Source organism: Pedobacter sp. PLR (assembly GCF_026239675.1).
Lineage (GTDB): Bacteria > Bacteroidota > Bacteroidia > Sphingobacteriales > Sphingobacteriaceae > Pedobacter.
Genome location: NZ_JAPIVQ010000002.1, coordinates 749,727 through 807,397, shown reverse-complemented (window position 1 = coordinate 807,397; position 57,671 = coordinate 749,727). Strand labels below are relative to the sequence as shown.

34 protein-coding genes and 1 pseudogene (1 of these 35 only partly in view) are annotated in these 57,671 nt (G+C 42.7%); 16 read left to right on the top strand and 19 right to left on the bottom strand.

The window, feature by feature from the left end; genetic code table 11:
- From OQX61_RS07055 to OQX61_RS07040, 4 genes are all read left to right on the top strand, one after another.
- On the top strand, positions 1–1,436 hold the 3' portion of the coding sequence (locus tag OQX61_RS07055) for a M56 family metallopeptidase (protein ID WP_265840940.1). Its footprint begins 400 nt before the window's first position; 1,436 of the gene's 1,836 nt are visible here — the last part of the coding sequence; its start codon lies off the left edge, out of view; its stop codon occupies positions 1,434–1,436.
- A gap of 111 nt (positions 1,437–1,547) precedes the next feature.
- On the top strand, positions 1,548–3,203 hold the full coding sequence (recN, locus tag OQX61_RS07050) for a DNA repair protein RecN (RefSeq protein WP_265840939.1): 1,656 nt from the start codon (positions 1,548–1,550) through the stop codon (positions 3,201–3,203).
- Positions 3,204–3,254: 51 nt separating this feature from the next.
- Positions 3,255–4,508 carry a carboxypeptidase-like regulatory domain-containing protein gene (locus OQX61_RS07045; protein ID WP_265840938.1) on the top strand — a complete coding sequence of 418 codons (1,254 nt, stop codon included), beginning with the start codon at positions 3,255–3,257 and terminating at the stop codon, positions 4,506–4,508.
- A 38-nt stretch (positions 4,509–4,546) separates the two neighbouring features.
- Positions 4,547–5,620: a PA0069 family radical SAM protein gene (locus OQX61_RS07040; protein ID WP_265840936.1), complete on the top strand. Its 1,074-nt coding sequence runs from the start codon at positions 4,547–4,549 to the stop codon at positions 5,618–5,620.
- A 39-nt stretch (positions 5,621–5,659) separates the two neighbouring features.
- On the opposite strand, the gene OQX61_RS07035 is transcribed toward OQX61_RS07040, so the two are convergent.
- From OQX61_RS07035 to OQX61_RS07020, 4 genes are read right to left on the bottom strand one after another with little or no spacing between them, the layout of a single operon-like run.
- Positions 5,660–6,601 carry a TIM barrel protein gene (locus tag OQX61_RS07035; RefSeq protein WP_265840935.1) on the bottom strand — a complete coding sequence of 314 codons (942 nt, stop codon included), beginning with the start codon at positions 6,599–6,601 and terminating at the stop codon, positions 5,660–5,662.
- 32 nt (positions 6,602–6,633) lie between these two features.
- Positions 6,634–7,644 carry an FAD:protein FMN transferase gene (locus OQX61_RS07030; protein ID WP_265840934.1) on the bottom strand — a complete coding sequence of 337 codons (1,011 nt, stop codon included), beginning with the start codon at positions 7,642–7,644 and terminating at the stop codon, positions 6,634–6,636.
- Between the two features lie 13 nt (positions 7,645–7,657).
- Complete coding sequence (locus tag OQX61_RS07025; RefSeq protein ID WP_265840933.1) at positions 7,658–8,977, bottom strand: Gfo/Idh/MocA family oxidoreductase; 1,320 nt, start codon at positions 8,975–8,977, stop codon at positions 7,658–7,660.
- A gap of 48 nt (positions 8,978–9,025) precedes the next feature.
- Positions 9,026–9,991 (bottom strand): SUMF1/EgtB/PvdO family nonheme iron enzyme, encoded by a 966-nt coding sequence (locus tag OQX61_RS07020; protein ID WP_265840931.1) that lies wholly within the window; start codon positions 9,989–9,991, stop codon positions 9,026–9,028.
- 234 nt (positions 9,992–10,225) lie between these two features.
- Here OQX61_RS07020 and OQX61_RS07015 point away from each other — a divergent pair, with 234 nt between their 5' ends.
- Entirely contained in the window at positions 10,226–11,143 is a 918-nt protein-coding gene (locus OQX61_RS07015) for a sugar phosphate isomerase/epimerase family protein (RefSeq protein ID WP_265840930.1), read from the top strand.
- Between the two features lie 96 nt (positions 11,144–11,239).
- Here OQX61_RS07015 and ettA read toward each other — a convergent pair whose 3' ends face one another.
- The gene (gene ettA / locus OQX61_RS07010; protein WP_265840929.1) at positions 11,240–12,919 is read right to left on the bottom strand and encodes an energy-dependent translational throttle protein EttA; all 1,680 of its coding nucleotides are present in this window, start codon (positions 12,917–12,919) and stop codon (positions 11,240–11,242) included.
- Between the two features lie 534 nt (positions 12,920–13,453).
- On the opposite strand from ettA, the gene OQX61_RS07005 reads away from it, so the two are divergent.
- Entirely contained in the window at positions 13,454–15,994 is a 2,541-nt protein-coding gene (locus OQX61_RS07005) for an ATP-dependent Clp protease ATP-binding subunit (protein WP_265840928.1), read from the top strand.
- A gap of 68 nt (positions 15,995–16,062) precedes the next feature.
- Here OQX61_RS07005 and OQX61_RS07000 read toward each other — a convergent pair whose 3' ends face one another.
- The 7 genes from OQX61_RS07000 to OQX61_RS06970 form a co-directional block, all read right to left on the bottom strand.
- Entirely contained in the window at positions 16,063–16,929 is an 867-nt protein-coding gene (locus OQX61_RS07000; protein WP_265840927.1) for an ROK family protein, read from the bottom strand.
- A 296-nt stretch (positions 16,930–17,225) separates the two neighbouring features.
- Positions 17,226–19,220, bottom strand: coding sequence for an OmpA family protein (locus OQX61_RS06995; RefSeq protein ID WP_265840926.1), 1,995 nt, complete (start codon positions 19,218–19,220; stop codon positions 17,226–17,228).
- A gap of 15 nt (positions 19,221–19,235) precedes the next feature.
- Entirely contained in the window at positions 19,236–20,231 is a 996-nt protein-coding gene (locus OQX61_RS06990) for a type IX secretion system membrane protein PorP/SprF (protein ID WP_265840925.1), read from the bottom strand.
- Between the two features lie 21 nt (positions 20,232–20,252).
- Complete coding sequence (locus OQX61_RS06985) at positions 20,253–37,565, bottom strand: gliding motility-associated C-terminal domain-containing protein (RefSeq protein ID WP_265840924.1); 17,313 nt, start codon at positions 37,563–37,565, stop codon at positions 20,253–20,255.
- 351 nt (positions 37,566–37,916) lie between these two features.
- The gene (locus tag OQX61_RS06980) at positions 37,917–38,165 is read right to left on the bottom strand and encodes a DUF1456 family protein (protein ID WP_265840923.1); all 249 of its coding nucleotides are present in this window, start codon (positions 38,163–38,165) and stop codon (positions 37,917–37,919) included.
- Between the two features lie 49 nt (positions 38,166–38,214).
- Positions 38,215–39,519: a DEAD/DEAH box helicase gene (locus OQX61_RS06975; protein ID WP_265840922.1), complete on the bottom strand. Its 1,305-nt coding sequence runs from the start codon at positions 39,517–39,519 to the stop codon at positions 38,215–38,217.
- A 69-nt stretch (positions 39,520–39,588) separates the two neighbouring features.
- Positions 39,589–39,807, bottom strand: coding sequence for a hypothetical protein (locus tag OQX61_RS06970; protein WP_265840921.1), 219 nt, complete (start codon positions 39,805–39,807; stop codon positions 39,589–39,591).
- A 391-nt stretch (positions 39,808–40,198) separates the two neighbouring features.
- Between OQX61_RS06970 and OQX61_RS06965 the strand changes: the two genes are divergently transcribed.
- Positions 40,199–40,672 (top strand): ribonuclease H-like YkuK family protein, encoded by a 474-nt coding sequence (locus OQX61_RS06965; RefSeq protein WP_265840920.1) that lies wholly within the window; start codon positions 40,199–40,201, stop codon positions 40,670–40,672.
- Here OQX61_RS06965 and OQX61_RS06960 read toward each other — a convergent pair whose 3' ends face one another.
- The 3 genes from OQX61_RS06960 to OQX61_RS06950 form a co-directional block, all read right to left on the bottom strand.
- Positions 40,673–41,335: a DUF4468 domain-containing protein gene (locus OQX61_RS06960; RefSeq protein ID WP_265840919.1), complete on the bottom strand. Its 663-nt coding sequence runs from the start codon at positions 41,333–41,335 to the stop codon at positions 40,673–40,675. It lies immediately after the preceding gene.
- Between the two features lie 95 nt (positions 41,336–41,430).
- The gene (locus OQX61_RS06955; protein ID WP_265840918.1) at positions 41,431–42,450 is read right to left on the bottom strand and encodes an outer membrane beta-barrel protein; all 1,020 of its coding nucleotides are present in this window, start codon (positions 42,448–42,450) and stop codon (positions 41,431–41,433) included.
- Between the two features lie 134 nt (positions 42,451–42,584).
- Positions 42,585–43,961 carry an ammonium transporter gene (locus OQX61_RS06950; protein ID WP_265840917.1) on the bottom strand — a complete coding sequence of 459 codons (1,377 nt, stop codon included), beginning with the start codon at positions 43,959–43,961 and terminating at the stop codon, positions 42,585–42,587.
- A 329-nt stretch (positions 43,962–44,290) separates the two neighbouring features.
- On the opposite strand from OQX61_RS06950, the gene OQX61_RS06945 reads away from it, so the two are divergent.
- Positions 44,291–44,773 carry an SRPBCC family protein gene (locus tag OQX61_RS06945; RefSeq protein ID WP_265840916.1) on the top strand — a complete coding sequence of 161 codons (483 nt, stop codon included), beginning with the start codon at positions 44,291–44,293 and terminating at the stop codon, positions 44,771–44,773.
- Here the strand turns inward: OQX61_RS06945 and OQX61_RS06940 are convergent.
- Both OQX61_RS06940 and OQX61_RS06935 read right to left on the bottom strand, forming a co-directional pair.
- The gene (locus OQX61_RS06940) at positions 44,752–45,708 is read right to left on the bottom strand and encodes a TIGR01212 family radical SAM protein (RefSeq protein WP_265840915.1); all 957 of its coding nucleotides are present in this window, start codon (positions 45,706–45,708) and stop codon (positions 44,752–44,754) included. The two genes, OQX61_RS06945 and OQX61_RS06940, sit on opposite strands and share 22 nt — an antisense overlap.
- Positions 45,709–45,775: 67 nt before the next feature.
- The gene (locus tag OQX61_RS06935; protein ID WP_265840914.1) at positions 45,776–46,345 is read right to left on the bottom strand and encodes a hypothetical protein; all 570 of its coding nucleotides are present in this window, start codon (positions 46,343–46,345) and stop codon (positions 45,776–45,778) included.
- A gap of 180 nt (positions 46,346–46,525) precedes the next feature.
- Here OQX61_RS06935 and OQX61_RS06930 point away from each other — a divergent pair, with 180 nt between their 5' ends.
- The 3 genes and pseudogenes from OQX61_RS06930 to OQX61_RS06920 all read left to right on the top strand — a co-directional run bounded on the left by OQX61_RS06930 (position 46,526) and on the right by OQX61_RS06920 (position 49,025).
- Positions 46,526–46,867 carry a metalloregulator ArsR/SmtB family transcription factor gene (locus OQX61_RS06930; protein ID WP_265840913.1) on the top strand — a complete coding sequence of 114 codons (342 nt, stop codon included), beginning with the start codon at positions 46,526–46,528 and terminating at the stop codon, positions 46,865–46,867.
- Positions 46,854–47,297: pseudogene (locus OQX61_RS06925) on the top strand (SRPBCC domain-containing protein). The gene OQX61_RS06930 and the pseudogene OQX61_RS06925 overlap by 14 nt, the downstream one beginning before the upstream one ends.
- Before the next feature lie 171 nt (positions 47,298–47,468).
- Positions 47,469–49,025, top strand: a complete 1,557-nt coding sequence (locus OQX61_RS06920) for a protein adenylyltransferase SelO (protein WP_265840912.1) — start codon at positions 47,469–47,471, stop codon at positions 49,023–49,025.
- Positions 49,026–49,098: 73 nt separating this feature from the next.
- On the opposite strand, the gene OQX61_RS06915 is transcribed toward OQX61_RS06920, so the two are convergent.
- Positions 49,099–50,442, bottom strand: coding sequence for a deoxyguanosinetriphosphate triphosphohydrolase (locus OQX61_RS06915; protein ID WP_265840911.1), 1,344 nt, complete (start codon positions 50,440–50,442; stop codon positions 49,099–49,101).
- 101 nt (positions 50,443–50,543) lie between these two features.
- On the opposite strand from OQX61_RS06915, the gene OQX61_RS06910 reads away from it, so the two are divergent.
- From OQX61_RS06910 to OQX61_RS06890, 5 genes are all read left to right on the top strand, one after another.
- A complete protein-coding gene (locus tag OQX61_RS06910; RefSeq protein WP_265840910.1) occupies positions 50,544–51,062 on the top strand; it encodes an OmpA family protein in 519 nt (172 codons plus the stop codon).
- A gap of 193 nt (positions 51,063–51,255) precedes the next feature.
- Positions 51,256–51,858: a TetR/AcrR family transcriptional regulator gene (locus OQX61_RS06905; RefSeq protein WP_265840909.1), complete on the top strand. Its 603-nt coding sequence runs from the start codon at positions 51,256–51,258 to the stop codon at positions 51,856–51,858.
- Positions 51,859–51,968: 110 nt separating this feature from the next.
- A complete protein-coding gene (locus tag OQX61_RS06900; RefSeq protein WP_265840908.1) occupies positions 51,969–54,722 on the top strand; it encodes a carboxypeptidase-like regulatory domain-containing protein in 2,754 nt (917 codons plus the stop codon).
- 23 nt (positions 54,723–54,745) lie between these two features.
- On the top strand, positions 54,746–56,029 hold the full coding sequence (locus OQX61_RS06895; protein ID WP_265840907.1) for a parallel beta-helix domain-containing protein: 1,284 nt from the start codon (positions 54,746–54,748) through the stop codon (positions 56,027–56,029).
- 2 nt (positions 56,030–56,031) lie between these two features.
- Positions 56,032–57,111, top strand: coding sequence for an SO2930 family diheme c-type cytochrome (locus tag OQX61_RS06890; RefSeq protein WP_265840905.1), 1,080 nt, complete (start codon positions 56,032–56,034; stop codon positions 57,109–57,111).
- A gap of 172 nt (positions 57,112–57,283) precedes the next feature.
- Here OQX61_RS06890 and OQX61_RS06885 read toward each other — a convergent pair whose 3' ends face one another.
- A complete protein-coding gene (locus tag OQX61_RS06885; protein WP_265840904.1) occupies positions 57,284–57,622 on the bottom strand; it encodes a hypothetical protein in 339 nt (112 codons plus the stop codon).
- Positions 57,623–57,671 lie beyond the last annotated feature (49 nt).

Below are 57,671 nucleotides of genomic sequence, written 5' to 3'. Positions count from 1 at the left end.
AGCTTAAAAATTCAGTCCATGAGGCAGTTCCTGCGGCATGGACCTCGATCTTCGAAGAAATGCGCAACAAGTTAAAGCTACAGCAACAGATTGGATTTTACCTTTCTGACAAGGTCAATGTACCCCTGGTGTTGGGTTATTTTAAACCAATAGTTTTGTTTCCAATTGCCCTGGCTGCGCAGCTGGACCTGAAACAGGTGGAAGCCATTTTAATTCATGAGCTCTCTCACATCCGCAGAAATGACTACCTCTTAAATCTTATTAAAACCGGTATAGAAACCATTTTATTTTTTAATCCTTTCATCTGGCTCAGCGGCAGGTTCATCAATATTGAACGTGAACATGCCTGTGATGACCTGGTTGTACAACTTACCGGGACGCCGGTAACGTATGCTCATGCCTTGCTAAAGCTGGAAATTCTGAAAGACAAATCTGCTCCTGCCCTCTCTATGGCGGCAACAGGAAAAAATCAACATTTGTATCAACGTATAAAAAGAATTACAGACATGAAAACGAATTATATGAATGCAAAGCAGCAGTTCTTTGCCATCACGTTAACCATTATCACCGTGATTTCTCTGGCCTGGGTAAAGCCCTCAAAAGCAGAAAAAATGATGGTTACCACAGCAGCAGCGGCCCCTGATATGGAGATCGCAGGTGTAGGCCTTAAATTCCAAAAGCCAGAGGCCGTATCTTTGAAAATTGCCAGGCAGGCGACAACCTTGCGTGTGGACACCACAAAAAACAAAAAGAAACACCGCGTGGTAATTACCACAAATAACAATGGTCAGCGAAGTTATTACTATCCTGACAGTCTTGGAGACGGTGTGTTTATGGCAGATAGTGCGACCAGTGCCAGTCTGGCCTTCCTATCCTCTCCGGAATGGAAAAAACAACAGGAAGCCATCCGTAAAAATGCAGAGGAGATCAGAAAGAAATTTGATTCGCCGGAATGGAAAAAACAGCAGCTTGACATTCAAAAAAATGCAGAAATGATCAGGAAGCAGTTTGATTCTCCGGAATGGAAAAAACAACAGCAAGCCATTGTTGCCAATGCAGCGGCCATGAGAAAGCATTTTGATTCGCCGGAATGGAAGAAACAACAGGAAGCTATCCGTGCAAATGCTGAGGAAATCAGAAAGAAATTTGATTCTCCGGAATGGAAGAAACAACAGGAAGATATCCGTGCAAATGCCGAGGAAATCAGAAAGAAATTTGATTCTCCGGAGTGGAAGAAACAACAGGAAGATATCCGTAAAAATGCTGAAACGACCAGGAATTATGTTAATTCACCGGAATTCAAGAAAAAAATAGCTGAAGCGAAAGCACTTCAAAGCTCTACAGAGTACAAAGAATTACGCAGCAAATTTGACGCTGAGGTGGAAGCTTTAAAAAAGAAAAAAGAAGCTGAAGCGCTAGGAAAACCTAACAATTAGCTGAACATATATCAGGTAAACGGAATTAAAGGCAGGGGATTTTTCTTCTGCCTTTTTTATGCGAAAGAACCCACCGTCATTGCTTAAGATTTCCTATTTTAGCAGCGTAATATGCTACAGAAACTTTCCATTCGTAACTACGCTTTAATAGACAGTGTTGAGCTAAAACTCGACAAAGGTTTGAACATCATCACCGGGGAGACTGGTGCTGGTAAATCTATTATGCTGGGTGCCCTGTCCCTTATTTTAGGACAACGTGCAGAAACCAAGTATTTCTTTAATCAGGAGAAGAAATGTATCATAGAAGGTCAGTTTCTACTTACTGATGATACTTTACATTCTTTATTTGAGGAGAACGACATTGATTTTTATGAGGAAACTATTTTAAGGAGAGAGATTTCTACCGATGGTAAATCAAGGGCATTCATCAATGATACGCCGGTTACGCTTGGCGTTATGAAGCAAGTTGGAGAGAAATTGATTGACATTCACTCGCAACATGCGACTTTAGAGATTAATGATCCTGGATTTCAGTTGTCTGTTGTGGATACGCTGGCAGATCATCAATCGCTGCTGGCCCAATACCGCAAAGGGTACAAACAATATAAAAAGCATTTACAACTCCTTTCTGCCTTACAAACTGCGGCCGATGAAGCGAAAAGCAGACAGGATTATGAGCAGTTTCTTTTCAATGAACTTGAAAATGCAAATCTGAAAACGGATGAGCAAAGTTTAATGGAAATAGAGTTACAAACGCTCAATAATGCAGAAAGCATTAAGAGAAGTCTGGTAAATGCATATAGCTTGCTTTCTGATCAGGAGGCCTCGGCACTACCTGTTCTAAAAGAGGTGATTGTTCAGATTCAGGCGATAGAACGTTTTAACCCTGATTATGCGCAGCTTAATGAGCGTCTTCGTTCTGCACTCATTGAATTAAAAGACATCGCCGCAGAAACCTTAAACCTGGAAGAAAGTACGGTTTTTAATCCTTCGAGAATTGAAGAGATCAACAGCCGTCTGGATGTCATCTATACCTTAGAGCAAAAACATAAAGTCAATAGTATTGAGGAGCTGATGGGCATCCATCAAAAGCTTTCTGATAATCTAAATAATTTGTTGAGCAGCGATGAAGAAATTGATCGTTTAAATCAGGAAATCGCTCAATTGAAAGCGCAGTTGGAACAGATGGCCGCCACTTTATCTTCGGACCGTGGTACATCTATCATTGCGACAGAAAACCAGGTTGCTGCTGTATTGCAACTGGTGGGCATGCCAAATGCAAAAATCAAGATCGTGAAAACTCCGTTAGAGGAGTTGAATAAAGATGGAAAAGACAATGTAGTTTTATTGTTTTCTGCGAATAGCGGTCAGCCGCCGGCTCCGGTTGGCAAAGTGGCTTCCGGTGGGGAGCTTTCCCGATTGATGCTGGCATTGAAGTCGATTATGGCCAAACATACGGCTTTACCTACATTGATTTTTGATGAAATTGACACTGGTATCTCAGGTGAAACAGCCCTACGCGTAGGTGATGTGATCGGTGATCTGGAGAAAAACATGCAGGTGATGTGTATCACCCACCTTCCTCAAATTGCGGCTAAAGGTGAAGCGCATTATTTTGTGTACAAGAATGAAAAAGGCGTGCGTCCTACCACAGGAATCCGCAGGTTGGCTCCTGAAGAGCGTATTCATGTCATTGCCGAAATGCTGAGTGGCAAGGATCCCGGACTTCCGGCAATTGCGAATGCGAAAGAACTTCTGGGCTATTAAAAGCCTGGGAAACTACTTTTATATTTATAAAGCTTTAGCTACATTAGTCCTATGATGAAATGGGTGGCCTTTTGTAGTTTATTTTTATTAACCGCATTCAGCAGCTATGGCCAGAGTAGCTTTAACATTACTGGAACCATTAAAGACAAAGCGGGAATAACCATTCCCGGTGCTGGTGTATACTTAAGCAGTTACAAAACCGCCACGGTCTCCAATAATGACGGGCAATTTATTCTGACAAATCTTAAACCCGGGAACTATGATGTGCTGATTGAAATGATGGGCTACCTTCCTTTCAGTAAAAACGTTATCATATCCGACAAGTCCGTTAAAATTGATGTTCAATTAAAAGAGAATGCGGTTCAACTCAGGGAGGTCGTTATTAAAGCAGATCCGGATCGGGACAAGTATATTAAGCAGTTCATTGATCAGTTCATTGGGATGACTCCTAATGCGGAGAAATGTAAGCTGTTAAATCCACAGGTCCTACAAGCAGATTTCGATAGGGCTGCAAAGCGGCTGACGGTTACGTCAAATGAGTTTCTAATCATTGAGAACAAATCATTGGGCTACCGCATCAAGTACCTTCTCGAGTATTTTGAAAGGGATTTGAAAAGCAATGTTGTTTACTATGCCGGCCATCCTTACTTTGAAGAACTACCCGGATCAAAGTCTAAAAAAAAGGAATGGATCAGGAATAGAGAAATTGCTTATCAGGGTTCTTCCCAACATTTTTTCCGCTCTTTATATCAGAACAGCAGTGTTGCTGAGGGCTTTGTTATTTATAAGCTGGCTGAAATCCCCAATAAAAACAGGCTTCCCGACAGTCTGATCAATGCACATCTAAAGGCATTTCGCCAACCAGGGAATCATATCATTAGGATAGGCACCGGTTCGGGCGGCAGCTCTCCACTGAGTGATTCTGTTAATTACTGGCTCAAGCAAAGGGCTGTTCCGAAAAAGATAAGCGTGTTGAACAGATCCGAAATCTTAACGGATACCCTGGTGAAATCTATGTATACTGATTTGAGAACCCTAAATTTCAGTGACGATCTTTATGTGATCAATACCAATGAAAGAGAAACTCCGGATTATACTGACCATTCTGGTCATGCGATAAACCGTCCCTTAGATATTCCGAATTACCAGATTTCTGTGATTCATTTGCTGGAGGCACCTCTTCATCTCTACGTGAACGGAGGCGTTCTTAATGCAAAAGCAGCATTGTTTAGTGGATTTTGGGCTTATGAAAAGATGGCCGATACCGTTCCAATGGATTACATTCCCATTACCCCGAAAAAGTAGGTATTGCTAATTACTAATATTATTAGTAATTTTAGCTGATGATATTAGATGAGGATACCGGTGAAAACTATCTTAAAGGAAGGGGTGCACAATTCAATCCACACAACAGGTTTGTAAAGAACGATTATGTGAAGGAGCATCAGGAAGGAATAGACGACTGGGAAGAAACAGATCAGAAGACCAGTTTTATTTTTAGCCAGAGCAAATCAATTGTCAATAAAGTGAGCAGTCCGGATGTTGGTATGGCTTATTCTTTGAATCCCTACCTGGGATGCGAACATGGCTGTACTTATTGTTATGCCCGCAATACGCATGAGTATTGGGGATTTAGCGCAGGTCTTGATTTCGAACGTAAAATTGTGGTTAAGAAAGATGCGCCAATCTTGTTTAAAAAGTTTCTGGAGCGCAAAGGCTGGGATGCTTCCGTCATTTCACTTTCGGGTAATACGGATTGTTATCAACCGGCAGAGCGGCAATTTAAAATCACCAGACAGCTTTTGGAAATCGCCCTGGAATACCGGCAGCCTATTGGCTTGATCACCAAAAACTCCCTCATTCTTCGCGATATAGATATTTTATCGGAAATGGCTAAGTTAAACCTATGCATGGTTTATGTCTCTATCAACAGCCTGAATGAGCAATTAAGGCAAAAGATGGAACCCCGGACCACTACTGCTAAACAAAGGTTAAAAATTCTGGAAGAGCTGAGTAAGGCGGGTATCCCTATGGGTGTGATGGTTGCCCCTCTTGTTCCTGGCTTAAGTGATCATGAGATTCCGGCAATATTAAAAGTGGTGGCCAATGCTGGTGCGCGTTCTGCTGGTTATACGGTGGTGAGACTCAACGGCGTCGTAGGTAGTATTTTTGAAGACTGGCTACGTAAAAATTATCCGGATCGCTTTGAAAAGGTATGGCATCAGATACAATCTTGTCACGGGGGAAACGTGAACGACAGCAGGTTTGGAGAAAGAATGAAAGGGGATGGAAATATTGCGAAGCTTATTAATGACAATTTCAAACTCCATTGCCGTTTAAATCACTTGAATGAAAAACGTGTTCAACTGGACTCCGGTTTATTTAAAGTCCCCGGAACCCAGTTTAGTTTGTTTTAAATTTCGTTAAGGCCTGGCTTTAGTGTTTTCCTTTACAGGTTAAGCTAAAAAGTTGTCGGATTCACGGTAGGCCTGAATCACACGAAGTTCTCCTTCTTTACCAGGTCTGGAATTGCCATGTTCCATACCCATCACGCCTTTATAGCCTTTTCCATGAATATGTTTAAATAAGTTCTTGTAATTGATCTCTCCTGTGGTTGGTTCTTTCCTACCTGGATTGTCACCAATCTGAATGTAAGCGATCTCATCCCAGCAACGATCCATATTAACGATCAGGTTACCTTCGGTTTTCTGCATGTGGTAAATATCATACAGGATTTTACAGGCCGGACTGTTTACCGCTTTACACACGTTATAGGTTTCATGTGTTTGCTGAAGGAATAATTCCGGTGTATCGCTCAAGGTTTCTAATACCATAATCAGACCATGCGGTTCAAAGATCTCCGCCCCTGCCCTCATCGCATCTACTACATTGGCCATTTGATTTCCGTAAGGGAGTTTCCTTTCATAAAAACCGGGAACGACGGTTAGCCATTTTGCATTACAGCGTTTTGCTGCCTCTACAGAACGTTTACAAGTGTCCACGAATTTATCTTTAAATTCCTTTTTTCCGGTGGTCAGAGACGTTTTCCAGTTATCACCACCATCTACTACAAACACACCCATGGTCATACCCAGTTTTGCCAATAGCTCGCCAATTTTGGTTTGCTCTTCCAGGGGACGTCCCAGGTAGCCATTGTCTTCGATAGACCTGAATCCCTGGTCGTGCATATAGCGAATCTGATCCAGAAAATCTTTACCTGCATTATTGGCAAACATCCCCTGGTGTGGTGCATAATCCAGGTTAAATGTTTTCCCTGCGGCTGCCGCTGCTTTAGGAACAACTCCTTCAGGGGTATCAGCAACTGCTTTTACAGCAGACCCGGCCAATACAGCACCAGTCGCTATAAAACTATTTCTTAAAAATTCTATCCTCTTCATGATTAGTATTTTAATAGGTATTGAATAGTTATTTATTTTAAAATCATCTTTTTGAAGCCATTGGTCAGGGTATCTGCTACACTGCCATCCTTACGGTGGTAAATCAGGTAAGCTTCCATTCCTTTCCTGCTATCGACAAAAGCCAGGGCTTCTTCCATGCTCATGGCCATTACGGCATTGTCATATCCATCGGCAGTAATCGCATCTTTAGCAAAGATCGTAGCACTGATCAATTGATTATCCAATGGATAACCTGTTTTAGGATTGATCAAATGAGCGATCTTCCCTTTTCCGCGTTTCAGGTATTTCCGGTAATTACCGGAAGTGGTGACAGCGCCGGAGCTAAAACTCAGGATATGTCTGATTTCCGGTTCATCGGTACTGGATGCTGCCGGCCCTTCAATACCAATCTTCATCACAGATCCATCTGGTTTTGGTCCTTCCACCCTTAACTCCCCACCGATCTCGACAATAAAAGACTTGATGCCTTTTTTCAAAAGATAATCAGCTACCACATCTACACTATATCCCTGCGCGATGCCGTTCAGGTCTATGGTAATTTCGGGCTTATCCTTTTTCAGGTAGTTTCCTTTTAGCGACAGGTGGTTCATTCCTACATTTTGCAAAAGCTGCTTTATTTTAGCAGAATCCGGAAAGCTGGTTACTGGTTTTGGGCCAAATCCCCAGGCCTGCACCAATGGCGCTACGGTCACATCAAATTTCCCATTTGTTTCCCGGTACACTTCAAATGACTTTCTCATTACCGCAGCAAAATGATCATCTATGCGCATCCCTTTCTTCGTCAGATTGAACTGAGAAATTTGGGAATAGGGTTTATAGAGCGACATAGAAGAATCAATCTTTAGCAAGATGCTATCGATTGAACCTTTGGTTACTACACTGTCAGCAGCAAAATATTTAATGGAATAATCTGTCCCCTGGGCGTAGCCATGAATGCTATACTGCTGCTGATCATTTTGCTTTGTAAAAAGCGTGATCAGCAGCGGTAAGAACAGCAAAGCCGATTTATGGATTACTGCCACAAGCAGGTCCGGCTTAAATTATTTTAGATTTTCCCGGAGTTGGGATTGGATACAAACCGTTTGCATCCGGCATTAGTTTTGGATTTGCGGTCCAGCTCAATTGATCTGGCATCAGACTGTTGTCTGCCTTTAAAGCATCATCCCATTTAATCGTTTGTCCGGAATAAGTTGCATATCTACCGATGATGGCTGTGAAACAGCTTTTAGCACCACGTTCTGCATCAGCAAACTTATAGTCTCCTTTTGCGATCGCAGCAAATAACAGATCATGTTCTGTCTGGTAAGGATTTGCATTTCCTTTTGTTGGGTGACTAAACATCTCTTTACCTTTCAGGTCCCAGATTACGCCATTGTTTCCTGCCGATAGATAGGTACGGCCTTTTGTTCCCTGGAATGTTTCATCTACACGATTGGCTATTCCTTCAAAATGGCGACATTGACTATAGATTACTGCACCATCTGCATAAGTTAATTCTACGGCATGGTTGTCATAGATCTCTCCATAATCTTTTCCTGTTCTCCATGCGCGACTTCCTGTTCCCTGAACAGAAACCGGATACGCATTTTTCACCCAGTTGGCGATATCTATATTGTGTACGTGTTGTTCTACGATATGATCTCCACATAACCAGTTGAAGTAATACCAGTTTCTCATTTGATATTCCATTTCGGTTTGTGCTGGCTGGCGTTTTTTTACCCATACCCCACCGCTGTTCCAGTATACCTGGCCGCTCATCACTTCACCTATAGCACCATCCTGGATACGTTTTAAGGTTTCAGTATAGTTAGTCTGGTATCTACGTTGCAATCCTACAACTACGTTTAATTTTTTCTTTTTAGCCACTTCTGCCGCAGCAAGGACTTTACGGATACCTGGCGCATCTACTGCTACTGGTTTCTCCATAAACACATGTTTTCCTTGTTTCACTGCTTCCTCAAAATGAGTAGGCCTGAATCCCGGAGGTGTTACCAATAATACAACGTCTGCCAGTGCAATCGCTTTTTGATAGCCATCAAAACCAACAAATCTACGTTCTACCGGTACGTCTACTTTATCTTTAAATTTATCAGAAAGCACTTTATAACTGTTGTCCATACGATCCTGGAAAGCATCAGCCATGGCCACTAATTTAATATTTTGTTTAGTGCTTAATGCCTGGAAGGCAGCACCAGTTCCGCGATCTCCACAGCCAATCAATGCGATTTTAATGGTATCATCAGTAGAGGAATGTCCTCCTGCGAAAGCGAATTGATTGATCATAACACCTCCTGCAACCAGGGCAGATGTTTTTAAAAAGTCACGGCGCTTATCGCGTAAATCTTCGTTGTTCATAGTTTGGTTTGGTTTTTTATTTGGTTGTTAATGTGTGAGTTCTTTTCTTTAGTAATCTGCAATCACGGGCTTATTGTAATAAGCTTCGATTTCTGCTTTCGAGGGAGCTGTAGCCGGTCTAACCAGACGTATCCCTATAAAAGGAGCTTCAGGGAACCACCAGTTACTTTTTGGAATTTGTGGATCCAGTTGTTTCCATACCGGATCTGATGCCAGTCTGGCAGCAGAACGTAATTCTTTTGCCCCATCATCATAGGATCCTCCGCGGATCACATGTGAATATAGCTTATCAGGTATCGCTACCGGATTTTTACCTTTTTCTCCATTTACGCTGGCATAAAAATCAGGCTGATACTGGTCGTAAGTCCATTCTCCAACATTACCGTACATATCGTACAATCCCCATTGATTAGGTTTCTTCTTTCCTACTTCATGGGTTTTTCCTCCGCTATTGTCCTTAAACCAGGCATATTCTCCCAATTTTGAAGGCTCATTGCCAAAAGCATAGTCGGTCGTGTTTCCAGCTCTGCTGGCATATTCCCATTCCGCTTCTGTTGGCAGGCGATAAAACACTCCTGTTCTGGCATAAAGCCATTTACAATATTGGATGGCATTGTAATTTGTCATTGCTAAAGCAGGATGGTTTTCTTTTCCCATCCCAAAAGTCATGTCCAGATAAGGTTTAGTTGGGCGGGTTACTGCATCTACATTTGCCGGAACGGCAGTAGTGCTATGGGTAGTTTCGTAATCTTTATATAGAAAGGGCTCATAAATATCCCAGGTCACTTCAAAGGTACTCATCCAGAAAGGATCGATTGTAACCTTATGGAGTGGCAATTCATCTGCTTTTCCTTTTTTGCTCCCCATCTGGAACTCTCCACCCGGGATGGCCTGCATTTCGAAGTTTAATTTTGTCCCATCAATCTGTTGTTTATAAGGTTGATGTTTCTCCTGAGCGGAAGCAGAAAAAGCAGCTAGTAAAAGGGGAACTGCAAATAATTTGTTGAGTTTCATTGATACGTTTTTGATACAATTGATATTTTAACCTAACCTATTTCAACTCTAAAATAGAAGCATTTAGCTAGAATCCAAAATTTGAACGTGCTTTAATTATGAAAATGTGTTAAAAACACACTAAGTTGTTACGATTTCCGCCACAGGCAAGTGTTTATACGTCTTTTTTAGAAAGTGTTTTTTTTACAATAAGAAATTAATACCTTGTAGAATCAACCCCTAAACCAAACACAAATGAAAATAAACGACCGTAGAAAATTTCTTAAAGATCTGGGCTTGTTCTCTGCCGCCGCGGGACTGTCTTCTGTGATACCTTTAGATAGCTTTGCTTTTGAAAAGAAAGAGTTTTTCCAGATTTCTCTGGCCGAGTGGTCTTTTCATAAGGCACTTTTTGCCGGAAAGCTGACCAACATGGACTTCCCTTTAAAAGCCAAAAAAGAATTCGGCATTCATATCGTAGAATATGTAAGTCCTTTCTTCAATAAGAAGGAAACTGACAAAGCCTATTTAAAAGAACTTAAAGACCGCACAGACAGTGAGGGCATTCAAAATCACCTGATCATGATTGATGGAGAAGGTAATCTTGGAGATTCTGATGATAAAGCAAGGTTAACGGCAGTAGAAAATCACTATAAATGGATCGATGCCGCGAAATATCTGGGTTGTAAAACCATTCGTGTCAATGCTGCCGGTAAAGGCACAGCCGATGAAGTAAAAAATGCGGCCATTGATGGATTAGGAAAATTAAGTGAATATGGAAAGAAACAGAAAATCAATGTGATTGTAGAAAATCATGGTGGTTATTCTTCAGACGGGAAATGGCTTTCTGCGGTAATTAAGGGAGTGAACAATCCTTATTGCGGCACCTTACCTGATCTTGGCAATTTCCGGATCAGTGCTGATAAAGAATATGATAAATACCTGGGTGTACAGGAACTGATGCCTTATGCGAAAGGTGTAAGTGCAAAAACGCATAATTTCCTTCCTGATGGAGAAGAGAAAGACATTGACTATATGAAGATGTTTGAAATCATCAAAGCTGCAAAGTGGTCTGGAATTGTAGGTATAGAATATGAAGGAAGCATCTTATCAGAAGATGAAGGCGTTAGAAAAACCAAAGAATTATTGGAAAAAGTAAGAGGCAAGTTCTAGCAAAGCGCAGTGCTGTTTTATAAATATACGGGCATTAAAAAGCGGCTGTTTCCTTTTGGAGCAGCCGCTTTTTGTAGCTATTGAAAATCTGGTGATTTACACTAGTTTTTTGTATTTAAGACGATGTGGAGTTACATCACCTAATCTTTTCTTACGGTTTTCTTCGTAATCGCTGTAGTTACCTTCGAAGAAGTAAACCTGAGAATCACCTTCAAAAGCAAGAATATGTGTACAGATACGGTCTAAGAACCAACGATCGTGACTAATCACTACCGCACATCCACCAAAATTCTCTAATGCTTCTTCCAATGCTCTTAACGTGTTTACGTCAATATCATTGGTAGGCTCATCAAGTAACAGTACGTTAGCACCTTTTTTCAAAGTAATGGCCAGGTGAACCCTGTTGCGCTCTCCACCGGAAAGTACACCTACTTTTTTCTGCTGATCGCCACCATTAAAGTTGAATTTAGAAACATAAGCTCTTCCGCTTACTGCTTTATTGCCAAGCTGAATGTTATCTAAACCATCAGTAATATTTTCATATACAGTTTTATCCGGATCAAGGTCGTTGTGCATTTGATCTACATAACCTAAGGCTACGGTTTCTCCAACGCGGAAGGTTCCGGTATCCGGAGTTTCCTGTTGTGTGATCAAACGGAACAATGTGGTTTTACCCGCACCATTGGGGCCGATAATTCCAACGATACCTGCTGGAGGTAAAGAGAAACTCAGGTTTTCGAACAACAATTTATCGCCATAAGCTTTAGTAATGTTATTCGCTTCAATCACTACATTACCTAATCTTGGTCCTGCAGGGATGAAAAGTTCCAGTTTATCTTCTCTTTCTTTAGAGTCCTCAGAGGCCAGTTTATCATAATTTGATAAACGCGCTTTAGATTTAGCATGTCTGGCTTTTGGCGCCATACGTACCCACTCCAACTCACGTTCTAATGTTTTCTGACGTTTGCTTTCTGTTTTTTCCTCCTGAGCAAGGCGTTTTGCTTTTTGCTCTAACCATGAAGAATAATTTCCTTTCCATGGAATACCTTCACCTCTGTCTAATTCCAGAATCCAACCGGCAACATTGTCAAGGAAGTATCTATCGTGGGTTACTGCGATTACAGTTCCTTTGTAGTCTTTTAAGAATTGCTCTAACCAATCGATACTTTCCGCATCAAGGTGATTCGTAGGCTCATCCAATAGCAATACATCAGGCTCCTGAAGTAATAAACGGCACATCGCTACACGACGGCGCTCACCACCTGACAATACACCGATTTTAGCATCCGGATCCGGGCAACGCAATGCATCCATTGCACGTTCCAGTTTATTGTCCAGTTCCCAGGCATTACAAGCATCAATTTTATCTTGTAACTCCCCTTGTTTGGCCATCAGTTTATCCATTGCATCTGCATCTTCATAAACTTCAGGTAATCCAAACTGTTCGTTGATCGACTCGTATTCTTTCAGGATTGCTGTAATTTCAGCTACACCTTCTTCTACGACCTCTCTAACGGTTTTATTTTCGTCCAGTATTGGTTCCTGAGCCAGGTAACCTACGGTATATCCAGCAGAGAAAACTACCTCTCCCTGAAAGGATTTGTCCAAACCGGCGATAATTTTCAAAAGAGAGGACTTACCTGATCCATTCAAACCGATTACACCAATTTTGGCACCGTAAAAGAAGGATAGGTAAATGTTCTTTAGAACTTGCTTTTGGGGTGGATAAATCTTATTTACCCCCGCCATTGAAAATATTATTTTTTCGTCTGACATAGTTACTGATTATATTTCATGCCTATAAAAGGCGGTTACTTTAATTATTGAATGTTTTTTTGGAAATATTGGCCTCCAATGCCCGCAAAGATAAGCATGAAAAGCCCATTATAAAATTTGTTTAGCAGATATACAGCTGATTCCTGATACCCGGACAGAGATACTAATACACATAGATATCTATACATCCGAATAAAGCAGCAGATTCAAGACCCTTGCCGTTCTAAAATAAAGAAAAACAATTCCTGATTTCTGTAAACCCTCCTGTACAATTATTATACAACCGTTTGAACCAGAAAAAGAAAGCCTGATCCTCAGTATATAAATTCGTATATTTATACTGACATATTTGCTTAGGGGTTAGGGAAAGTAGCCAATTAAGTCAGCAATTGGTAAGATTCATGAAATATCGGCAGTTCCAGCATCCATTTCCTTCCCTATGGCGTAATTGTTGATAAAATAAAAAAATCGGGTACTGCCTTTTTATAAAACATATTTTATAGTTTAGAGCATTCCCGATTTAGAAAGGTATATATGGAAGCTAAATTTTCTCCACAAGTAAAAGACGTGATATCTTTTAGCAGGGAAGAAGCCCTGAGATTAGGTCACGATTACATAGGCGCAGAACATCTTTTGTTGGGCCTTATTCGCGAAGGCGATGGTATGGCCATAAAGATATTAAAATCGCTGGGTGTAGATACTTCAAAACTACGTCGCTCAATTGAGGACTCCGTTCGAGGTACGTCCAGTGTAACGGTCAACCTGGGGAATATCCCATTGACCAAGCAAGCCGAAAAAGTTTTAAAGATCACGTATCTGGAGGCTAAAATCTTCAAGAGCGATTTGATTGGTACAGAACATCTGTTACTGTCCATCTTGCGTGACGATGATAATATTGCTTCTCAAATCTTATTGCAATACAGCATCAATTACGAGATTTTCAAACAGGAAGTTGAAGTGAATAAAAACGGTTTCAGAGATGAGACTCAAAATAGCGCATCAACTGGTGGTGATGAGGATTACCGTGAGGAAGAAAGCTTCAGCAGCCCTAAAAAGGTTTCCGATATTAAATCTAAGACTCCGGTATTGGATAATTTCGGAAGAGATCTAACGAAAGCAGCCGAAGAAAACCGTCTGGACCCTATTGTTGGGCGTGAAAAAGAGATTGAGCGTGTTTCTCAGATCTTATCACGTCGTAAAAAGAACAATCCGATCTTGATCGGTGAGCCGGGAGTAGGTAAATCTGCGATTGCAGAAGGTCTTGCTTTACGTATTGTTCAACGAAAAGTATCCAGAGTATTGTTCAACAAACGCGTGGTTACCTTAGACCTTGCCTCTTTAGTGGCAGGTACTAAATACCGTGGTCAGTTTGAAGAACGTATGAAAGCGGTGATGAATGAGCTGGAAAAATCTACCGATGTGATCTTGTTTATTGATGAGATTCATACCATTGTAGGTGCCGGTGGTGCTTCGGGCTCATTAGATGCGTCGAATATGTTCAAACCTGCTTTGGCAAGGGGTGAGATTCAATGTATTGGTGCAACGACTTTAGATGAATACCGTCAGTATATTGAGAAAGATGGTGCATTAGACCGTCGTTTCCAAAAGGTAATGATCGAGCCTGCTACACCAGATGAGACCATTGAGATCCTGAATCGTATTAAAGAAAAGTATGAAGATCACCATGGTGTAACTTATACAGATGAAGCGATTAATGCTTGTGTGGCCTTGACTTCAAGGTACATCACCGATAGGTTCTTGCCGGATAAAGCGATTGATGCTTTGGATGAGGCTGGTTCAAGGGTGCATTTAACGAATATCCACGTTCCTGAGAACATCATTGAGATTGAAAACAAGATTGAAGAAATCAAGCTTGAAAAGAATAAGGTAGTAAAAAGTCAGAAATACGAAGAGGCTGCCAAACTGAGAGATACTGAAAAGAATCTTTTAGAGGAGCTGGATCGTGCGAAGGCAGAATGGGAAGCTGATACTAAAACCAAACGCTATACCGTAACGGAAGATAACGTGGCAGAGGTAGTTTCTATGATGACTGGTATTCCATTGCAACGTGTTGGACAAACAGACAGTGTAAAACTGTTGAATATGTACGAAACAGTAGCAACGAAAATTATCGGTCAGGATGAAGCGATTAAAAAGTTAACCAAAGCTATTCAACGTACCAGAGCGGGATTGAAAGATCCAAAAAAACCGATTGGTTCCTTTATTTTCTTAGGCCCTACCGGTGTTGGTAAAACCGAATTGGCAAAAGAACTTGCGCGTTTCATGTTCGACAGCGATGATTCTCTGATTCAAATCGACATGAGTGAGTATATGGAGAAATTTGCGGTATCCCGTTTAGTGGGTGCTCCTCCGGGATACGTAGGTTATGAAGAAGGTGGACAGCTGACTGAAAAAGTACGTCGTAAACCTTATGCGGTAATTCTATTAGATGAGATTGAAAAAGCGCATCCGGATGTATTCAATATCTTATTACAGGTATTGGATGAAGGTCAGCTGACGGACAGTCTTGGTCGCAAAGTAGATTTTAGAAATACGATCATTATCATGACTTCTAATATTGGCGCACGTCAGTTGAAAGATTTCGGACAAGGTGTTGGTTTCTCTACTACGGCTAAAACAAACCAGGTTGATGCACATTCAAGAGGCGTGATTGAGAACGCGTTAAAACGTGCTTTCGCTCCGGAATTCTTAAACCGTGTTGATGATGTCGTAGTTTTCAATACTTTAGGTAAAGATGAAATCTTCAAAATCATTGACATTGAGTTGAAATCATTGTTCGGTCGTGTACATAACTTAGGTTATGAAGTGAAATTAACTGACAGAGCAAAAGACTTCATCGCAGATAAAGGATTCGACATTAACTTTGGTGCAAGGCCGTTAAAACGTGCTATTCAGAAATATCTGGAAGATCCTATTGCAGAAGAAATCTTAAAAGGTGAAATCAACGATGGTGATACGCTGGAAATTGACTACAACAAAGAAGACGATCAAATTGTCGTAGAAAACAGAAGCCCGGGTAAGAAAAAGAAAAAAGAAGAAGGAAGTATTGAATAATACTTTCCCTACCTGATAAAATGATAGCCCCTTGCAGTTCAACTGTAAGGGGCTTATTTATTTAACCATTAAGCCAATGCATTAGCTGCACCTACAAGAGCTGCATCTTCCCACATTTCACTTTGCCTGATCGCTACTGTCTTATCCTTAATTTTAGCGGTTAACAGCCCGATAAAGTGATCCCAGGTCTTGGCGATATTACCACCAATCACCACCACTTGCGGTTGTTCCTGTGCGATAAAATCATTCAGAAAGATGCTTAGGTTATCTGAGAACTCTTCGAAGATTTCATTTTTAACGGCTTCCTCAGCTACTTCCAGCAAAACTTCTACATTTTTAACTTCCTCACCTGTAATCTCCTTATATTTTTTCAGGAACCAGCGGGTAGAAATGTATTCTTCGGCGATGCTATCTTTAAATGGACGGAAGGCCCAGTTCATATCTATAGTCACACCGCTTCCGTTGCTCGTAGAGCCTAATCCGGTGCCCAGGGTGATCCCAATTGCTCTTTCCTTGTCAGATGCCGCTCCTGATGCCAGTTCGCCTCTTAAAAAGGCTTCTGCATCATTGATGAATACAATATCAGTTTCAGGGATTTCCAGGCGTTGCGCCAGAATCTCTTTTACGTTTACCCCATATAAGGCGTCATATTTTTCCTGATTCTGCATCATAGAGATTCCCTTTTCATAATCAAAAGGACCCGGCATCGCAATACCGATTTTAGTATTTTCACCGTTTGCACGTATAATCAACGAAGAAAGAACATTCAACCAGGACTGCAAAATAACTTCTGCGGTATCCATAGCCGCCACTCTTTCTCTTTTCAGCGTATGTTCAATTACCTTAAATGTGGTTGCATCAACGTGAGCGGCAGTAATATGAGAGCCTCCTATATCCACACCTATATAAGGGAGTTTTGTTGAATTTGAGTTCATTGTATTCTTCGTCTAATTTTTAAAATCTCAGCAAATTAAATAATTCCTTTTAGATTATCTAATTGTTATTAAATAGTTTTAGCAATAATAATAAGCAAGATAATTGACATTTTTAGCTGACAAAAGCAAGCGCAGTTTTTAATCCCCCTTCTTCAGGCTGGCAAGAAAAAGCCATGAACACCAACAAAAAAGCCCTGGAGCCAGATAAGGCCGGTCTTCAATAAAAAAACAGGTAAACAAAAACAGCCTGTCTCCTCAAAAAAGAAAACAGGCTGTTGCTATTTATTTCAAAAGATTTAGTTTTTGATAATCTTAAACTCAGTTCTTCTGTTCAATTGGTGTTCCGCATGGCTACATTTTACCCCGTTGCCACATTTATTAAGCAACATGGTTTCACCATAACCTTTTGCTGTGATGCGGGAATGGTCGATACCACGATCAATCAGATACTGTGCCGCAGCATTTGCCCTTCTTTGGGACAACCATTGATTGTATTGATCTGCTCCCCTGCTATCGGTATGTGCGCCAAGTTCAATAGCAATCGCCCGATTTTCTTTTAGAATGCCCAATAGCTTATCCAGTTCTTTCGCTGCATCTGGTCTGATATCTGCCTTGTCGAAATCATAATAAATATTCTTCAGGACATAAATCCTACCCGGCTCAAACTTATCCTTATTCAGGAAGGCCTGCATCGTTAATGTATCAGATTTATTCAACCCTTTGGTGCTTAAAGTTTTCAGCTCTTCTGTATAGCCTAATTTACTAAAGGCAACTTTGTAGTCCTGATCTTTGGTTAAACCGACAAAGAAATTACCATCCTGTCCGGTCAGTAAAGTTTTCAATTGTTTTCCGTTACCATCGGTTAAAGTAACCGATACCCCGCTCAAACGATCATTACTTTGCTGGTCGAATACGGTACCTGACAAGGCCAGTATCATCGCCGGAGGAGTTTCATCAGAGAAACTGTAAATGTCATCATCCCCGGCTCCACCTCGTCTGTTAGAAGACAAATAACCGGACTTACCATCCTTTGTGAACAAATAGAAATCATCACTGGTTGAGTTCAGCGGATATTTTAAGTTTTCCGTTTTATGCCATTGGCTTTTCTCGCCGACAACACGGTAAATATCATATCCACCCATTCCTATTTTACCTTTTGAAGCAAAAAACAACGCTCCATCAGGACCTACAGTTGGAAAAGCGTCTTCTTCTGAAGTATTGATTCCACTACCACAGTTTACGGGTTTTCCCCAACTGCCATCCGCCTGCTGCTCGCTAAACCAGATGTCTGATTTGCCAAATCCACCTGGCATATCCGAAGCAAAATAAATCAGCTTACCATCTTTAGCAAGTGCAGCATGTCCGACTGAGTAAGCCTTTACATCATTGAATGGAAAAGATTTCAAGTCCCATTTGTCCCCGTTTTTCTTCGCGATTAACAGTTCCAGTCTACGGGTATATAAACGATCACCACCTTTTGTTTTATCCAGGGGGATCAAGCTCGCAGGTGCTCTGGTGGCCATCGTCACATAAGCAATGTCTCCGCTGCTATTGAATACTGCCGGTCCCACATGGTATTCCGCTTTTGCCGGACTATTCGCTTCCGTAATGATTGGAAGCTCTCCTTTGAACTGTCCATCGGCTGTTGCCGTAAATAATTTCAACCATGGATTCCCATTCCATTTATACAAATCATTGCCTTTGGTTTCTCTGGCTAAGGGGCGTTCAGAAGTAAATACATAACCCTGATTTCCATCAGCCGTTAAACCCCAATCCGCAGATTTGGTATTTAAAGACGTCATATTTTTGATCTTGATATCCTTTGGCATTTTGATCCATAATGCCGCGCTGTCGCAGGAAGCGATCTTTGTTACCATCTCTTTTTGGTTACCGGAAAGCGCAGCATACTTCAAATACTCTGTTTTAGCAAGGTCAAACTTTTCATTTCTTTGTAAAACCTCCGCGTAATAATAATGACTCAAAGGATTGGCTTTAGGGTCAATGACCAGCTTTGCATACCATTTTTCGGCCTGGTCATAGTCATTCATCATCCGGTAACAGCCGGCTAGTTTCTCCAATACTTTCACATCCGGATTCTTCCGCTCTGCCAGGGGCAGGTATAACCTGGATGCCGGGTAATACTCATAACGGTTAAAAAACACATCTGCCTGTTGTTTCCGGCTCAATTGCTCCTGAGCCATGCTATAATTTCCTAAAAATAGCGCCAGTATTCCGATGATCAGTACCCTGGTCATGAAAGAATGTGGACTTTTAAATGCTGTTGTATTCATATAATTCTTTGCAGCTTAAAAATAACGTGGACTCAAGACCCTTGCTTTTTTTCCAGGGAAGCTCATGCTTAACGAAAACTCATGCGATCCACTCTGATAGCTGGACAGCTTGCTCGTGGTATAGTCATAAGAGTAACCCAGGCGGAATCTATTGCTCATTTGAAGCTCTACGATTCCGGCAATCGCATCACTCTGACTTAGTCCGGTTTGTAAATTTTTCTTATCCCATAAGGTCACACCTGTACGATAAGAAGCGCCCAGCCAGACCACTTTACTAATCAGCAGGTACGCGTTTAAGTCTAAATTTGTAGGCCCTTTAAAATCCTCTTTCAACATAAAGCTGGGTTTCAGATCAAGAGATTCCGACAAAGGGATCATCATACCACCGGTTACATACAGGTGACGCACCTGGCGGAGTACTTTATAATCTCCTTCTGTGGCGATATCATTACCTCTCAATCCCGATAATAAATCCAGGACAGAAGCACCGATATAAAATTTGGGTGTATAAAAATAAACCCCCACCCGCACATCAGGTCTCAGCTTACTCTCATTTCCGATCGGGATTACCCCATCACCTAAATCTGTAGAAATAAATTTCGAGCCATCCAGGTTATATTGTGTTGCACCGGCACCGATACCAAAACTCAGACGCTTGGTATCTTCTGCATCTAACTGCAAACGGTAGGCATAATTTACATAAAAGGCAGAGGTATTCTGTGGACCCAGGCGGTCTGTGGAAGCGATAAACCCTATTCCCATCTTCTTCCCTTCCTGATCTGTTAATCCGTCAAAAGAGGCCGTTCCTGTACGAGGTGCGCCATCAATTCCCACCCATTGCGAGCGGAAACTGAAATTCGCTGTCCATTCTTCCTTATAACCTGCATAAGCAGGGTTAACAGCTAAACCATTAAAAACATACTGACTAAACTGAATTGTCTGCTGTGCGTATGCACTGCTCATCCCGAGTAAGAGCAGTGATACTAAACCATATTTCTTTAAATCTCTCATTGTAGCGTGTTCTTAAATATTCTACCTTTTAATAAATAACCATCCTTTAAACGGCGTTGTCTGTCCCGATTTCTCTCTTCTTAAGATCAGGTAATAATAAGTACCTTCATTCAACTGACTACCATCCCAGTTATTGGTATAGTTATCGGAGCGGAACACCTCATTTCCCCATCTGTTAAAGATCGTTACCTGCGTACCCGGATAATTCTCCAGACCTTTCACTTTAAAAGTATCGTTGCTACTATCACCATTTGGTGTAATGATATTTGGAATGATAAAATCAGCATTTTCAACTGTGGTTGCCACCGTATTACTGCTTATTTCTGCGGTAGCTGCGGTAGCCAGTATTCTTGCCGTATTCTCCAGTTTCCCGGTAAAGGATTTAGAGACAGTACCAGTAATGGTCAGCACAATTTTATTTGCTGTTCCTGCCGGCAGATCTGCAACCAGCTCTACACGACCACCAGAACCAGTACCACCGGAAACAATCTTAGCTGTACCTGCTGTCTCCGTAGTCCATTTTATATTCAGAACGTCCGAAGGTACCAAATCCGTAACGGTAATATGATCCGCATTACTTAGCGACGGATTTATGACTTCAACCACATAAGTGATCTGCTCACCGGATTTCAATTGTGCCGGACCCGTTTTGCTGATACTCAGTGTTGGTGTTTTACTAACTACGGTTTCTACCGGAGGCGTCACTACCGGCGGATTGCCCGGTTCAGCAGGTTTTGCAGTGGCGATATTGCTCAGCGCACCTGCGAAACCAGCATTTACGGTACCTGTCACGGTAATGGTTATTTTATTACCGCCACCTGCTGCGATATCTCCTGTTACTGCCACCACATTACCCGTTCCGGTTGCACCGGCGGATACTGCAGCAGTTCCATTCGTATTGGTAGTCCATTTCACATTGGTAATTTCCGCAGGCACGTTATCGGTAATCAACGTCCCTTTGGCATTACTTAGTCCTGTATTTCCAACTTCAATCACATAAGTAATATTTGCACCTGCACTGATGGTAGCCGGACCAGTTTTCTTAATGGTAAGCGATGGTTTTGCATCGACAACTGTGATCACCGGAGGCGTCACTACTGCTGGATTACCTGGTTCTACAGGGGTCACCGTAGCCGTGTTACTCAATGAACCCGGATAAGCAGCATCTATTTTTCCGCTCAGGTTGATCACGATACCATCACCAGCACCTGCAGGAATTGTAGCCGTTACGCTTAGCGCATTTCCTGTTCCGGTTGATCCGTTACTGATCGATGCTGCTCCATTCGCGACAGCCGTCCAGGTTACCCCGGTTAACTGTGCAGGAACCACATCCTTGATCACTGCATTTTGCGCAGTACCCGGACCATTGTTAACCACCGTAATCTGGTAATTCATCAGGCCGCCTGCGGTCACTGTTGAAGCCCCTGTTTTAGTGATTTTCAGCGCAGAAAGACTCGTTACCGTTGTACTCACCTGCGCATTAACCACCGGTTTAGCAGGATCTGCAGACGTCAATATTGCTTTATTAACTAGTATTCCAGCATAAGCAGGATTTACCTTACCGCTGATGTTCACCAGAATGCTGCCATTTGCCGGAACATTAGCGGTCAACACTACTGCATTCACATTACCTGTAGCCCCTGAGCTGATGGTTGCGCCAGCAGTCAAACTCGTAGTCCAGGAAACATTCGTTACCGCAGGATCTACTATATCCGAAACTTTAACACCTATCGCATCTGATGGTCCGTCATTTTTAATCGTCAGCGTATAGCTGATGGCTTCTCCTGAGTTTAAAGTACCAGGACCGCTTTTCGCCAGACTTAAACTTGCATTATTGACAATTGCTGTCGTTACCGTATTAGAAGGAACCGATGGATTACCCGGCTCAGCAGGCTTAATTGTTGCCGTATTGCTGATATTTCCGGCGGCAGTCCCTCCAGGAACCAACCCGCTGATATTTACGGTAATGGTGCCATTTCCAGCTGGAAGATTCGCTTTTAGCAACAGCGCATTGCCTTGTCCGCTTGCACCTGAACTGATGACAGCTGCACCAGCAACACTGGTTGTCCAGCGCACATTGGTCAATTGAGCAGGAATCGCATCAGAAATCTCCGCATTTACTGCATTACCCGGACCAGCATTATTAATGGTCAGTGTATAATTCACAGTTTTACCAGCTTCAATACTATTCGGTCCTGTTTTCACAATTTTCAGTGCCGATTTATTCAACACATTCGTGGTTACTGGTGGAGAAGTTACCGCCGGATTACCCGGTTCTGAAGGCGTCACATCAGCGGAATTTATAATTTTCCCGCTGAAACCGGCATCGATCGTACCATTGATTGTAATCGTTACCTCCGCATTGATCCCTGCAGGAACATCCGCATTTACGGCTACTGTATTTCCTGTTCCGCTAGCTCCGGAGTTGATCTTCGCATTGCCTGCAGCAGTGGCCGTCCAGCTTACCGCTTTTATTCCTGCCGGCACCACATCTATGATCTGTGCCTGACTAGCGTTACTCAATCCATTGTTACGTACTTTGATCGTATAAGTGATCGCAGATCCGGAAAGTCCATCCTGAGGGCCAGCCTTACTGATCGTTAATCCGGAAACGGAACTGATCACTGTTTTCAATTCACTGGTATTGTTAGCCATGTTAAAGTCTACAATACTTACCGGTAAGGTCACCGCAGCGATGTTGCTGATATTTCCAGAAGGCACATTGGCATTCACCGTACCATTCACGGTAATCAACACATAATTGGCTGCACCAACCGGCACATCTCCATTCACCAGTACTGCATTGGTAGTACCGGTAGTTGGTCCATTCACGCTCGCATTACCCACTGCCTGTGCAGTCCAGCTGAGCTGACCGATTTCCAAAGGAACATTGTCTTTAATCGTCAATCCAACGACATCTCTTGGTCCCTGGTTCGTTACTTTAATCGTATAAGTAATCGGAGCTCCTGAAATCACAGCTTGTGGACCAGATTTCTCTATCTTAACATCTGTAGACTGATTCACCGCAGTAACCACCGAGCTTTTACGTTCTCCGTTGGCAGTTACCGTCACCGTATTTGTAAACACGGCATTGGCAGTAGTCTTAACCGTACCTTTCAGCACGATCAACACGGTCGTATTCGGATTACCATCCGCAGGAATATCTGCTGAAGTCAATACGGAATTGCTCGTGCCTTGAGCAGCTCCAGTCAGCGTTGCCCCGCCTGTTGCGGTAGCTAACCAGCTGGTTACTGCTACATCATTAGGTACCGGATCAGCAATCATTGCATTGACAATATTTCCTGCACCACCGTTTCTAATGACAATCGTATACTCAATCGGATCGCCAATATTTACGGTTGCCGGGCCACTTTTCGATACTTTAAGCACTGGATCATTGTTGATTATTGTTGGTACCGTACTGGTATTTGAACCCAGATCCGGATCAATGATCAGGCTGCCTGCAGGGAAATAAGCGGTTGCCGTATTTGTGAACACTGTTTTATCTAAATTATTTGCTTTTACTTTTCCAAGGATATTGATCTCAATGACACCGGTTCCTGAAGGAATTCCTCCCAGCAGACTGATATTGCCGGTTCCTGAAGGCTGGCTTAAACTAGCTCCACCTTGAAGCATACTGGTCCAGGTTGCCCCATCTTCCAGATTTGTCGGAATCATATCATTAATCAACACACCAACAGCATCACTTGGCCCATCATTCACGATGCGCAAGGTATAAGTCATCATTTCTCCAACCGCAATATCTGCAGGTCCTGATTTCGTGATTCTCACATTCGCGACCTTACTGATGGCAGTCGTTACTGTACTGCTTGCCGGCGTTGGATCTGTCACTCCTGCTTCTGGCGTAGCCGTTGCAGTATTGATCAAACTCGTACCTGCAAAATTCGCGTTCACTTTTCCAGTCACCACAATCTGCACGTTTGCATTGCCTGCAGGGATTGCTGCGGTCACATTGACATTACCTGTTCCGCTGGCCGGACCACTGATGACCGCACCATTCTGGCCGGTTGCAGTCCAGTTCTGAACGGTAAAACCAACCGGCAGATTGTCTGTAATAGTTGCAGCAGTCACATTACCTGGACCTGCATTTTTCACATTAATGGTATAACTGATGTCTGAACCTGCAACCACAGCGGCAGGTCCTGTTTTCGTGAGCTGCAGGTCTGCCGTTTTAACCACAGCCGTTGTTACTTCTTCAGAAGGTACCGGCGGATTTCCTGGTTCTGCAGGAGTAGCGGTAAAGCTATTTTTCAATGTTGATCCGGTATAACCCGGGCTCACCAGTCCATTGATCAACACGGTGACTGAATTGCCCGCTCCTGCTGGAATATTCACACTTGCGTTCAGCGTATTTCCAGTACCTGTACCATTTGCAGCAACACTTGCACTGCCGGTAACAGTAGTTGTCCAGCTGACATTGGTAATTCCCGCAGGAACCACATCACTGATCGCCAGATTAACCGCATCACCCGGTCCATCATTATAAACCTGTAAGGTATAATTGATGTTTTCACCGGCGGCGATGACAGCTGCTGCAGATTTCACTGCCCTGATGGCCACTTTATGGTCTACCATAGTGGTAATGGTATTGGAAGTTACCGGAGGATTACCAGGTTCCGAAGGCGTAGCAATGGCCACGTTTGTCAGTGTTCCGGCAGCAGCCGAGGCTGGTACCTTTCCGGTAATGGTCACTAAAATCTGGTTGGCAGCACCGGCAGGAATATCTCCTGTCAGCTGTACATTATTGCCAGTACCATTTGCACCTGTTAATACTGAAGCCGTTCCTTGCGTGGCCACCGACCAGGTTACCCCGGTTAATCCGGCAGGCACTGCATCAGTGATACTCAGGTTACGTGCATCAGAAGGACCGTTATTTCCTGCCAGCAAGGTGTAAGTAACCGACTGACCTGCTGAAATCTGTGATGGTCCTGTTTTAACCAGGCTAACCGAAGATGCAGATTTCAAAGTAGTGGTTACTGTTGAGCTTGCAGGCACTGTTCCATCTTCCGAAGGAGTAATCGTTGCTTTATTCACCAGATCTGCTGTTGCAGAAGGGCTAACCGTTCCTTTAACCGTCACCAATATCGTATTGGCTGCACCTGCAGGAACGTGTACATTCATAGATAAATTATTCGTATTTCCAGTTGCACCACTCACTATACCCGCCGCTCCATTTGCCATTGCAGTCCAGGTTACCCCGGTAATATTTGCAGGGATGGCATCGGTAATGGTGGCATTGCTAGCATTGGCTTTTCCGGTATTGCTGATGCTCAGGGTGTAAATAATTTCCTGACCCGCAGCAATATTAGCCGGACCGTTTTTGGCGATGGCCAATACCGGCGTTTTGCTCACAATCGTGGTAGCTGAGGCATTTACCGAAACCGTATTTGGCTCTGATGGTCTCGCCACCGCAGTATTGCTCAGGTTACCATTGTACGAAGGATCTACTGTTCCTCTTACCGTAATGGTGATCAGGTTAGCTGCACCAGTAGGAATATCGCCGTTTAAGATCAGCGCATTGCCAGTACCTGTAGCACCTGTAGTGATCACCGCAGCGCCCGAAGCGACACTTGTCCAGCTCACATTGCTTAATAGCGTAGGTACCGCATCTGTAATGGCTAACGCAGTTGCATTACTCAAGCCGGTATTTCCTGCAACAATTGTATACGTAATTTCCGATCCGGAGATGACCGCAGCAGGGCCTGTTTTAACCAGCGTAATACCTGGTTTGGCATCCACTGAAGTTTCTACCGGCGGCGTAATTACATTCGGGAAATTAATTAATGGCACTGCAATACTGGCCACATTTTCCAGTTTTCCAGAGAAAGCAGGGTTCACCGTTCCTTTTAGGGTAATCGTGATTTTATTATTGACATTACCTGCCGGAATATTGGCGGTCAGTGCCATAAAATTGCCTGTTCCTGTACCACCGCTAAGAATCGATGCCGTTCCTCCAGAAAGCGAAGTCCAGCTTACATTCTGTAATGCGGCAGGTACATCATCCACTATCGTTACCCCTGAAGCATTACTCAATCCATTGTTTACCGCAGTAATGATATAAGTAACCTCAGCTCCTGCCGTAGCCGTAGGCTGTCCGGTTTTAGTGATCACCACAATTGGTTTCTGATCTACATTCGTTTCTACAGGGTTACTGTTTACCGGAACAATACCAGGTTCTGAAGGCGTTGCAACGGCCATATTGACCAATTTACCTTGCGCTTCAGGATTGATTGTTCCGCTAATGCTGATGCTGATCTTATTGGCCGCACCAGCAGGAATATTTGCATTTAACACCACATTTCCAGTACCAGAACCTGCCCCGTTAATTGTGCTGGTTCCTCCTGTACTGGCTGTCCAGCTGACACCGGTAATTGCCGGATCAATCTGATCGGTAATGTTCAGGTTCTTCGCATTACTCAAACCGGTATTGCTAACCTCTACGACATAAGTGATGGCTCCACCGGCAGTGGCCGATGCAGGACCTGTTTTATGGACTACAATTACTGGAACCTGGTTCACTACCGTTTCTACTGGCGGGGTTACCACTGGTGGAATACCTGGTTCTGCTGGTGTGGCCGTAGCCGTATTGCTCAGCGTACCTGCAAATGGAGGATCTACGGTACCTGTGATGTTAATTGTAATTTTATTAGCGGCACCAGCTGGAATGTTTCCTTTAACCAGGACCGCATTTCCAGTACCTTGATTACCGCTGATAATGCTGCCGGCACCAGCGATACTGCTGGTCCAGCTTACATTTTTAATATTTGAATTTACCGCATCCGAGATTTCCAGGTTACTGGCATCACTCAATCCGGTATTATTGGCTTCAATCGTATAGCTGATTTGTCCACCAGCGGTAACCGTTGCCGAACCTGTTTTGCTGATATTGATTTCAGGCTGTTTCGTCACTACCGTTTCTACTGGCGGTGTCACCAATGGTGGATTGCCTGGATCTGCTGGAGTCACCGTGGCAGTATTGCTTAACGTACCTGCATAAGAGGCCAGGATCGTTCCGGTTACTTCAATCACGATTTCATTCTGCTGTCCTGCAGGGATGTTCGCTTTCACACGTAAAGTGTTGCCAGTTCCCTGAGCACCTTCTGTGATGATGGCTGCTCCTAATCCAGCAGCTGTCCAGCTTACGTTTTGCAGCTGCACTGGAATCGCATCGGTAATCAAGGCATTCAGCGCAGTACTCGGTCCATTATTGATCACCTTAATCTGGTAAGTCATCACCTGACCGGCAACTGCAGTATTGACTGCACTTTTACCAATCTGTAAATTGGTTAGCTTGCTCACCTGTGTGACTGCCACCGCATTTACAGGCAATTCGCCCGCTTCCTGTGGAGTCAGTACCGCAGTATTCGTTAAGGTACCTGCAAATAATGGATCTACTGTTCCTTTCACATTGACCAGGATCGTTCCATTTAATGGCACATCAGCAGTTAAATCTATCTGATTTCCAGATCCTGCCGCACCATTGGTAATTAACGTACCACCGGCAACAGCACTTGTCCAGGAAACATTTTTGATGTCTGCAGGAACCGCATCTGTTAACCTCGTGGCGGTAGAATTTGAAGGACCTATATTCTTAATAGCCAGTGTATAAGTGATATTTTCTCCGGCATTTAAGGTTGGAGGACCTGATTTTGTTAAACTCAGTGTTACATCTTTCACAATTCCTGTGGTCACCTCATTAGAAGTCACCGGTGGATTGTTTGGATCAGGAACCGCTGGCGCTACCCTTGCCGTATTGCTTACGCCTGACAACTGGCTGTTTGCCGGAACATCCGCCAGGATCGTCACGACAAGGTTTCCTGAACCTGCTAAGAAATTAGCAGTCAGCGATACCGGATTTACATTTCCGGTTGCACCTGAAGTTACCACCGCACCTGTAGTGGCAGCCGTAGTCCAGCGTACATTTGTCAAGCCTGCAGGAATCTGATCTGTGATGACCATCCCTACTGCATTACTTGGTCCTGCATTGCTAACCAATAACTGGTACTGTACTGTTGTTCCTGCAGCCACACTTGACGGCCCTGTTTTCACTATGCTCATTACCGTTTTACTCGTCACGGCAGTCGTTACATTTTGTGAGGTTACCGGAGGATTTCCTGGTTCAGCAGGCGTCGCTACTGCATTGTTTACCAATGGGCCCGCAAAAGCAGGATCAATCGTTCCTTTGACTACAATGGCCACTTCATTTCCTGCACTTGCAGGAATATTCGCGGTTAGTGTCACCAGGTTATTTGCTCCAGCAGTACCTGTTGCGCCTGCTGAAATCGTTGCAGCTCCAACCAGACTAGAAGTCCAGGTCACATTTTTAACGTTTGCAGGAACGGCATCGGTAATTACTGTACCAACTGCATTACTTGGTCCTGCATTCGTGACGATAATCGTGTAGCTGATTTCTGATCCGGCGACTGCATCTGCAGGTCCCATCTTACGTACCGACAAGCCAGATTTTGAAGCCACCGTAGTGGAAGCAGTACTGGTATTATTCGTCGAGTTAAAATCAGAGACGCCTGCTGGAAGCGTCAGGATTGCCGTATTGTTTATCGCAGTCAGATTCGTAGCTGGATCAACAGTCCCCTTCACATTAACTAAAATGTAATTGGCAGGATCCGCATCTATTGAGGCGGTAGTTTGAATACCATTTGTATTTCCACTAGCTGCACCAGTAATCGTTGCCGTTCCGAAAGCCGTAGCCGTCCAGCTTACATTTTTAATAACCGAAGGGATTACATCCGAGATGCCCAGACCGGCCACATTAACCGGACCGTCATTACCTACTTTTATCTGGTAAGTAATTGGCGAACCAGCAAGAATACTCTGTGGTCCATTTTTCTCGATGTACACATCTGTTGAAGCATTTAAAGCAGTCAACACAGCACTTTCTTTAATGCCATTTGCTTCCACCGAAACGGTATTGGTAAAGGTAGCTTCGGCTGTCGTTTTCACAATCCCCTGAATGGTCACTCTAATCACCGAAGGAGGACTACCTGCAATTGTAGATGGAATATCACCATAAGTAATCACCGTATTACTCGTTCCGGAAACCGTCCCATTGAACGAGCCCTCCAGGAAGGCGCCATTTGAAGCCACAGCTGTCCAACTGTTCACGGAAACAGAATTAGGCACCACATCAGTAATGGAAGCATCAGTGATATTGCTCAATCCATTATTTTTAATTTCTATAACATACGTAATCGGATCACCGATATTGATCTTACTCGGCCCGCTTTTCGATACGGCTAAATTCGTTTCTACCACCACAGCAGTAGTCACAGAACTTGTATTAGAACCCAGATCAGGATCTGTAACCGAATTATTAGGTAAAAGCGCAGTGGCTGTATTTACAAAAGCTCCTGTCGCTCCCGGGCTCACAGTCCCCTTAATCGTCACTTCTACTACCCCGGTTTTGGAAGGAATATCAGCGCTAAAGGCTACATTCCCATTTCCAATGACCGCGTTGTTTGCTGCACCACCGTTTAAGGCTGCACCGGTTAAAGCCTGAGCCGTCCAGCTCACATTAGTCACCGGAGAACCTGGAAGAATTCCAGAGAACAGATCTCTGATCACAACTCCTGGTGCGAAACTAGGTCCATCATTTACTATTCTTAACGTATAGGTAATTGGTTCACCGGCAGTAATATTTGCAGGGCCAGATTTCACAATTCTCACATTGGCAGAGCGGCTGATCGCGGTTACCACCGTACTTATTGCCGGTGTTGGGTCTATGACCCCTGCTTCCGGAGTAGCAGTGGCAGTATTAGTCAGCAGGCTTCCTGTAAAACCAGGATTAATTGTTCCGCTGACATTGATCGTTACCGTTCCTGAGTTCGCAGGAATTGACGCTAATACATTGATATTATTTGTCGACCCTGAAGCCGGGTTGGTATTGATCACCGCACCATTTTGAGCGGTAGCCGTCCAGGTTACTCCTGTAATTCCTGCAGGAACCACATCCACAATACTCGCATTCGCGGTATTAGATGGCCCTGCATTGTTCACTGTGATGGTATAATTAATGGTTCTACCTGCAATTGCTGCTGCCGGACCTGTTTTTGAAATCTGCAGGTCTGCGGTTTTATTGATAAGGGTAGTGGTGGTATTTGAATTTACAGTAGGATTTCCTGGTTCCAAAGGATCCACAGTAAAGGTATTCACCAATTGTGTTCCGGTAAAATCAGGATCTACTTTACCTGTAATCGTCACTAAAATCACATTGGCGTTTCCTGCCGGAATATTGGCGCGGAGACTCAATGAGCTTCCTGAACCTGTTCCGCCAGAAACTATCGATGCAGTTCCTGTGCCAGTTGTACTCCAATTGATGTTGGTGATACCAGCAGGCAGCTGATCTGAGATCAATAAATTCTGCGCATCACTAGGTCCTGTATTTTTTACTTCTAAAGTATAAGAGATGTTCTCCCCTGCCGAAAGTACCGCGGTTGCAGACTTCACAGCAGCGATGGTCACCTTTTTATTAATGGTGGTCGTAATCGTATTTGAATTTACCGGAGGCACACCAGGTTCCGATGGGCTCGCTTTAGCCACATTGCTAAAAGTAGTTGCCGTAGTATTTGAAGGCACCAAACCAGTGATGGTCACCAGGATTCTATTTCCTGTACCAGCAGCAATGTTTCCGATTACGGTTACACTGCTACCTGTACCACTTGCTCCGGTGGTTATTGCGGCGGTACCTTCTGATACTGCAGTCCAGGTCACATTGGTTAATGGAACTGGAACGGCATCGGTAATGTTCAGGTTAGTTGCATCTGAAGGACCAGCGTTACCTGCTATCAGGGTATAAGTCACCGTTTGTCCGGCAGCGATCTGCGAAGGACCAGATTTAGAAATCGTGATACCAGGAACCGACTGTAAAGTAGTGGTCACCGTAGAGCTGGCGGGATTAGCACCAGCTTCTGATGGGGTTACCGTAGCTGTATTCACTAATGACCCTGTTGCCGCCGGATTCACATTACCCTGGATATTTACCCTGATGATGTTGTTGATGCCTGCCGGGATGTTTGCATTGAAACTTAACGCATTGGTATTTCCTGTAGCCGTACCTACAATCGCCGCAGATCCCGCTGCATCGGCTGTTGCCGTCCAGGTGACATTAGAAATTCCTACCGGAATCGCGTCTGTAATTGTTGCATTGGTTGCATCCGCAGTTCCGGTATTGTTAATAGTTAAGGTATAATTGATTTGCTGACCCGCAGAAATCGTAGCAGGGCCTGTTTTTTGAATGGCCAGTACCGGTGTTTTATTAACCGTAGTGGTACTCGTTGCCGATTTGGCCACCGTACCCGGTTCAGCTGGAGTAGCGGTTGCCGTATTGCTCAATGTGCCACCAAATGACGAAGCCACCTTACCTTTTACCGTTAGGGTAATGGTATTAGCACCTGCCGGAAGACCAGCATTCAGACTGATTGCGTTTCCGCTTCCGGTAGCAGTACCATTGATCAGGCCTGCACCTCCGGCTATTGCCGACCAGGTGACACCAGTAACCGTTGCCGGCACCTGATCAGTAATCACCAATGCTTTCGCATCCGAGGCACTCAAATTATTTACGATAATCGTATAAGTAATATTTTGTCCGGCCACTAAGGTTGCAGGGCTGGTTTTGGTAATGCTCAGTTCCGGCGTCCGTGTTGCAGTAGTGGTTACGGAAGAACTTACCGGTGTTGCTGCACTTTCTGTAGGTGTAGCTGTGGCGGTATTTAAGATACTGCCGCTAAAGGAAGGATCAACCGTTCCTCTAACTGTCAGGATAATTTTATTGGCTGCTCCTGCCGGGATATCCCCCGTTACAGAAAGGTTGTTTCCAATTCCTGTTGCCCCAGGATCAATCCCTGCTGTTCCTCCAATTGTAGCAGTCCAGGTTACATCCTTGATGCTTGCCGGTACGATATCCGCTATCACTAAATCAACTGCGTCTGAAGTACCGGTATTGGCTACGGTAATGGTATAAGTGATCTGGTTGCCGGAGGTAATGGTTGCCGGACCAGTTTTCATAATACTTAAAGCTGGCTGTCTGATCGCCTGACCTGTACTGGTTGCTGATTCCGCTACCGTTCCAGGCTCTGCCGGGGTCGCTGTTGCTGTATTTGCCAAACTGCCGGAAAATGCAGGGCTTAAAGTTCCGCTGACATTGATGATTATTTTATTGGCTGCACCTGCAGGAAGATCTCCGGTTACACTAATCGCGTTAGCGGTTCCGTTTCCTGTACCTACAACCGCTGCTGTACCTTGTGTACTGGTACTCCAGGTCACATTGCTCAGGTCGGCAGGCACTGCGTCGGTAATGACTAAAGCTTTCGCATCTGCGGTACTGGTATTACTTACGGTAATGGTATAGTTTACCTGTTGTCCGGCAATTAAAGTTGCCGCACCGGTTTTGGTGATCGTTAATACTGGTGTACGACTCACCTGCGTCAGTACTGTGGAACTGGATGGCTGACCGCCAGCTTCTGATGGCGTAGCGGTTGCCGTATTGCTGATACTTCCGCTAAATGACGGATCAACCGTACCGTTGATGGTTACTAAAATCGCATTGGCCGTTCCTGTAGGTATATTTCCGTTCAGAATAATTGAATTACCTGTACCATTGTTTCCACCGATAATTGTAGCAGTACCCTGAACCGTTGCGTTCCAGCTTACTGTTTTTATATTCGCAGGAACCGCATCTGTGATACTTGCATTTAAAGCATCACTCAGTCCGTTGTTTGTAATTTTCAAAGTATAAGAAACCGGACTTCCTGCCTGGGCATTGGATGGTCCGTTTTTCAACATCGTTAATCCTGATACGCGGGAAAGGGTAGTCACCACGGTATTAGAATTTACCGGCGGAACCGCTTCTACCGGAGTTGCCGTTGCGGTATTGCTGAAACTTCCGGTAGCGGAAGGCAATACTGTTCCGGTCACATTGATCACAATCGTATTGCCTGAGCCCCCTGGAATAGTAGCTACAAAGCTGATGTTGTTTCCCGTATTACTGGCAGCACCGTTAAAGGTTGCTGTGCCGGTTTTACTCAGCGTCCAGTTCACATTGTTAATCTGTGCCGGAATAAGGTCTTTAATGGCTGTACCAATGGCATCACTGGTACTCGTATTTTTAATGATGATTTTATAAGCAATGGCATCACCTGCAATCACATTGGCAGGTCCGTCCTTTTCAATGGATAACACCGGTTTCCTATCCACCGGACTGGTTACCGTAGAAGTAGCGCCATCAGGATCGGGTATAACCGGAGAAGTTACGGTAGCCGTATTCACCAGACTGCCGGAATAATTGGCCGCAACCGTACCAGTCACATCCACTGTAATGCTGTTTCCAGCGCCAAAGGCGATATTACCAGTTACATTGACTGCATTACCGGCAGAAGTATTCTGAGTAACCGCAGCCGTTCCGGATGCATTGGCACTAATTGCCAACACAGAAATGTCGGCAGGAACATTGTCCAGCAATTTTAAACCGGTTGCATCACTTGGGCCGTTATTGGTGGCCACAATGCGGTAAGCAATTGCTTGTCCGGCAACAAATGGCCCCGGAGTAACTACTGATTTCGTCACTTTAATATCTGCTAATCTGGTATAAGTAAGCAGTACTTCATCAGCAGAAGGATTACAGGTTCCGTTAGATACCGTCCAGATTAAAGTGGCCGTAGTTCCCGGTGCCAGCATAACCAATGTATTTGCTGCATTTGGTGTGGCAATCGTTGCGGTACTTCCAGCTTTAACGGTCCATACTCCCGTTCCGGAAGTTGGTACATTGGCATTCATCATGAATGCGCCGCTATTGTATTGGGTAATATCAGGACCTGCATTTGCAGTGCTTGGATTGTCAAAATTAGTCAGGACAACATTAGTTACCGAAGGTGGGCAAATGCCATTACTGATGGTCCAGGAAAGTGTTGCTGTTTTTCCTTTAGCAACCTTTACAGTGGTATTTGCCTGATTAATATTGGCAATCACCGCTTGTCCAGATACAACTGCCCATACACCAGTACCTAAAATCGGCACATTTCCATTTAACTGGAATAAATCTATAGCACATTGTTGTTGGTTAGGACCTGCAACTGAAGGATCAGGTGCAAAATCTATAGTAATGGTAATCGGGGGACTGACCGAGGTACATGAACCAGAAGTCACCGTCCTACGGAACAGGCTGGTCACCGGTACTATACCCGGACTTAAATTAATGGTATTACCACCTGCTACCGTCCATGTATTTCCTCCATCCCTACTTTTATGCCAATCATACACATAAGTACCATTCCCACCTGTAGGGATCGTACCTGTAATCACACCAGGATCCGCTGGCCCACAAAAAGTGCTGACTACAGGCGTAGTCAGCGCATTTCCGGAAATTGCCGGGGTCACCGTAACTGTAACAGCAGAAGTACTTACCGGTCCGCATCCAGAAGCAGCAGAAATCACCGTTCTGCGGTAATACGTGGTTTGACGAATTGGACTGCTTACCGTATAGTTAATTTGTGTTGCACCTGGAATATCCGCAAAACCAGCAGTCGCACTGGTTGTGCTGCTTTGCCATTGATACCCATAAATCTGATCTCCGCCCGTAGCAGGTGTAAGTTCATTGAAGGTAGCTGGCATAGCCGATTCACAATAGGCTTGATTTGCACCAATTGTTCCAGCAGTTAATACTGGATTCACCGTAAATTTAATGGCGTTACTAATGTTAGCAACTGTACAAGATCCTGATGAGGCCAGACGGCGATACCAGGTGGTCACACTAATGCTTAATGGATCGAAATTGGCTGCATTTGCAGCTGCTCCGGCAATATTAGTATAATTTGAATTATCTGTACTGGATTGCCATTGATAAGTTGGTGTTCCATTTCCACCAAGAGGTGTAGAGCCAGTCATTAATCCCGGATCACCTGTACCACAAAGAGACAGGCTGACCGGAGGAACAATCGTATTTAAACTGATGGCAGGCTGAACTGTAATCGTGACTACATTACTGGTATTTAAGCAGGATCCACCAGTAACGTTTCTGCGGTATGCAGTAGTTGCTGTTAATGCTGCAGGCGTATAATTTGCCTGATTATTCGTACCGGTTGCGGCTGTCCATGCCGCACCATTTACACTTTGCTCCCAATTATAAGTATAGGTTCCTGATCCACCGGTAACCGCCCCTCCCTGCAAGACTGCAGGTGTAGCACCGGAACAAATCGTTTGATCTGCAGTAATTGTATTGCCGGCTATCAAAGGTTGAACCACTACATTAATGGTGGTCATTGGCCCTTCGCAGGTACCATTACTGGAGGTCACATAATAACTTGTTGTACCTGCTGTAGCCGTTGATGGCGTAAGCGCAGTTGTACTTCCCATCCCTCCTACCGGAACCGTATACCATTTCAGATTAGTACCTGTCGCGGTTAGCGGGCTTGCGGTTGCACCTAAACAATAGTTTACGGTAGCCGCAGCCGGAGTTGGTGCTGTTGGAATAGCATAAGTAAGCACCGAAGCCGTGTTGTTTGAAAGGTCTGTATCTCCTATATAGGATAATAATGCGGTATTCGTCCATGGTCCTCCTGTTGAAGGCCCTGAAACTTTTATGGAAATTGAAGGGTAAGCAAAACCAGAGGCCAATGGTTCTCCCAAGGTTCTCGTAAAATTATAAGTACCAGCTGACAATCCAACTGTCCAGCCTGCTCCGGTAGGTGTTCCTATTACTGAAAATCCCGCTGGAGGGGTATACCTCACACTGACCAGACCAACCGTTGGCGTAGCCCCCTGATTGGTCACCGTGTAATTAAATGTGTTGCCACCAGGAACATAACAGGTATTGTCTACGAGACCTGAAATTGCAACATCAACACTCTGCCTCAATACGTTTGTGGAAACCGTATAATAATTATTTGTTAAATCCGTATCCGTAATTCCCGTTTGCGAGGGATCGACCCCCACAGAGTTTTTCAGAATACTATTGTTGTACTGACTATTGATCGTTCCTTTTATCGTAAAACTACTGGTTGAGTTTGCCGACATATTTAAGGAAGCATTGAAAGGGTTGGTTCCTCCTGCTACGACCGTACCATTGGTGTACCCGGGAGCCGTATTTCCAACATTTCCATTATTATTGAATGTAATGCTATTGATCGTAAAATCTGCCGCGGTAAGAATGGCATTATTAGAATTCCTAATCGTATCTGCCAATTTCAAATTGGCAATTCCAGCTGGAGTAGAATTGGTTACATTGATGGTATACGTCAGGTCCTGACCCGAAATTGCACTTGATTTATCTACGGCTTTATCTACCCTTACCCCACCTGGGGTGGTAATAATTACATTTCTTACCTCATGATTGTTTACTGAACCACCCGTTGAACCTGCAAAACCCAATTTCAAGTTTGCCGGAGGCACCGTGGCCATGGTATAAGGCCCTAAAATCGTTGCAAAATTACCAGTTAAAGTGGTTTTCATCTTCACCGTAATCTGGTATTGACCTCCTGCAACAGGAATAATTTCTAATTGCACCCTTCTATAAAATACAGTAGGGTCTGGCCTTGCAGTTCCTGCAGTCGGGTAATCTACGCCACCAGGCACCACCGCGCTCGTCAGATATTTATAGTTTTCTGCTTCAGAACCCCTCATAGAGATTCTATCCGGCCATAAAGTACCGGTATTGGTAGTTACCCCTCCGGTTCTCCCCTCTCCTGGATTGGAGAAATTCCCATACTCATCCAAACCAATCCCCACATAACCTCCAACTACACCGGCATGGTCATTTGCACCACCAGTATTGATTGGAGCATACCCAAGAGAACCTCCCTTACCGCCAATAGAATTGGGTTTTGCAGCATCATAAAGAAATACGGAAAAACCATCCGCTGCTCCAAGATTAACTACTGATCTACGCCAATCTGTATATTCAAAATCGACTAAAACCCCTAATGTAGAAGGGAAAGATTGATTTACATATCCAAATCCTACTTTGTTTGTGGAATCGGGTGTCAGTCGCAACCAACCATTACCTACCGGATCTTCCTTTCCGGAAGTCAGTTTAGCATTACCACCAATGGTGATATTACCTGTAGAATTACCTTTAAAGTTTTCCGTAATGGTAAACTGTGCCTTTCCCTGAATTGCAAGGAGCACAAAGATCATCAGAGCTGTAAAATATTTCCAGACTTTTGGCTTAATGGAATGAACATCGGCTCCCCTGCTAAATGGCAGACAAAGCTGGTTAAGCAAAAAAAAGAAGGTTTCTTTTGAAAAGTTGTAACATGAGTTTTTAGGAGAGTTCGGGCTCCCCTGTGGTGGTAAAAGTGTACTCATATGAAAGTATATAATAAATAAAGGTATTCTACGTTGCGCAACGGTTTGTTGTACCGAGCCCAATACAATTCACGTTCCACTATGCCAGAATCTTCCACACCTCATTTCAAAGGTCTTACCCGTTTAATATTGTCTACAATTCACAAAAAAATGTCATTTTGAACACTTAACTATATATTAGTATCTATTTTTCAAACAAATTTCATCTAAGTTATCATATAAACAAATAAAGATAAAGACTAGTAAATTTTTACACAATAGCCAATAAAACCCTTTAAAGGCTGATTTTTCAACAAAAAAAGCCCTGTGGAAATTTAATTTCCCACAGGGCTTAACCCGAAATATGACGTTTTAGTTAACTGGTTTTTCAGTTGGCTCAGTCACTCTTGGACCTCTTTTATAGATCACAAGACCATTTAAAAAGTTTCTCAGAATCTGATCACCACAAGGTTTGAAATTTGGGTGGTCATCACTCCTAAAGAAGGAACCAAGCTCACTTTTAGTGATTTTGAAGTTCACCAATTCCATAATTTTGATGATATCATCATTTGTTAGTTCCAGCGCGACGCGCAATTTCTTAAAAATATCGTTATTGCTCATTATTTTGAACTTTATGTATTAAATTCAGATCAATATTAATTGTTTCGATTTACATCGCAACTTCAATCTTCACCTTTTTGTTTTTAATTTTCTCGTTAGTTAAAGCAGCAAGCACTCTACCTACCATGTTTCTTTTTACCGCCACATAAGAAGCCGTATCTTTTACTTCAATCAGACCAACATCGTCCTTTTCAAGGCCACCTTTTTTCAATAATAAACCGACAATATCAATCTTGTTGACCTTATCTTTTTTACCTGCAGCGATGTATAATGTTTGCCACTGGCTATCCTTAGGAAGCGCAAAGCTACCTTTTAGGTTTTCCGTTTCGATATCTGCTTTCAGGAAAGGGTATTTCTCATCATCAGCAATGACCAGGTAAGCGGTACCTTTTGCATTCATACGAGCTGTACGTCCGTTGCGGTGTAAAAATGCATCTTCCGTATATGGCAATTGGTAATGAATGATGTATTCCACCTCTGGAATATCCAGACCACGGGAAGCAAGATCCGTTGTAATTAAGATTTTAATACTTCCATTTCTGAATTTTAGCAAGGCGCGCTCACGCTCATCCTGCTCCATGCCACCATGGAAAATATCGTGTGCCAAATCTTTGTCGATCAGTAAATCACTGATCCTGTCTACCGTTTCTCTGTGGTTACAAAAAATTAAGGTTGTTTTATTTCCGATCTTACAGATCAGTTGAAACAAGGTATCCAATTTATCTGCTGCGGTGGTTAACACCTTTTTCAGCTTCAAATCAGGTGCTACCTTAACATCTTTCAGGAAATCTATTTCCACCGGCTTTTTTACGCCTGTAAAATCAGGAATCTGTTCCATTGCCGTAGCAGAAGTCAGGATTCTTTGTTTTAGAGAAAGTAATTTCGCGATGATATAAGCCATATCTTGTTGGAAACCAAATTCCAGCGCCTTGTCAAACTCGTCCAGCACCAAAGTGTGGATCGGAGATTCATCAAAATTCTCATGACGCAAATGATAGGCTATTCTTCCCGGTGTGCCGATTAATACCGCCGGTGGTTCTTCTAAATTATTTCGTTCTGTTTTAACAGGGTGCCCCCCGTAACAGCAGTTCACTTTAAAACCAGTCCCCATCTGCTTGAATACCTGCTCAATCTGTAAAGCAAGTTCGCGAGAAGGTACCAGTACTAAAGCCTGCACTCCTTTTACATCTGCATTGAGGTTTTTCAATAGAGGAAACAAAAAGCCTAATGTCTTACCAGAACCTGTAGGCGCCAATAAAACCACGTCACTTCCTTTTCCGGTCGCCGCAAGTGATGCCTGCTGCATCTCGTTCAAAGAAGTAATTTTTAATTTCTCCAGTATCTTTTCTACCATAATGGCACAAAGATAAGGGAATTAAGCCAGTAACGTCAGGGGGAAATGTCGGGAAATATAAAATTCAGGTTAAAATTTCAAATATTTACGCCTCAGATGCTTCATAGAGCTGTTCATCTTCCGGTCCAGAATCATCAACATCTTTCCACGCTTGTAAATCCAGGAGGTCATTTTATGATTTGCCTTTTTTAAAGGTTCGTATACCTGTTCTTCTATTTTCTCCTGGTAATCATAAGGAGCCAAGCTTTGTTGTAATAAATAAAACTCATTAATCAATTCTGCTTTCATAATGCTTATATTTAGATAAATAGCCTATTCTTCTCTCGATAAGAACCTGTTCTACTATAAGAAACGGGCCTTGGGGAAGAATTATTATAACAAACACGAAGAAAAAGGGTTTTCATTTTCTGGCATTGGCATCCGGTTTTACCAATATTGGATTCCTTTATTACAGCGATTGGACTCCAGGTAAAAAGCCGGTAACGCGCTGCAAAAAGAATTTAGCTAACTGCAAAAACACCATCCACTCATTATTAACTCTTTATTAAAAAAATACAACCTGTTGAAAACTAAGTATTTGTTGACAATTAAACCACATTAAATTAATGGTTTTTTAATTTAATCCGGGTATTTTTAAGAAACCTGAATACGGGTTGTTTACTCTAACACCAAATAACGTATGACCTGGAAGAAATTTAGCGGCGAGGTGATTCACTCGTCCATTTTAGAAGAAGTAGAACAAGCCATCATCAGGGAGACCGAAAAAGGGTTCCACCTCAAGGTCTGTATCGGTACAGACTCACAGGTAAAAGGGCCGCTGACTGATTTTGCGACGGTAATCGTCCTGTTAAGGGAAAACCACGGAGGTTTCATGTACATCCATCAGGAGAAAACGCCACAAAAAATGAGCATTAAGGAAAGAATGCTGGTAGAAGTACAAAAATCTATTGAAACCGCTTATGCTGTCTGCGATTTACTGGATTTGTATGATGTGGATCTGGAAGTCCATGCAGACATCAACACCAATCCGATGTTTAAGTCGAACAAGGCTTTAAATGAAGCAATGGGCTATATCCTGAGTATGGGATTTATTTTTAAAGCAAAGCCTGAGGCTTTTGCCAGCTCCACCTGCGCCGATAAAATGGTACACTAATTACCATTTTTGATCTTTTGTACGCTGTACCGGAACCGCTTTAGCGGTAGGAACAGTTATTGCCTCATCCAGCAACATAGCACGCTTAAATTTATCAGCAAATAACTTTGCTTCTTTAGCGGTTACTTTGAGGTAAGATTCCCATTCTGCTGCATTTAATTTCCCTGGTTTTTGTTCTAAAGGAGTCCCTATTGGTGTAGCAGGGACGAAATTTCCATAACGATCACGCTGGTATGGAATAAAGCTGAAATCTGTCAGCCAAAAACGATACTTGCCATCTTTAAAATCAAGATACAACTGATAACGGACTTCCCCCGATGGACGGGTCAATACAAAGGCCGTTTTGTTGATGATTAGTTTTCCTTTCCCAGTCCACAGAGAATCTTGTGCCGACAGCTGAATTTTTGGCGCTACAAGACTTTTAAAATAAGCTTTTGCACATTGTTTTAACTCCTCTGCAGTCTTGTCTTTCCTGGAGACAACTTCGTAATAAATGTATTTTCCCCTTTCATCAAATGACAGCAGAGGTTCTTCCTTCTGTGTTTGCTGTTCATTTTGTTTTTGCAGCACCTTCTGTTCTGATTTCTGCAATCCTTGCTGGTCCTGTGCAAAAGCACCGGAAAATCCGACAAAACACCATAAGCACGCCATACATAATTTCATAAGCATCTATTTAAAGGAAGAAGGCTGTTTAAAACAGCATGCAAATTGCAAAATTCTGATCTAAACAACCTCCTCCTGTATTTATTTAACGAAGACTAAAAAGCATAAACCGCGGCCAAAGAAAACTGAGAAGCATTCTTAGAAGGATTAAGGTTCTTTTTCACAAACATAGCTGAGGATCCATCGTCAAACCGAACCTCGGGAATAAATGTCAATCCGCCGGCTTTCACATTTGCAGAAAGCGTGACTGCGAGAATGTTTTCATCGCTGTCCTCCCCCGTCCCTTTCCAATTAAAATACTCGCCCCTTAATCCTAAAGAAAAAGCAGAAGTAAATGCATTTTGCGCATACAATGCGCCGCCACTATATCCACCGCCATCATGAGTTACAGAATAATCTGCGGCATTCAAACCCAGTTTCACCTTTTCTGTCACCTGATAGGAAGTGGTTAAATCCAGTATAGTTCCTGTACCTGGTGCTCCCGCAGATTTCCCCGACAATACATTTAGGTAAGCCGTCCAGCCTTCAACAGGACTAACGGTTAACTGTCCGCCAACATGAGACACCCCATTCAGGTCTTTATACACATTCCAATCATTAAATAACCCTAACATCAGGCTCACTTTACTGGAGAAGGCATAACTCCCTTTGATCCCTGCATTCTGAAATGGTCCGCTGGTAAACAGGTACGAAGTAGAATAATTGTAATTTCCTGTCGGAGAAATCACTTCATAGCCAATAAAGGTTCCCATATATCCGGCAGTTACAGTAAACTTATCCGTAAAGGCATAGGCAGCATATAGATTTTGAATGTGAAAGGAATTGTCGTCAGTTCCATCTCCATTGATCAGGGATTGATATTGTCCTCGTGGTCCAAAAGACAACTCCCCTACAAATGAAGCTTTTCCTGTTGTTTTCTTTAGCGCCAGATCTATCATCCCTAAGGAGATAGAATTCTGGTCGCCCGCAAAGCTGGTTCCGATATTAGGTTGTTTCGCAAAATCATACTTATAATAGGTATCGACAGATCCGGAAATCTGCAAAGGTGCTTCCTGAGCGTAAGAAAAGGAAGCGAAGGACAGTGATGCAGTGGTGAAAATTGATCTTAGTTTCATAGTTTGGTTGGTTTGAGGTATAGAATCAATAATGGGTTAAAGCATTTGTACAGGGGTATTATAACATAGGCAAAATTGTTTTTTCAGGGATGTTCTTTTAGAAGCCTTTAGGGCTTCTAAATTTGGTTTAGCAATTAATCAACATGGTCGATTTCTAAGCCTGTTGCGGCAACGATTAAAGTACCCTGGAAATATTTCTCGTCATGCTGACTAGCATCCAGACCAGCTTCTTCTTCCTCAGAAGTCACACGGATTGGCTGAATGACATTGATGAATTTGAAGATTAAGAAAGAAACCACGAAACTGAAAAGGGCTACGATAAGTACGCCTTTCAACTGGATAAAGAAGAATGTTGGATTTCCATAAAGCAAACCATCTACACCCGCTGCATTTACAGTTTTCGTCGCAAATACACCCGTCAACAACATTCCAACGATACCACCTACACCATGACAAGGGAATACATCAAGTGTATCATCTAAGCTGGTTTTTGATTTCCAGACTACGGCAAGATTAGAAACTACCGCAGCAGCAGCACCGATGAAGATACTGGAAGGGATACTCACAAATCCCGCACCTGGCGTGATCGCGACCAATCCTACTACCGCACCAATACAGAAACCTAGTACTGACGGTTTTTTACCTCTGGCTACATCGAAGAACATCCATGACAAACCTGCTGCACCGGCAGCGATATTAGTCGTTGCAAAAGCAGATACCGCAAGACTGTTTGCTCCCAATGCAGAACCAGCGTTAAAGCCAAACCAGCCGAACCAAAGTAATCCGGTACCGATTAATACATAAGGAATATTTGCAGGAGGAACTTCCTGATGATCCTGGTGACTTCTTCTTCTTTTCAATACAAGTGCTCCTGCCAAAGCAGCCATTCCCGCAGAAATGTGGACTACTGTACCACCTGCAAAGTCAAGCACCCCCATTTTAAACAGGATGCCTTCCGGATGCCATGTCCAATGCGCCAATGGAGAATACACGAAAAGTGCAAACAAGACAATAAATAAGATATATGAAGTGAAACGAATACGCTCTGCAACCGCACCAACTACCAGCCCGGGAGTAATGATGGCAAACATCAATTGAAAAAGCGCGAATAAGGTTAATGGAATAGTTGGTGCCAGGCTCCATGATGGTCCGGAGTTTACACCCTGAAAGAACAAATAGGTCAGTGGATTTCCGATTAATCCGTTGATGCTTTCTCCAAAGGCCAGACTAAAGCTCACGGTTACCCATAAAACACTGATCACACCTGCGGCAACGACACTCTTAATCATCGTAGAAAGAACATTTTTACGATGAACCATACCTCCATAGAAGAAAGCAAGACCTGGAGTCATCAAAAATACCAGGGCGGTAGCCACTAAAATGAATGCAATGTCGGAAGTATTGTACTTTCCCTCGTCAAAGTTCGGATGAAGGGGTACAAAAAGGGCTAAAATTGCAATTATTGCTAAAACTGCAAAAGGTCCCACCTGTTTTAATAAAGTCTTGGCCATGATTTCTCTGTTTTTAAAATTTATAATTGGTTTTTCTCTGATTATTCCATAAAATTAGTGAATAATTAGAATTTAATGAAACAAAACAGATACAAAATCACGAAAACGTTATATAAATTCCAAAAAATAGATTAAAAACATAACAAAAAGCCAATTTTAAAGTTCAATTGTATATAAAACTCACAAATTCACCACAAAACACAGTACTAAAAATGAAATAATAGAAATAAACGGAGGTAATTATAGAAAAACAGATAAAAATAACATGATCTATAGATTTTCACCTGATGAAAACCGGAAATAGAGAAATATCGTACCTTTAACTACTTATGAAAGTGTACCAATTGAAATTTAGTCAGCAGTTACCTGTTAGTCTTGCAGAAGCCTGGGATTTTTTCTCTTCTCCCATGAATTTAGCGCAGATTACCCCACCTGAAATGGCCTTTCAAGTGACCTCAGACCCTAATGATCAGAAAAAGATGTATCCGGGAATGATCATTACTTATAAGATATCTCCCTTATCAGGGATTAAGCTGAACTGGATGACAGAAATCACCCAGGTAAAAGATCAGGAGTATTTTATAGACGAGCAGCGTTTTGGCCCTTACAAATTCTGGCATCACCAACATCATTTCTCTGCGATTGATGGCGGCGTAGAGATGAACGACATTTTAACCTACGGCATGCCCATGGGCATCTTCGGAAGAATGGCCAACAGTCTGTTTGTTGCAGCAGAACTACAACAAATATTTGAATTTAGAAAAAAGAAGGTAATAGAACTGTTCGGTGATTATTCTGCCACAGGAACATAAGCAGATCCTTGTACCACTCCCCTACGTTCGATTTCTTTATCGATATACGTCTGAATAGAGGATTTGTTTAATCCCCAGTTTGGCGCGATCAATAAATCCCAATCTGAAATACCGAACAGGCGTTGAATCACTACATCCGGACGCAACAATGGAATTGCCTTACAAAGGAAATCCGTGTATTCTTCTAAAGTGAACAATTTAAAAGGTTCCTTTTTATATTTCGCCCCCATGATAGAGCCTTCCACTACGTGAAGGTGGTGGAATTTCACAAATTTGATTTTAGGAAATTTATTGATTTCATGAATGTACCCCAGCATCATTTCTTCTGTTTCCCAGGGGAAACCAAAGATAGTGTGTACACACAGGTCCAGCTTAGAGTTGTCCAGCAATTTAACTGCGGCTACAAATTCCGCATGACTACAACCACGATTGATCTGATCCAGGGTTTCGTCATAAATAGACTCCATCCCCATTTCCAAATCAACATCAAAACGATCAGCATAGCTTTCTAAAAGGGCTACTTTTTCCGCATCGATACAATCCGGACGGGTACCTACAGAAAAACCTACTACATCTTCCGTGTTGATAGAAAGCGCTTCATCATACATCATTTTCAGATAATGAACCGGTGCATAGGTATTGGTATTTGGTTGAAAATAGACAATAAACTTATCTGCTTTATAAAAGCCTTTACCTCTTTCTATACCTTGTTCCAATTGTTCGCGGATCGTTGGTAGTCTTCTGGAAAGCTCCGGTGTAAATGAATCTACGTTACAATAGGTACAACCGCCATAGCCTTTACTGCCATCACGATTCGGACAGGTGAAACCACCATCAACGATTACTTTGAATACGCGCTGCCCCTTATACTTCTCTTTCAAGTGCGTTCCGTAATTATTATATCCCTTTATTCCTAAGTCCAGTAGAGTTCCCAATTGCTTTAATTTTTCACAAAAGTACGGCTTTTATTTTTAATACCTTTTCTAAGGCTTTGAGTAAATTCTAATCTTTGTCTACCCGCATTCCTTCAATTTCATTCATGTACTTCGAAAAAACCTGCAAGTAACTCAACTCTGCATGTTCCGGGCGGGAAATAAAAGCTTTAAAATCTTCCAGATCATTCACCGTAAACCCCATTCTGACAAACAGCTCCTGATCATTGGACCAATCAGCCAGATTCACCTTCTTCTCCCCTATTTTACGATACAATGCCAATCCATAAGAGAAATCCTTATATTCCGCTGTTTTCCTGAAATTTTGAAAGAACTCTACCAGGGTGCGGTAAGTAGCAGGTTTTCCAGCCCGTACTTCCTGAAGCAGTAGCATGCCCAACATGTTGCCTTTGAGAAAAGCACTATCTACCGGATTAAAATTACCGCAGCGTTTTAAGACTTCAATATCACGTTGCAAAGCCAGATCTTTCGCACCGGATTTATTTCTCACAAAATAAGGCTCCTGATCTAGTGTCTTTTCACAATCTATCACTTCCTGGGCAATAGCAGAAAGGCCGGTCAATAAAAACACTGACAAAAGCAACACATACTTATACACGAACTGGTTCAATTTCCCCATCAAGATTCTTTTCTTGCAAAGGTATAAAATACAAAGGGGCAACGATGACATATGACTATACAATTATCTAAACAAGGAAACCATCTAAAAGCTGTATTTCAACAGGTTAGTAAAAAATAGTTACCAAAACACTTGCGCAACCAAATGATTGCGCTTATCTTTATGATTATATTTTTCATTATGATCATTAGAAGAGATGTATTTCAGGCCATAGCCGATCCTACCCGCAGGCAGATTATTGAAAAAATTGCCGCAGGACCTATGAACTTAAACGCCATTGCGGAAACTTTCGATAGCAGTCGGCAGGCCATTTCCAAACACATTCAAATACTAACAGAATGCGGTCTGGTTGTGGTGACTCAAAAAGGCAGGGAAAGGTATTGCGAGGTTTGTCTGGAACAGCTGGACGAAGTGTCCGACTGGGTATCACAGTCCAAAAAACAATGGTTGCATAGATTCGAAAAACTTGATCATTATCTACAGGATTTAAAAACTAAAACCCAAGACGATGGAAATCACTAAAAACAAAGAAAAAGAGTTGTACATCACACACCTTTTTAATGCCCCGGTGGAAATGGTATTTCAAGCCTGGACAGACCCGAAACAATTGACACAATGGTATGCTCCTGAGGGTTGCAGCATCAGCTACAAGCACCTCAACATTAAAGAAAACGGTAATTTTCATTCCTGCATTCATGATCCAGTTCATGGAGAAACTGGTATTCACCATGACTTTAAGCAATGATCCGGCGATACTTTAGCGGCAATCGATGCTGGAAAGCCTGGAGACTGGCCTATGGAAATCTTAACTACCGTTTCCTTTAGCCCGGTTGGACAACAAACCAGGCTATCTATTCATCAAACCGTACCCGAAGCTTCGGCCAAAGAAAACGGGGCTTACCAAAGCTGGATTAAAATGCTGGATAAATTATCAGGCCTTCTGACTGCTTAAACGGCAATGTCATCACACATATTTATGTAAAGATATATTGAGATTAATATATATAGATATCAATAATAACCGCTTTACAGAAAAAATTACTTAGCCAGGATACAAAGTCAGAATGCGATCCGCTGAATTTACCCGATATTTGTAAACAACAACAAATACCCCGATTTAACTATGCAGCACCTGAGCACTCATAAATTTGTCAATGATTTTACGGAAGCTTTTGACGGAGACCAAAGCGGCGATCCGCAACCCCGTCAAACGCCCGGAGTTTTATACAGCAGGGTTTTACCCAGCCCGGTCAGACAACCAAAACTACTGGCCTGGACAACAGACCTTGCTACCGAATTAGGTATCCGGGAACCTGATGAAAATGACCTGAATATTCTTGGTGGTAACGCGGTTAATCCGAGTATGAAACCTTATGCCGCTTGCTATGCGGGTCATCAGTTTGGAAACTGGGCAGGTCAGCTGGGTGATGGCAGAGCGATCACGCTTGGCGAATGGCCATTGCCGGATGGTAAATCATGGGAGTTGCAGTTAAAAGGCGCCGGCCTTACCCCCTATTCGCGAAGGGCTGATGGAAGAGCTGTATTGAGATCTTCTGTCAGGGAATACCTGATGAGCGAGGCAATGTTTCACCTGGGAGTGCCAACCACCAGAGCGCTAAGTCTGGTTGCTACAGGTGATCAGGTGAGGAGAGATATGTTTTATGACGGTCGCCCTGCTCCTGAACCTGGTGCAATTGTAATGCGCGCCGCACCAAGCTTTTTACGCTTCGGCAATTTCGAAATGTTATCCGCCAGAAAAGAATATGAAAACCTGCAAAAGCTGGTCGACTGGACGATTGAAAAGTTCTACCCCGAGCTTACAGGTGCTGACAAAACCTTGCAATGGTTCAAAAAAGTGATGGAAAGCACCGCAACTATGGTGGTGGACTGGCTTAGGGTAGGATTTGTACATGGCGTGATGAATACAGATAACATGTCTATTCTTGGTCTGACAATAGATTACGGGCCTTTCTCTTTTCTGGATGCCTACGATCTTAATTTCAGTCCGAATACCACCGACCATCCCGGACTCCGTTATGCCTATGGGAAACAACACTCCATTGCTTACTGGAACCTAAGTTGTCTGGCCAATGCGATTTCTCCATTATTTGAAGATCCAAAAGAACTAATCAGCACAGTGGAAAGCTTTGGCCCTGTTTTCTTCGAAAAATTCTATTCGATGAAAGCGGATAAAATGGGATTGGATGAGCTGGTAACCGGCGATGTTAACCTGATTGATGATTTTGAAAACCTACTGGCATCGGTCCAACCGGATATGACAATTTTCTATCAATTACTAGGTGATCTTCCGGAAGATTTAACCGACACGGCAGGTGTTAACGCTTATTTTACACCTTCATTTTACCATCCTTTATCGGAAATTCAACTCGCTTTATTTCATAAAAATATCATTGCTTATCAGGAACGTCTCGCAAAAAACACAATTTCAAGAGCTGTTTCCAGATCAAAGATGAAAGCCTGTAATCCGAGGTTTATCCTCAGGAATTACCTACTATATGAAGCGATTCAGGAATTAGAAAAGGGAGAAGATCAGCTTTTCAAAAAACTACAAAAAGCCTTAGAAACGCCATACAGTAAGGACCATGACGAGTTTTTCGCATTGAGACCACAATGGGCAAATGAGCAACCTGGTAGTGCGACCTTATCTTGTAGTTCTTAAAATTCGTTTTCTTAAAACCGTTTGAATATATATATATCAATGCCCCAAAGTTATGGGGCATTGATTCTTTTAACTAACTCATAGAGGGAAAAGAAATCCCTTTAATCTTTCTGAATAGTTCTACTGCATAGATATCGGTCATACCGGAAATAAAATCCAATACCGTTTGAATCTTCGTATAAGTATCTGTTTCCTGCGTTAAAAACTGCTTAGGAATCAATTCCACCAGCTTTTTATGGTATTTTGATTCATTTTCTAAATAGGCAGGTATGAACTCTTCCAGCAAACCACCCATCACTTTATAACCAGCCACTTCAATCTGAACTACTGAAGCGTAGTTGTAAATCTTTTTATAAGAAATCCTTTCAATTTCCTTCATGACAGAAAGGTAGGGTTCTTCAATTACATCCATCAGACTCTGGTTGAAATCACCATTTAGTATCGCTTCCTGCTGGTCGTAAAACACGTTGGAGCATAAGCCGATCAGGGTGCTGATTGATTTTGCTCTCATCAGGGTAATTTTAGCATCATCGTCTTCTATGGTCGCTAAACGTTCCCGCAATTTAGGGTCATTACATAAAGGCACAAGTAAGGTTTCTATTTCCGAATAGGACAAAATTTTCAGTCGGTGGGCATCTTCCAGATCGATGATGTTGTAGCAGATATCATCGGCCGCCTCTACCAGATAAACCAATGGGTGTCGTTTATAAACCATCGGCTCATCCTGTACCTTTAGCAAGTCCATTTCTACGGCAATCTTTTCAAAACCACTTTGCTCCGATTGAAAGAAGCCATATTTTTTAGTGTAGATGTTCGCTTTGTTGTGTCCGGCGAGGGAAGCACAGGGATATTTAGCAATAGCTGCAAGTGTGGCATAGGTTAACGCAAACCCGCCGGTACCTTTGCCGGCAAATGGGTGGGTCAGAATCCTTAGTGCATTGGCATTTCCTTCAAAATTGATCAGGTCTTCCCATTCGGCTTTACTCACCTTGTCCTGGTAAGCTTTTCCAGCCCCGGTGGTAAAATAATGAGAGATAGCGGCTTCACCGGAATGTCCGAAAGCGGGGTTCCCCAAATCATGGGCCAGACAGGCTGAGGCAATAATGTTTCCGATTTCGCATAACAGCGGACAGTTTTCGTCTACCTCAGGATCTTTCTCTTTGTACCTGTTATAGAATATAGTACCCAAAGAGCGACCTACACTGGCTACTTCCAGACTATGCGTTAACCTGTTGTGTACAAAAACACTTCCGGGAAGTGGGAAAACCTGCGTCTTATTCTGCAACCTGCGGAAAGGTGAGGAGAAGATGATACGATCATAATCTCTTTGAAATTCTGACCTTGCTTCTTTTTGATTTCCGGCAAATCTATCTTCATTTCCCCAGCGTTTTGCCGACAATAATTTTTCCCAATTCATATAATGGATTAAATTGTTAATTCCTTTTACCTTAAACTTGATACAAAGGTAAAGGAATATTGGCCTGATTAATGGCTATATTTACGGTTAATTTTTTCTTAATGACACACAAAACAAACCTTATTTTAGCGTTATTGCTTACCGTTACCCTTTCTTGTAAGACAAAAAAAGCAATTGTATCTACTCCGGCTCCGGTAGCACAAAACACGGATTCAGCACTGGATAAAATGAAAAAAGATTTACCGGATGATCAGATTGAACGTACTGATACCGGGATAAAATTCACTTTCAGCTCAGAAGTTCTATTTCCTATCAACTCTTCTTACTTAAATGAAGCAGCGAAAAAGAGAATTGCAGCGGTTGCCAATGTGATCAAAGATGAGCAGGCAAACAATATCCGCGTTGAAGGTCATTCTGATAAAACAGGAACCGCTACCTATAACAAATGGCTATCAGAAAAACGTGCAGTATCCGTAAAAAACTTCCTGGTTAGTCAGGGGATTTCTGAAAACAGAATTAAAACTGCCGGTCTTGGTGATACCAAACCTGTTGCCGATAACAAAACACCAGAAGGAAGATTACAGAACCGCAGGGTAGAAATCATCTTGTTAAAACCATAGGGTCCACCTGGATCTTTAGCACATACAGCCGGGGGATTCTCCTCCGGCTTCTTATTTTCCTTCCAAAACCCCATTCTTATTCCCCTGAATACTTTAAGTTTACACCTTTGAACAATGTGTTTTTCAATTTTCAAACGTTTTGTTAAAACATTTGGATTATTGAAAATATGTTTATAGTTTTAAGGTAAGGAACATGAGTAAAAAAGAACTGGTAAAACAAAAGATTGGAAGATCGGCCATGCAATGCTTTGCAAAATTCGGATTAGACAAAACTACTCTTGATGATATTGCTCAGGCAGTTGGCCTTAATAAAGCATCGCTATATTATTACTACAAGAATAAGGAAGATATTTTCATTGAAGTGGCGCTCAAAGAGGGAGAAGATTTTATCAACTCTTTACAGGAAACCACCTTACTTAAAGAAGGGATAGAAAACCGGATTGCTTTTTATCTGGAATCGAGATTTAACTATTATAAGAACGTATTGAACATGAATCGTGTATCCGTGGATACGCTGAACAAGATCTTACCTCGATTCTTTGAATTGTACAATGCCCTGATGAAAAGGGAAAAAGTGTTTGTAACCCAGTTACTGGGAAAGGCCGTCGAAGATGGAGAAGTATACATGACGGATTTGGAAAACACAGCTTCCGTATTGATCAACCTTACTGATGCCTTGAAACACAGTGTGGAGCAACAGGCGATTTTAAAGGGAGAAACGGAAATTGATTATACACAGAGTCTTCAGGACATTAAGTTTCTGGTTTCACTGATATTTAAAGGGATAAAAAGATAGAACAGGTTCATCAAGATTAACGCTGATTAACATGAGAAGTTCTATTTGATTATGGGTGCCTGCACCGCATTACGTTGAAGTTTTTTTAAGACAACCAAAACCAACCAAATATGAACAAGATCATGTTACTCAGCCTGATGCTTTACTTTTTTATGCCCGATTCCGTCAGGGCACAAAATCTGATCAAGGGAAGCGTTAAAAACAATGTGACAAAGGAGGCTGCATATGCAGTTTCCGTACGCATCAAAAATGGCAATGAAGGCACCTATACGGACGACCGTGGCAGATTTCAGCTCAAGACCACTAAAAAACTCCCCCTTACCCTACTCATTTCTTCCATTGGTTTTGAACCCAAAGAAGTAGCTGTTCAGAATTTTTCTGAAACCCTGGACATCAATCTCGAGCCAGCATCTATGTTGGGTCAGGAAGTGGTGGTCTCTGCCAGCAGAACGGTACAAAAAAAACTGGCTTCCCCCGTCACGATCGAGCAAATCAGCAGTAAAGACATCGTTAATTCTCCGCAGCTGAATTATATGGATATGATTCAGGGATTGAAAGGCGTAGATGTTACGGTATCCAGTATTGGTTTTACCAGTATTTCTACCAGGGGATTTAACACCAGCGGTAACACGAATTTCACGCAGATTGTGGATGGAATGGATAATCAGGCGCCAGGTCTGAATTTCCCATTGGGTTCTGCCATTAGCTTAACACAACTGGATGTAGACAATATTGAGGTGCTTTCCGGTGCTTCTTCTGCCCTTTACGGGTCCCGTGGATTGAATGGCACCATGGTTATGACGGGTAAAAACCCTTTTAAATATCAAGGTTTAAGTGTACTTGTTACTCAAGGGCTGAACCATGTCAACAGTAAAAACAACAATGATCCTGTTCCGGCTTCTCCATATTACGACTGGGCCGTTCGTTATGCTAAGAAAGTAAATGAAAAGTTCGCTTTTAAGGTGAACATGCAATATACGCAGGCAAAAGACTGGGTAGCCAATGATATGACCAATAAAAATGGTCCGGGGAATGCCCTGACAGATCCAAATTACAATGGCGTAAACATGTATGGTAGTTCGACTTCCGTAAATATCAATCCATTTCTACAGGCTGCATTGGCAGGAGATCCAAATCTTGCCCCTTTAATCGAGCCCTTATTGGCCAAAGAAAACTATGTCGCCAGAACGGGTTATCCCGAATACGGATATCTTGACAATAAGGCCAAACTTTTTAAAGCCAATGCAGAATTAAGGTATAAATTCAATTCAAAGGTGGAGGGTATCCTGTCAGGTACTTATGGCACCGGAAATATCGTGTATACCAATGATACCAGATATCAATTAAAAGGCTTTAAAGTTGGTCAGTATCGTGCAGAAGTGAAAAGCGACAACTGGTTTGTACGTGCGTATACGACTTCCGAAAACTCCGGTAATACGGTTATCGCCGGTCCCACTGCCCAGTTGATGAATGAAGCCTGGAAAACCAGTTATGATGGAAATGTTGGCGGCTGGTACCCGGAATACACGATGGGCCTGCTTACTGCGCTCGCCGGTGGTGCTTCTTTAACAGATGCCAATCTTGCTGCCCGTGGTTTTGCCGATCAGGGACGTCCTGAGCTGGGCTCCCAACGTTTTAATCATTTGAGAGACAGCATCAGCGGCACCCCGATTTCTGAAGGTGGCACGTTGTTTTTAGATCGCAGTAAATTGTATAATGCAGAAGCACAATACAATTTTGCGGAAGAGATCAAATTTATGAGTGTGATTGCTGGTGTAAACTGGCGTTTGTATAGTTTAAACAGTAAAAACACGCTTTTCCCGGACAAGAACAAGCCAATTAATGTAAAAGAATATAGTGCCTATGTGCAACTGGCGAAGAGAGTGTTGGATGATAAACTGAGCTTAAGCACTTCCTTCCGCTACGACAAAAACACCTTGTTCTCTGATCCGAAAGTAACTTCAAGAGCTTCGATGGTTTACGAGGTTGCCAAAGAAAATTTTATCCGCTTCTCTTACCAGAATGCTTATAGTTTCCCATCCAATATTCAATCTTTGCAAAGCACGATGAATGGCATTAACAGTTATTCTTCTGGTGGTTCTGCGCTATTGTTGAACGGCAGTTATGAGTTTGACAAATATCCTCCCTATACTTTAGAAAGTGTCCAAAAATATCAGGACACAGGTGATCCGGGTGTACTGGAGCGGTTCGAATATAACGATATAAAACCCCAATCGGTGAATGCTTTTGAGCTGGGGTATGCCGCGCTGATTGGCAAAAGGGTGATTTTTGATGTATTGGGTTATTTCTCTACCTGGAAAAACTTTATCGGCTATGCCAATGTAGCCAATACGCCAGGGACTAATGATCTGAATGCTTTTAAAGACCATAGCACTTATACGCAATACAATATTGCTTTTAATGGGGGACAGACAGTGAATACCTATGGTTATGCTGCCAGTTTAAGTGTAGACCTTGGCTATAATTTCATGACAAAAGTGAATTATTTTTCCGATCACCTCAAAAACAAAAACGACAGCCAGGTGAATAATTTCAATACTCCAAGCTACCATGTGAATCTGGAATTTGGCAACAGTGGTTTTGGCAAGCGACAGGTATGGTCCTTCAACACCAGTCTGCGCTATAAACCAGGTTACCTATATGTAGTTTCCGGTGGCCTGGCCACAGGCGATGTCCCTAGCTCCGCAGTAATTGATGCCCAGATCAGTTATAAATTGATCAAAGCCCGCTCTGGCATCAGATTAGGTGCAACCAATATCACTAATAAATATTACTCTACCGGTATTGCCAATCCAAATATCGGAGCCGTTTATTATGTGACCTATGCTTACAATATTTTTTAATCACCTAACACAAACCACCAAATATGAAACAACCTATCCGCGCGGTACTCCTCTTACTCCTGGCTACAGGCGTATGGACTTCCTGTACACAGAAAACAGGCCCGCAGAACAAGTACAGCACCGTTCTTACCTTTAATCCGGGGGAGGAAGCTAAAATCGAAGAGGCCTTTTTATCGCTGAAAGACAGCACCAGCATTATGCTTAAAGCTGGAAATTATAAGTTTGACAACCTGAGTATTGCCCAGGTCAACCATATTTTAATTCAGGGGGAAGGTCATGATAAAACGATCCTTGATTTCTCCAGTCAGAGTCAGGGAGGCGAAGGAATCCGCGTAACCGATGTGAAAGGTTTTACCATTGATGCGATGACGATTAAAGATTCTAAAGGTGATCTTTTGAAAATTAATAAAAGTCGCGATGTGATGGTGACCAACCTTCATGCAGTCTGGAGCAAGGCCGATTCTACCAGCGGCGGATATGCTATTTATCCGGTCATGTGTAAAAATGTACTGATTGAAAACTGCTATACGGAAGGTTCTTCTGATGCGGGGATTTATGTAGGTCAGACGGATAGTGCCATCGTTAGAAATTGTAAAGCAGCGAAAAATGTGGCCGGTTGTGAGATCGAAAACACTTCCAATGCACAGGTGTATGACAACGAATTTTACAATAACACGGCTGGTTTCCTGATCTTTGATTTGCCTGATCTTTCGAAAAGAGGGGGTCATGTGAAGGTGTACAACAACAATATTCATGACAATAATTTCAGGAATTTCGCTAAGGCGGGAAGTTTTGGCACCACCTGGGGTGTAGGAAATGCTTCCCCGGGTAGCGGGATCATTATTCTGGCAGCTTCGGATATCGAGATTTATGACAACAAGATCACCAATAACAATACTTCTTCTATCACCATTGCTTCTGGTTTTGCGGTGGATGAGAAAGCCGGAGAAAAGATCAATGCGAACTACTCTCCTATTCCTAAAAACATCAATATCCATGACAACACGATAGAAATGGGTCCGGCTTTTCCGAAACCTGCTTATGAACATCGTATCGGTCAGCTGTTGGTCGCTACAGAAGCTAAACTAAATGAACTTGATCCTGCGCGTAAAAACAAAAGGATTCCTTTGATCATGTATGATGGGATTACCAGTAATATCCTGACTCAGGGAACTGCGCTTAATCCAGATTCTATCTGTATTAAACAGCCTGGTGACAATGTTTTTGTGAATGCAGATTTCCTGAATATTGCCAATCCTGCAAAATGGAAACCCAATACAAATTTCAGCCCATTCCAATGTAAATGATAATGCGAAAGACCTATATTTTTGGCTCCCTGATCTTATTCAGCATCCTTTTATCGTTGCTGACAGAACAGGGATGCAAGAACAAAACAACCACGACAACCACTACAGCATCAACAGGTTTTCAGTTTAAAGAGAAATTGTCTGATTACGGATTTTTTAAAGGTAAGCTGGCAGCATTACAGCCGGATTCTGGTATAATTCACTATGACCTGACGACTCCACTCTTTACCGATTACGCAATTAAAGACCGTTTTATCGTCTTGCCTGCGGGTACTAAAATGAAGTATACGGAAGATGGTGCGCTGGATTTTCCTGATTCTACCATCATCGTTAAAAATTTCGCTTACACCAATGTGGCGCATAAAAAGATCATGATTGAAACGCGGTTGCTGGTTAAAGATCCGAAGGATAAAAACTGGAAGGTGATGAATTATTTGTGGAATAAAGAACAGACAGATGCGCTGAAACACATTATCGGAGCAAAGGTTCCTATTACTTTATTAGATGATCAGGGAAAAGAATATTTCACTAATTATCAGGTTCCAAATACCAATGATTGCAAACGTTGTCACATTAAGGACGGGGTTTTAACGCCGATTGGTCCGAAAGCCCGAAACCTGAACTTTACCGTTCCGGGTCAAAAGGAAAACCAATTGAGCGAATGGGCCGCCCATGGGCAGCTAACCGGCTTACCGGAGCTGAGCAAAGTGCATCAGTTGCCAGTGTGGACAGATACCAAAAACTTTAGTTTAGACCAAAGGGCAAGAGCTTATCTGGATATCAACTGTGCACATTGTCATACTAAAGGTGGTGATGCTTACAATACCGGACTTTTTCTGGATTACGCGGAAAAGAACCCGGATCATCTGGGTTTTAAAAAAGCGCCGGTATCTGCTGGTGGTGGCGCCGGTGGATTGGATTATGATATTATTCCGGGAAATGCAGCTCAGTCAATTCTACATTACCGGATGAACAGTACGGAACCAGGGACGGCTATGCCGGAGCTTGCCCGTACCTTAATCCATAAAGAAGGGGTCAGTTTAATCAGGGATTGGATCAATAGTTTACCAAAAAGTAAGTAAATAACAAAAGCCCCGACATCCATCGGGGCTTTTGTCTCAACTAAACCTAAACTTTAAATACTAACCAAATATTTAATGATACAAATATGAGGGTTTCAATGTTAAGGGGGAATTACCAATCCATTAAATAATATTTGTTTATTTATCTTAAATGGAGTTTTTTGGTTTATTTTCAAGAAAATAAGCTGGATAGAAATAAGAAGGATAATAATATAGAGATGCCCAGCACCGCTATTGTTGCAGCAACAATAAGGATTGATCTTTTAGATTTGGCTGGTTTACCTGATAATTGTTGATCCAAAACCGGATCGGCATCGGCAAAAGCGCGCATCAGCTCAGACTCATTCTCTTCCTTCATCGTAGAAATCATCGCAAGAAACACTGCATATTCCCGCTTTAAGTCAGTGTCAAGAATTAATTTGGCCTCAAACAAGGTTTTATCCTCATTCGTTAGCTGATTGAAGTAATATTCGTTGATTTCATCAAAATATTTAAATTTTAACTCTTCCATTCTGATGTTTATTAGTTACTGCCAGACCAACACAAATATGCTAAACAAT

What these genes read in the sequence shown, in the direction of transcription:
- OQX61_RS06945 (WP_265840916.1), top strand. Translation starts at nt 44,291, where the DNA reads ATGAAAGTGTACCAATTGAAATTTAGTCAGCAGTTACCTGTTAGTCTT.
- OQX61_RS06970 (WP_265840921.1), bottom strand. Translation starts at nt 39,807, where the DNA reads ATGAAAGCAGAATTGATTAATGAGTTTTATTTATTACAACAAAGCTTG.
- OQX61_RS06955 (WP_265840918.1), bottom strand. Translation starts at nt 42,450, where the DNA reads ATGAAACTAAGATCAATTTTCACCACTGCATCACTGTCCTTCGCTTCC.
- OQX61_RS06915 (WP_265840911.1), bottom strand. Translation starts at nt 50,442, where the DNA reads ATGAATTGGGAAAAATTATTGTCGGCAAAACGCTGGGGAAATGAAGAT.
- OQX61_RS07045 (WP_265840938.1), top strand. Translation starts at nt 3,255, where the DNA reads ATGATGAAATGGGTGGCCTTTTGTAGTTTATTTTTATTAACCGCATTC.
- OQX61_RS06960 (WP_265840919.1), bottom strand. Translation starts at nt 41,335, where the DNA reads ATGAAATTATGTATGGCGTGCTTATGGTGTTTTGTCGGATTTTCCGGT.
- recN (WP_265840939.1), top strand. Translation starts at nt 1,548, where the DNA reads ATGCTACAGAAACTTTCCATTCGTAACTACGCTTTAATAGACAGTGTT.
- OQX61_RS07040 (WP_265840936.1), top strand. Translation starts at nt 4,547, where the DNA reads ATGATATTAGATGAGGATACCGGTGAAAACTATCTTAAAGGAAGGGGT.
- OQX61_RS07005 (WP_265840928.1), top strand. Translation starts at nt 13,454, where the DNA reads ATGGAAGCTAAATTTTCTCCACAAGTAAAAGACGTGATATCTTTTAGC.
- OQX61_RS06920 (WP_265840912.1), top strand. Translation starts at nt 47,469, where the DNA reads ATGCAGCACCTGAGCACTCATAAATTTGTCAATGATTTTACGGAAGCT.
- OQX61_RS06965 (WP_265840920.1), top strand. Translation starts at nt 40,199, where the DNA reads ATGACCTGGAAGAAATTTAGCGGCGAGGTGATTCACTCGTCCATTTTA.
- OQX61_RS06905 (WP_265840909.1), top strand. Translation starts at nt 51,256, where the DNA reads ATGAGTAAAAAAGAACTGGTAAAACAAAAGATTGGAAGATCGGCCATG.
- OQX61_RS06950 (WP_265840917.1), bottom strand. Translation starts at nt 43,961, where the DNA reads ATGGCCAAGACTTTATTAAAACAGGTGGGACCTTTTGCAGTTTTAGCA.
- OQX61_RS07025 (WP_265840933.1), bottom strand. Translation starts at nt 8,977, where the DNA reads ATGAACAACGAAGATTTACGCGATAAGCGCCGTGACTTTTTAAAAACA.
- OQX61_RS06890 (WP_265840905.1), top strand. Translation starts at nt 56,032, where the DNA reads ATGCGAAAGACCTATATTTTTGGCTCCCTGATCTTATTCAGCATCCTT.
- OQX61_RS07015 (WP_265840930.1), top strand. Translation starts at nt 10,226, where the DNA reads ATGAAAATAAACGACCGTAGAAAATTTCTTAAAGATCTGGGCTTGTTC.
- OQX61_RS06900 (WP_265840908.1), top strand. Translation starts at nt 51,969, where the DNA reads ATGAACAAGATCATGTTACTCAGCCTGATGCTTTACTTTTTTATGCCC.
- OQX61_RS06895 (WP_265840907.1), top strand. Translation starts at nt 54,746, where the DNA reads ATGAAACAACCTATCCGCGCGGTACTCCTCTTACTCCTGGCTACAGGC.
- OQX61_RS07000 (WP_265840927.1), bottom strand. Translation starts at nt 16,929, where the DNA reads ATGAACTCAAATTCAACAAAACTCCCTTATATAGGTGTGGATATAGGA.
- OQX61_RS06985 (WP_265840924.1), bottom strand. Translation starts at nt 37,565, where the DNA reads ATGAGTACACTTTTACCACCACAGGGGAGCCCGAACTCTCCTAAAAAC.
- OQX61_RS06930 (WP_265840913.1), top strand. Translation starts at nt 46,526, where the DNA reads ATGATCATTAGAAGAGATGTATTTCAGGCCATAGCCGATCCTACCCGC.
- OQX61_RS06935 (WP_265840914.1), bottom strand. Translation starts at nt 46,345, where the DNA reads ATGGGGAAATTGAACCAGTTCGTGTATAAGTATGTGTTGCTTTTGTCA.
- OQX61_RS06995 (WP_265840926.1), bottom strand. Translation starts at nt 19,220, where the DNA reads ATGAATACAACAGCATTTAAAAGTCCACATTCTTTCATGACCAGGGTA.
- OQX61_RS06990 (WP_265840925.1), bottom strand. Translation starts at nt 20,231, where the DNA reads ATGAGAGATTTAAAGAAATATGGTTTAGTATCACTGCTCTTACTCGGG.
- OQX61_RS06885 (WP_265840904.1), bottom strand. Translation starts at nt 57,622, where the DNA reads ATGGAAGAGTTAAAATTTAAATATTTTGATGAAATCAACGAATATTAC.
- OQX61_RS07020 (WP_265840931.1), bottom strand. Translation starts at nt 9,991, where the DNA reads ATGAAACTCAACAAATTATTTGCAGTTCCCCTTTTACTAGCTGCTTTT.
- OQX61_RS06975 (WP_265840922.1), bottom strand. Translation starts at nt 39,519, where the DNA reads ATGGTAGAAAAGATACTGGAGAAATTAAAAATTACTTCTTTGAACGAG.
- OQX61_RS07035 (WP_265840935.1), bottom strand. Translation starts at nt 6,601, where the DNA reads ATGAAGAGGATAGAATTTTTAAGAAATAGTTTTATAGCGACTGGTGCT.
- ettA (WP_265840929.1), bottom strand. Translation starts at nt 12,919, where the DNA reads ATGTCAGACGAAAAAATAATATTTTCAATGGCGGGGGTAAATAAGATT.
- OQX61_RS06910 (WP_265840910.1), top strand. Translation starts at nt 50,544, where the DNA reads ATGACACACAAAACAAACCTTATTTTAGCGTTATTGCTTACCGTTACC.
- OQX61_RS06980 (WP_265840923.1), bottom strand. Translation starts at nt 38,165, where the DNA reads ATGAGCAATAACGATATTTTTAAGAAATTGCGCGTCGCGCTGGAACTA.